General features: G+C 45.8%; 48 protein-coding genes and 2 riboswitches (1 of these 50 only partly in view). Of the genes, 10 read left to right on the plus strand and 38 right to left on the minus strand.

What is annotated here, in order from left to right:
* Positions 1–56 precede the first annotated feature (56 nt).
* The 15 genes from NLX73_RS20240 to NLX73_RS20310 form a co-directional block, all read right to left on the minus strand.
* Entirely contained in the window at positions 57–2786 is a 2730-nt protein-coding gene (locus tag NLX73_RS20240) for a glycoside hydrolase family 3 C-terminal domain-containing protein (protein ID WP_254327147.1), read from the minus strand.
* 513 nt (positions 2787–3299) lie between these two features.
* Positions 3300–4283, minus strand: coding sequence for a Gfo/Idh/MocA family protein (locus NLX73_RS20245; RefSeq protein ID WP_254327148.1), 984 nt, complete (start codon positions 4281–4283; stop codon positions 3300–3302).
* 141 nt (positions 4284–4424) lie between these two features.
* Positions 4425–4919, minus strand: coding sequence for a GNAT family N-acetyltransferase (locus NLX73_RS20250; RefSeq protein ID WP_254327149.1), 495 nt, complete (start codon positions 4917–4919; stop codon positions 4425–4427).
* Between the two features lie 230 nt (positions 4920–5149).
* Positions 5150–10117 (minus strand): DUF4132 domain-containing protein, encoded by a 4968-nt coding sequence (locus NLX73_RS20255; RefSeq protein WP_254327150.1) that lies wholly within the window; start codon positions 10115–10117, stop codon positions 5150–5152.
* Between the two features lie 15 nt (positions 10118–10132).
* On the minus strand, positions 10133–10552 hold the full coding sequence (locus tag NLX73_RS20260; protein WP_061830603.1) for a hypothetical protein: 420 nt from the start codon (positions 10550–10552) through the stop codon (positions 10133–10135).
* Positions 10553–10897: 345 nt separating this feature from the next.
* Positions 10898–11755, minus strand: a complete 858-nt coding sequence (locus tag NLX73_RS20265) for a MetQ/NlpA family ABC transporter substrate-binding protein (RefSeq protein ID WP_061830605.1) — start codon at positions 11753–11755, stop codon at positions 10898–10900.
* A 277-nt stretch (positions 11756–12032) separates the two neighbouring features.
* Positions 12033–12704, minus strand: coding sequence for a methionine ABC transporter permease (locus NLX73_RS20270; protein WP_250259303.1), 672 nt, complete (start codon positions 12702–12704; stop codon positions 12033–12035).
* Positions 12697–13422 (minus strand): methionine ABC transporter ATP-binding protein, encoded by a 726-nt coding sequence (locus tag NLX73_RS20275; RefSeq protein ID WP_250259304.1) that lies wholly within the window; start codon positions 13420–13422, stop codon positions 12697–12699. Before NLX73_RS20275 ends, NLX73_RS20270 begins: the two co-directional genes overlap by 8 nt.
* Positions 13423–13561: 139 nt before the next feature.
* Positions 13562–14353, minus strand: coding sequence for an energy-coupling factor transporter transmembrane component T family protein (locus NLX73_RS20280; protein WP_250259305.1), 792 nt, complete (start codon positions 14351–14353; stop codon positions 13562–13564).
* Positions 14328–15779: an ABC transporter ATP-binding protein gene (locus NLX73_RS20285; protein WP_254327151.1), complete on the minus strand. Its 1452-nt coding sequence runs from the start codon at positions 15777–15779 to the stop codon at positions 14328–14330. Before NLX73_RS20285 ends, NLX73_RS20280 begins: the two co-directional genes overlap by 26 nt.
* A complete protein-coding gene (locus NLX73_RS20290; protein WP_254327152.1) occupies positions 15779–16375 on the minus strand; it encodes an ECF transporter S component in 597 nt (198 codons plus the stop codon). The genes NLX73_RS20285 and NLX73_RS20290 overlap by 1 nt, the downstream gene beginning before the upstream one ends.
* A gap of 249 nt (positions 16376–16624) precedes the next feature.
* A riboswitch (TPP riboswitch) is annotated at positions 16625–16734 on the minus strand.
* A 44-nt stretch (positions 16735–16778) separates the two neighbouring features.
* Positions 16779–17576, minus strand: a complete 798-nt coding sequence (locus NLX73_RS20295) for a TatD family hydrolase (protein WP_254327153.1) — start codon at positions 17574–17576, stop codon at positions 16779–16781.
* Positions 17577–17596: 20 nt separating this feature from the next.
* The gene (locus NLX73_RS20300) at positions 17597–20206 is read right to left on the minus strand and encodes a polynucleotide kinase-phosphatase (RefSeq protein ID WP_254327154.1); all 2610 of its coding nucleotides are present in this window, start codon (positions 20204–20206) and stop codon (positions 17597–17599) included.
* Positions 20203–21663: a 3' terminal RNA ribose 2'-O-methyltransferase Hen1 gene (locus NLX73_RS20305; protein ID WP_254327155.1), complete on the minus strand. Its 1461-nt coding sequence runs from the start codon at positions 21661–21663 to the stop codon at positions 20203–20205. Before NLX73_RS20305 ends, NLX73_RS20300 begins: the two co-directional genes overlap by 4 nt.
* Positions 21664–21684: 21 nt before the next feature.
* The gene (locus NLX73_RS20310; protein WP_254327156.1) at positions 21685–22503 is read right to left on the minus strand and encodes a nucleotidyltransferase domain-containing protein; all 819 of its coding nucleotides are present in this window, start codon (positions 22501–22503) and stop codon (positions 21685–21687) included.
* Positions 22504–22819: 316 nt separating this feature from the next.
* Here NLX73_RS20310 and NLX73_RS20315 point away from each other — a divergent pair, with 316 nt between their 5' ends.
* Positions 22820–24145 (plus strand): helix-turn-helix transcriptional regulator, encoded by a 1326-nt coding sequence (locus tag NLX73_RS20315; protein ID WP_254327157.1) that lies wholly within the window; start codon positions 22820–22822, stop codon positions 24143–24145.
* Positions 24120–24920 carry a WYL domain-containing protein gene (locus NLX73_RS20320; RefSeq protein ID WP_254327158.1) on the plus strand — a complete coding sequence of 267 codons (801 nt, stop codon included), beginning with the start codon at positions 24120–24122 and terminating at the stop codon, positions 24918–24920. Before NLX73_RS20315 ends, NLX73_RS20320 begins: the two co-directional genes overlap by 26 nt.
* Positions 24921–25077: 157 nt before the next feature.
* Here NLX73_RS20320 and NLX73_RS20325 read toward each other — a convergent pair whose 3' ends face one another.
* Together NLX73_RS20325 and cysK are read right to left on the minus strand one after the other, a co-directional pair.
* On the minus strand, positions 25078–26055 hold the full coding sequence (locus tag NLX73_RS20325; protein WP_254327159.1) for an aldo/keto reductase: 978 nt from the start codon (positions 26053–26055) through the stop codon (positions 25078–25080).
* A gap of 132 nt (positions 26056–26187) precedes the next feature.
* Entirely contained in the window at positions 26188–27111 is a 924-nt protein-coding gene (gene cysK, locus NLX73_RS20330; protein ID WP_254327160.1) for a cysteine synthase A, read from the minus strand.
* 216 nt (positions 27112–27327) lie between these two features.
* On the opposite strand from cysK, the gene NLX73_RS20335 reads away from it, so the two are divergent.
* Positions 27328–28536, plus strand: a complete 1209-nt coding sequence (locus NLX73_RS20335) for an MFS transporter (RefSeq protein WP_254327161.1) — start codon at positions 27328–27330, stop codon at positions 28534–28536.
* Positions 28537–28727: 191 nt separating this feature from the next.
* Positions 28728–29219 (plus strand): DUF1036 domain-containing protein, encoded by a 492-nt coding sequence (locus NLX73_RS20340; protein WP_254327162.1) that lies wholly within the window; start codon positions 28728–28730, stop codon positions 29217–29219.
* Between the two features lie 187 nt (positions 29220–29406).
* On the opposite strand, the gene NLX73_RS20345 is transcribed toward NLX73_RS20340, so the two are convergent.
* From NLX73_RS20345 to NLX73_RS20355, 3 genes are all read right to left on the minus strand, one after another.
* Positions 29407–30405 (minus strand): glycosyltransferase, encoded by a 999-nt coding sequence (locus tag NLX73_RS20345; protein WP_025721310.1) that lies wholly within the window; start codon positions 30403–30405, stop codon positions 29407–29409.
* Positions 30406–30459: 54 nt separating this feature from the next.
* Entirely contained in the window at positions 30460–31497 is a 1038-nt protein-coding gene (locus NLX73_RS20350) for an aminoglycoside phosphotransferase family protein (RefSeq protein ID WP_254327163.1), read from the minus strand.
* Between the two features lie 144 nt (positions 31498–31641).
* The gene (locus NLX73_RS20355) at positions 31642–32334 is read right to left on the minus strand and encodes a pectate lyase (protein ID WP_254327164.1); all 693 of its coding nucleotides are present in this window, start codon (positions 32332–32334) and stop codon (positions 31642–31644) included.
* A gap of 554 nt (positions 32335–32888) precedes the next feature.
* Between NLX73_RS20355 and NLX73_RS20360 the strand changes: the two genes are divergently transcribed.
* Positions 32889–33461, plus strand: coding sequence for a shikimate kinase (locus NLX73_RS20360; protein WP_029517614.1), 573 nt, complete (start codon positions 32889–32891; stop codon positions 33459–33461).
* Between the two features lie 106 nt (positions 33462–33567).
* Here the strand turns inward: NLX73_RS20360 and aroD are convergent, their stop codons facing one another.
* The 3 genes from aroD to NLX73_RS20375 all read right to left on the minus strand — a co-directional run bounded on the left by aroD (position 33568) and on the right by NLX73_RS20375 (position 36740).
* Complete coding sequence (gene aroD / locus NLX73_RS20365; RefSeq protein WP_254327165.1) at positions 33568–34332, minus strand: type I 3-dehydroquinate dehydratase; 765 nt, start codon at positions 34330–34332, stop codon at positions 33568–33570.
* 103 nt (positions 34333–34435) lie between these two features.
* A complete protein-coding gene (locus tag NLX73_RS20370; RefSeq protein ID WP_254327166.1) occupies positions 34436–35698 on the minus strand; it encodes an MFS transporter in 1263 nt (420 codons plus the stop codon).
* 130 nt (positions 35699–35828) lie between these two features.
* The gene (locus tag NLX73_RS20375) at positions 35829–36740 is read right to left on the minus strand and encodes a LysR family transcriptional regulator (RefSeq protein WP_254327167.1); all 912 of its coding nucleotides are present in this window, start codon (positions 36738–36740) and stop codon (positions 35829–35831) included.
* A gap of 215 nt (positions 36741–36955) precedes the next feature.
* On the opposite strand from NLX73_RS20375, the gene NLX73_RS20380 reads away from it, so the two are divergent.
* Positions 36956–38146: an MFS transporter gene (locus NLX73_RS20380; RefSeq protein ID WP_254327168.1), complete on the plus strand. Its 1191-nt coding sequence runs from the start codon at positions 36956–36958 to the stop codon at positions 38144–38146.
* Between the two features lie 29 nt (positions 38147–38175).
* Positions 38176–39066, plus strand: coding sequence for a shikimate dehydrogenase (locus NLX73_RS20385; protein WP_254327169.1), 891 nt, complete (start codon positions 38176–38178; stop codon positions 39064–39066).
* A 116-nt stretch (positions 39067–39182) separates the two neighbouring features.
* On the opposite strand, the gene NLX73_RS20390 is transcribed toward NLX73_RS20385, so the two are convergent.
* The 12 genes from NLX73_RS20390 to desA form a co-directional block, all read right to left on the minus strand.
* Positions 39183–40409 (minus strand): RtcB family protein, encoded by a 1227-nt coding sequence (locus NLX73_RS20390; protein WP_254327170.1) that lies wholly within the window; start codon positions 40407–40409, stop codon positions 39183–39185.
* Positions 40410–40611: 202 nt separating this feature from the next.
* Positions 40612–42054 carry a purple acid phosphatase family protein gene (locus NLX73_RS20395; protein ID WP_254327171.1) on the minus strand — a complete coding sequence of 481 codons (1443 nt, stop codon included), beginning with the start codon at positions 42052–42054 and terminating at the stop codon, positions 40612–40614.
* Positions 42055–42310: 256 nt separating this feature from the next.
* Positions 42311–43519 carry a M20 family metallopeptidase gene (locus tag NLX73_RS20400; RefSeq protein ID WP_254327172.1) on the minus strand — a complete coding sequence of 403 codons (1209 nt, stop codon included), beginning with the start codon at positions 43517–43519 and terminating at the stop codon, positions 42311–42313.
* Positions 43520–43583: 64 nt separating this feature from the next.
* Positions 43584–44471: a MetQ/NlpA family ABC transporter substrate-binding protein gene (locus NLX73_RS20405; RefSeq protein ID WP_061830647.1), complete on the minus strand. Its 888-nt coding sequence runs from the start codon at positions 44469–44471 to the stop codon at positions 43584–43586.
* 43 nt (positions 44472–44514) lie between these two features.
* On the minus strand, positions 44515–45177 hold the full coding sequence (locus NLX73_RS20410) for a methionine ABC transporter permease (RefSeq protein ID WP_254327173.1): 663 nt from the start codon (positions 45175–45177) through the stop codon (positions 44515–44517).
* Positions 45167–46192 (minus strand): methionine ABC transporter ATP-binding protein, encoded by a 1026-nt coding sequence (locus NLX73_RS20415; RefSeq protein WP_254327174.1) that lies wholly within the window; start codon positions 46190–46192, stop codon positions 45167–45169. The genes NLX73_RS20410 and NLX73_RS20415 overlap by 11 nt, the downstream gene beginning before the upstream one ends.
* 323 nt (positions 46193–46515) lie before the next feature.
* Positions 46516–47517, minus strand: a complete 1002-nt coding sequence (locus NLX73_RS20420; RefSeq protein WP_103049808.1) for a Gfo/Idh/MocA family protein — start codon at positions 47515–47517, stop codon at positions 46516–46518.
* Positions 47518–47714: 197 nt separating this feature from the next.
* On the minus strand, positions 47715–48356 hold the full coding sequence (locus NLX73_RS20425; protein WP_013308920.1) for a deoxynucleoside kinase: 642 nt from the start codon (positions 48354–48356) through the stop codon (positions 47715–47717).
* Positions 48356–48976: a deoxynucleoside kinase gene (locus NLX73_RS20430; protein ID WP_254327175.1), complete on the minus strand. Its 621-nt coding sequence runs from the start codon at positions 48974–48976 to the stop codon at positions 48356–48358. The genes NLX73_RS20425 and NLX73_RS20430 overlap by 1 nt, the downstream gene beginning before the upstream one ends.
* A gap of 146 nt (positions 48977–49122) precedes the next feature.
* A complete protein-coding gene (locus NLX73_RS20435) occupies positions 49123–49722 on the minus strand; it encodes a response regulator transcription factor (RefSeq protein ID WP_025683815.1) in 600 nt (199 codons plus the stop codon).
* Positions 49719–50852, minus strand: a complete 1134-nt coding sequence (locus NLX73_RS20440; protein WP_069291170.1) for a sensor histidine kinase — start codon at positions 50850–50852, stop codon at positions 49719–49721. Before NLX73_RS20440 ends, NLX73_RS20435 begins: the two co-directional genes overlap by 4 nt.
* A gap of 67 nt (positions 50853–50919) precedes the next feature.
* Positions 50920–51981, minus strand: coding sequence for a Delta(5) desaturase DesA (gene desA, locus NLX73_RS20445; RefSeq protein ID WP_013308916.1), 1062 nt, complete (start codon positions 51979–51981; stop codon positions 50920–50922).
* A gap of 213 nt (positions 51982–52194) precedes the next feature.
* Positions 52195–52279: riboswitch (ZMP/ZTP riboswitch) on the plus strand.
* Positions 52280–52391: 112 nt separating this feature from the next.
* On the opposite strand from desA, the gene NLX73_RS20450 reads away from it, so the two are divergent.
* Together NLX73_RS20450 and NLX73_RS20455 are read left to right on the plus strand one after the other, a co-directional pair.
* Positions 52392–53258: a bifunctional 5,10-methylenetetrahydrofolate dehydrogenase/5,10-methenyltetrahydrofolate cyclohydrolase gene (locus NLX73_RS20450; RefSeq protein ID WP_029517626.1), complete on the plus strand. Its 867-nt coding sequence runs from the start codon at positions 52392–52394 to the stop codon at positions 53256–53258.
* The gene (locus NLX73_RS20455; protein WP_254327176.1) at positions 53255–53890 is read left to right on the plus strand and encodes a cyclodeaminase/cyclohydrolase family protein; all 636 of its coding nucleotides are present in this window, start codon (positions 53255–53257) and stop codon (positions 53888–53890) included. The genes NLX73_RS20450 and NLX73_RS20455 overlap by 4 nt, the downstream gene beginning before the upstream one ends.
* A 230-nt stretch (positions 53891–54120) precedes the next feature.
* Here the strand turns inward: NLX73_RS20455 and NLX73_RS20460 are convergent, their stop codons facing one another.
* The 3 genes from NLX73_RS20460 to NLX73_RS20470 form a co-directional block, all read right to left on the minus strand.
* Complete coding sequence (locus NLX73_RS20460; RefSeq protein WP_254327177.1) at positions 54121–55104, minus strand: phosphotransferase; 984 nt, start codon at positions 55102–55104, stop codon at positions 54121–54123.
* A 180-nt stretch (positions 55105–55284) separates the two neighbouring features.
* Positions 55285–56277 carry an ABC transporter substrate-binding protein gene (locus NLX73_RS20465; protein ID WP_254327178.1) on the minus strand — a complete coding sequence of 331 codons (993 nt, stop codon included), beginning with the start codon at positions 56275–56277 and terminating at the stop codon, positions 55285–55287.
* Between the two features lie 192 nt (positions 56278–56469).
* A complete protein-coding gene (locus NLX73_RS20470; protein WP_165179453.1) occupies positions 56470–56862 on the minus strand; it encodes a winged helix-turn-helix transcriptional regulator in 393 nt (130 codons plus the stop codon).
* Between the two features lie 143 nt (positions 56863–57005).
* Here NLX73_RS20470 and NLX73_RS20475 point away from each other — a divergent pair, with 143 nt between their 5' ends.
* Positions 57006–57671, plus strand: partial view of an NAD(P)H-dependent oxidoreductase gene (locus NLX73_RS20475; protein WP_061831600.1) — the 5' portion only. 9 nt of this gene lie beyond the right edge of the window; only the first 666 of its 675 coding nucleotides appear in the window; the start codon lies at positions 57006–57008; its stop codon lies beyond the right edge, outside the window.

Raw genomic sequence — 57671 nt, forward strand, 5'->3', positions numbered from 1 at the left:
GGTGCTTTTGCCCGTGCTCTCTTGAATATAGCCATTTTAAAACAAATATAACGGGATTACTTTTTTGCCTTTTCTGTAGAGGTTGCCGGAATCGTAACACTTCCTGTCAGTCGTAAATCCTGTGAGGAGCTACCCACATAAATGGGCACTTCACCCGCTGGCATAACCCATGCTTTGGACTTTTCATCCCAATAAGAGAAAGCTTTCGGGTCGAGCTCAATGCGTACCTTCTTCTCTTGACCCGGCTTCAACTCTACCTTGGACCAGCCTGCCAGTTGACGGGAAGGAGTCTCTACGTTTGTCGGAAGCTTACCGCTGTACACCTGTACAACCTCAGCTCCGGCTGTTTTGCCAGTGTTCTTCAATTTTAGCGAAACTTCGACGGAACTCGTACGATCGGATTTTTTTCCACTCGCATGCTGTTTTGTTTTCAGATCGCTATATCCGAATGTCGTATAGGATAAACCGTGTCCAAAGGAGAACGCTGGTTGAATACCCGATTTCTCATACCCACGATAGCCTACAAAAATACCATCTGAATAGTCACCTATACCGTTCACGCCTGGAAACTTCTCTGGTGAGGACACGGGTGTAGACTGCTCGTTAACCGGGAAAGTTACCGGCAATTTACCAGAAGGATTCACATCACCGAATAAGACGCGCGCTATAGCATTTCCTTGCTCTTGTCCAGCAAACCATGCTTGTACGATGGAAGGGACTTTGTCCTGCCATGTATCCATTTGCACGGCTCTGCCGCTCATTTGTACGACAATGGTTTTCGGATTTGCAGCCGCAACCGCACGGATCAGCCGATCCTGATTGTTCGGCAGTTCCATATCGGAACGCTCAACATATCCTTCGCTCTCATACGTACGCGTAACAACAATCGCAACATCCGATTTTTTTGCCAATTTTACAGCGTTATCAATCAACTTATCTGACGTATCTGCCGGAGGTTCCCAGCCCAGACGAACCATGCCACCGGAATCACGACCATTTGTCGGATAATCAGCGCGGTATTCAATACGTATCTTGTGCTTTTCACCCGCTTTAAGGGAGATGTTTTTCTTCGTAGTGCCCAGCTTTTCACCTTGATTATCCACGAATAGCTTATCGTCGAGATACAGCTTGCTTGATCCCAAACTGGTTAATGACAATGCATAGTCACCATCCTTGGGAGCTGCAATTGCCCCTGTCCAGCGTGCAGATATCAAGCCGTTCAGTGTCGTTGGTGTATTGGGAACTTTAGGGGACTTCGCATTGAAGCCCTGATAATTATAAAATCCAAGGTTCATATTGACTTGGTCATCATTGCGTACAAGAATCGGATTGCCTTCCATCTTGTTATTCTTCCAGTATTCGCCTCGAAGCCCCTGTTCGCCATCTCCATAAGTCGCATATCCAACACTGATATCCTCTTTCTGATCAGATGTAGTCAACAGTGAAGACGGAACAGCAGATGGCCCTGGCATAATGTCTCCTGCAGAGATCGGGTCTGTGCCCGGTGCATATTGGACGGTAACTCCTTTGCCGACACGATTGCGGATGCCCTCTAACGGACTCACGGTATACGTCGGGTTCACCAACGAACTGCCTCCGCCTGCCACAGTGCCGTTATCTGCATCGGGGCCAATCACAGCAATGGACTTGAGTTTATCTTTAGACAACGGTAATGCATTGTTTTTATTTTGAAGCAGTACCATACTTTCCTCAGCCAATTGACGGGCTGTTTTGCCATGGTCACGGGCATCAATTTGATTATTTTGAGCCGGGTGATCGAATAAACCTTTGCTGAACATTTGCACCAGAATGCGCCCAGCCTTATCATCAATCGTTTTTTCACTTACCTTGCCATTCTTAACAGCCGCCAGCAGCTGATCTCCCCATTTACCATATGGTGTACCCGGTGTTTCCAGGTCCAATCCGCTATTTGCTGATTCGACTGTACTCAGGTTCGCACCGTAATCACTCATCACGAAGCCCTTGAATTGCAGCTCCTTCTTCAAGAGGTCCGTCAAAAGAGTTTTGTTCTCACAAGCAGACTCGCCGTTGACCTTGTTAAAGGAGCACATGGCCCCTCCCAAATCTGCCTTGGCGATGACTTCTTGGAACGGGCGTATGTAAATCTCATGCAACGCACGGTCACTGACTTTGACATTCGTCGTGAAGCGCTCCGTTTCCTGATTATTCATAAGGTAATGTTTCGCAGTCGCCAAAACAGGGTGGCTTTGTATACCTTTGACATAAGCGGTCGCCATTTGCGATTGCAGTAGCGGGTCCTCACCCATAGATTCAAAGTTTCGCGATCCCCATGGAATACGGGCAATATCCATCCCCGGTCCAAGCGCAACATTATGAGTTGTATTAAAAGCCTCGTCTCCGATCAAATCACCATACTGTTTGGCAGCTTGGGTATCCCACGTTGCAGCCAACGCAATTGGAGCAGGCAACGCAGTAGATTGCTTGTCCTGCACATCTGGATTGGCGATGCGCACACCCGCAGGTCCATCTGCCATCGTCAGCGCCGGAATACCCAACCGCTCCATCGAATTATTATAAAATCCATAGTAATTGTTGACCTTACCAGTCACCAAATCTATTTTTTCTTCCAGCGTCATTTCTTGCAGCAGCAACGCTGTCCGTTTCTCAGCCGACAGGGCCGTGTTCATCCAAGGCCGATCTGTCTGGCTGCCTGCCGCTCCTGCAATATTCATAGGTCCAATCACAACAGCCGCGATAACTGTCATCATCACCATACGGAACAACCATGTTGATTTCACTTTCACGTTTGTAACTCCTCCTTGATGTTAGGTCATGAGGTGAATGTCTATTCAACTCTCACAGGCTTGCAAAGGCTCTCGATCCTGCGAGCTCCGACAAGAATCGAGAGCCACGGGATAAGCAAGCAAGTCAGCAAAAGCCGCAATGGCTCAAGTGACACGTTTACCACCCTACCGTACATTTTCGAAAATTTCATTGAAAGTTTTTGGAAGTACAGCACTAGGACCTTCATTCTTCTCCATAAAAAGAGAGCGCTCACAATTCAGTTAACTGATAATAAAATTACACTTTTGTAACTTTTTAATGACGGTTTTTTAACTAATTTAAATCACAAAAAATGATTCATATGTCCCACTCTTGATTGACTCATATGGCGTTACCTATCGTGCGACCAAAGTCGCTATTTGGGAATTGGAAATACTTATGTATGAGGATTTTGCAAAATCCTAGTATAAAAAAATAACGCTCACAAACAAAAAAATTCCAGAGAACCTGGAAGGTCCCTGGAATTAATGTGATTATTCAAACGGATACCGAAGCCCCCACTGTGAACGAATCTGATCCATCAGTTTCATAATTCCTAATGATTCATCCAAAGAAATAGTAGAACTTTCGAGCAAGCCTTCGTTCAAGCAACGCCCGACTTCTTCTGCTTCAAAGGCATAGCCTGTAGAGGATCGGTCATCCTGAAAGTTTTGTGCCTCTTCACCGTCCACAACTAAAGTAGCCGATGTGCTGTTCAGGAATGACGGAATGTGGATATAGCCCTTTGTTCCATGGATGTATGCCTCATTCGTCAATCCGAGACGGACTGCCCCGTTAAGCATAGCCGTGCGTCCTTTTCCATAATCCAGCAAGATCGAAAATGTCTCGTCAACGCCTGTCTCCCCGATATGAGCAGTGCTCCATACATGCTCAGGTTCAGGGCCGAAGACCATTGAAGCAAAAGAAACCGGATAAATCCCTGCATCTAATAGAGCACCTCCGCCCAGCTCAGGGTTCAAAAGCCGCCCCTCCGGGTTCCAATCTACCCGAAAACCAAATTCCGCCTTAACCAGCTTTACCTCGCCAATGAGACCCGCATGTATCCACTCCCGCACTTGGCGAATCGGAGGCAAAAAACGTGTCCACATTGCTTCCATCAGGAATAGCTTACGCTCACGTGCAAAGCCGATCATTTCCTCCAATTCTTTGCTATTGACGGTGAAGGGTTTCTCACACAAGACTGCTTTGCCTGCCCGAAGAGCCATCAGAACATTCTCTTTATGAAAAGGAGGAGGAGTCCCTACGTAAATAGCATCTATCTCGGGATCTTGTGCTAATTCCTCATAGCTCCCGTAAGCCCTTGATATTTGATGCTTAGCTGCAAATTCGGTAGCGCTTTCAATAGTGCGTGATCCAACAGCATACCCTTCTCCATTCGTAACATGCGCCAAATCCGCCACAAATTGATCTGAGATCCAGCCTGTGCCGACAATTCCCCATTTAATCTTTTTGCTCATACGTGTGTCCCTCCCAGCAATTTGGTTAACGTTGACTTACAACATACCCTTTTATTCTAGCAAACGCCTGTCCTAAACAAAAGAAGCATCTGCTAGACGACGGTTTCTTTTGTGGCCTAGCAGCATCTTCATTTATGCCCATTATTGAATGACGTATCTGTAAAACTTTTTATCCACTTTCATGACTGGAAAACCAATCGGCAATTCTCCAGGAGCTATACTAACAAAGCCGTTCTTCTCATAAAAACGATGAGCTGCTACGAATTGTGGTGTTGTTCCAAGATAGATTTCTTCAATAGACCTTTCCCTAGCCCATCCTATGGCATGATGCAATAATTGATTCGAAACATTGAATGTTTTACCTCTATAGTTTTGTTTTACAAACATCTTTCTGAGTGCTGCCTTACGGTTCCCAATATCTAACAAAGCTATAGTCCCTACTACGTTTCCTTCACTAAGAGCCACCCAAAAGTTGCCGTTACCACGCTGATAAAAGTTTTCAATATCAAGCAAATCTGGCTGATCTTCTTTGGTTATGGCGATACCATATTCATCTTTTTGAATATGTAAAATTAAATCAACAACTTGTGGTTGATACTCGGTTGAGTACTCTTTTAGAAAGATATTATTAAACATCGTTGTGTTCTCCTATGATCGTCAATTGTTATACTGTTAGATTCCCATCAAACTACAGAACCTAAATTATTACCCATATCTCCTTATTCGTGCTCGATAAACGCTCAATATTAAATAACTCAACCTCCGCAACTAAACTAAGTTTCCACCTACACAGTCGAGGATGCGAAATCATTGTTTAGGTGCGAACGTTGAGTTAATTATGAATCTATATATATCAGAATTCTATTCTACGCTTGAAGCTGTGTAAGAATTTGCGGGTCCTTGATCTTCTGATCCTCGGCCAACAACACAACTTTGGATAGAATCTCAGCTGTTCTTGGGTCCTCGTCCAGAAACGGCAGGAAGATGCGTCCACGATGCTGCGAATGCACCGGGATAATATGCAGTGCTCCCTTCGCTTGCTTGTAGACACCCCCGCTTCCCAGATGCACAGCATATTCGCCAAGAGTCCCATCTACACGTGCATAATTCCCATCCAAGCGTACATTGCTAATTTTCAGCAGGCGAAGTGATTCCTGCACAATAACCCTACGCATTTCAATGGTCGTCAGACTGGCCTCTGGATCAACGCCACCTACATGGGCAACACTGACGACCAGATCCACGTCCCGCATAACTTCGGAGAACAGAACAGGAGGAACTTCGTCCAACGGTACGCTCTTATACGTTGTCCGATCAAAGAACTGCACTGTCTCCAGTGTAGGAGCCTCGGTATCCGCTGGTGAGAACCAATCCGCCATGGCATACAGGTTCGCAATCAGATTCTCAGCATAGTACACCTTCTGAAGTCCGTCCTCATAGCTGACTGTCCATTGGCGACCTTTCAATAGGGATACCGTTTTATTCGGCTGTACCTGGTGTCCTGCATATCGACGGGAAACGGTCGCATTTGCACGTTCATCAGCATTCAGCAAGTACAGCTCACGGAACACCTGCTTAAATGGCTGGCGTATCTGGCGGTCGAATAAGTCCTTCTGGAATTCGCTCCAACGACCACTTTCGAACAAATGAAGGGGATGGGCAATAATCAGCTTATCCTCTTCTCCTATAGTATGCTGTTCAGCAAAAGGAGCCGTCAATACCAACGTTTCCTCATTAAAATATCCGAGGTGATCATCAGCCTTGAAAACCAGTGTCCGCACCAACGGAGCAAGCACAGGATTACCCAGCAATCCTCTCAATTCCTTCACCATAAAGGTCGTACCAGACTCCATAGAGCGTTCCAATTCTTTACGAGCTCTGCGGTACTGATCCACTAGATCTCCTTTAAGCTCCTTCAGCGACGTAACATACTCATCCTTCTTGAAACGAGCCGGAATGGATTTTAGCATCTTGCCTTTGCTGACAATTTCAATATCTGCCGCTCCTTCAGTATCAATGACGAGCTGCACCGTTGTAGCCTCGTCCAAAGCATGTGGCTCAAAATAAGACCGAAGATCATCCAGCTTACGAGCTTCCATATCCCATACGAGACGGGTTACGTCATCATAGCCTGCGTTACGTGCCAAATTCCCGAGCGCAATCCGTGAAACGAGTCCCTCACTGGCCTTACGCTGTGCGCCGAATTTTTTGCTTTGTTCCAGAAACCTCTGGATAAAATCATAACGTTCGCGTATATCTGGTTCAGGCGGCTGAGCAAGTGGAATCAGACTGTAGGTCAGCAAATGGTCTTTGTTTCGCTTGTCCTCCACTGATTTTTCCATTTCACTCCGTTTGAGCTTACCCAGCGTCGCATCTGCAAACAACTGGGATCGACGATGATTGGCTCCAGCCGAAATATACTTGGCACAATCGTACAGCAGGTCAAAACGTTCCTCGCCCAACGTCTCATAGGCCTCATGAAACCAGTGAATATCGAAGGCACCATCATTAAAATCTTGTGGAGCAATCGGCGAGTAATGAGCTACAATCGTTTCCTTCTCGGCCGAAAAACCTTCATTGATATGCGCATGGAAATACCATGCCGCACTGCGAAGCCCTTCCCAACCGAGATAGTCTGCTACAATCTCAATCCACTGCGGTGCATACATAGCCGCCTCCAGCAGACGTTTATCTGTAATTTTAGTGTTCTTCAGCTTTTCCTTGAGCAACGTGGCATCCTCGCCATCACTCGGATAACATGCCTTGAGCAAGTGGCTGAACGATTCCTTTTTGGTAATACGATCACCGTAGCCGTACACATAACCACGCACAAACGTTTCCTTGTCGAGACCCTCCAGAATACGGATGAAATAATCCATACCTTCAAATTGGCTCAAGCCCATAACCTTTGGCGTAGCCTCGGTAGGCAAATCGCCTCGAACCAATTCAACCTCTAGCAGTCGATCAATAACCGTACGACGTATCTCCAAAAATTCTGGTCTGCTAGAAATCCATGTATTGCGGGCATTGGTTAAGGAACTCATATGTCTTCTGCTTTCACTACCAGCCAGCAGCTCCCGATACACTTCACCTACACCAATCAACCCTTTTTCATATGCTTTGAAGTAATCCTCCAGATCCAGCGGAGAATAAAAACGATTTTCCGCTCCTGGCAGTTCTGCGTAGTTCACAAAGGTATGGAAAAAGCGCTTAAAGGACTCATCATCATGGACCTGCCCCTTCTCCAGTGCCACCCACGGGCCAGACAATAGATGGAGCATTCCCATGTCTTCTTCAGGTCTGTCCTTAGGCATGCCTTGCATTAGTGAATTTAAAGCAAGGTCAATTACGTCAAATGTTTGGTCACCGGATGTGTCCATAAAATAAGCATTAACTAATGTGCTTACCTGATCGGAATAGGTCAGCTCTGCCATCCACTTCTGTACCTCGTTAATGCGATCCAAAGGATACAATTGCTCAGCGAAATCTTTACGCCATCCTTCCAGCAGCTTGTGCTTGCTTTGTTCTGAATAGTCCATGTTAAAAGAAAAGTATCGATAATAGCGATCCAGCGTTCGGTCCATAGGCTCTAATCGGTCATAAAAAACAAGCTCCAGCAGTTCACGCGCTTCCATGCCGCTTTCCTGCAAATAACGGTCCCACTCCTCATAGAGAGGATATAAAGACAGTCTGGAATCTACTTCTTCATCGATCTGAACCAGCCGTAGAGGGCGAAGGTTCGTCCCAATAAGCAATGTATCTTTGTAGCCCGAATAATACTCCGCAGTATATTCCACATCACGATGATGATGAACAAGCTCGTCCAGTCCACTCAAGAACTGCTTGAGCTTCTCCAATGGACTAACAAAAACATCGGCCAATCGAAAATCACCCAGATCAACTTTCTCTTCCAACCAAGCTTCCTTGACATTCGGATCGTACAGTCCAAAACCGTTAGCCCCTGTATAAGCATCCTCCTGTCCCAGCTTGGACAGCAGTTGCTCCTCTTTGGCTGTAGGTTGCTGAATGATATCCGCCAAAGTCCGCAGGCTTTCATACTGTTCGGCACGATCCGGGTCTGCATATATCTTCGTCAATACTTCCAGTCCACCCAATCGTTGCAGCTCCGCCTTAGCACGCAGCAAGCGTTCCAATGAGCCAGCGAGCGGCTCTTCCGATTGTGAGAGCAACACACCAATGACACTTTGGCGCAATGATCCCGTCTTGAGCTTTAATAAGGCTTCCATTTGTTGCATTTCTGGTTCCGACAGCGTCAGCTTACGCGCCTTGGCCACAGCGAACTCACGGATACTCATACTTTTGTCAGACAAACTGGAAAAAATAAAATCACGTTGTACCGCATCCTCAGGTTTTTGCACAAAATGGTTCAACAGTTCGCCACGCAGATTAGGGCTAATCTGTTCCTTTAAGGCTATGATTTCCCCAATCCAGGAAGCATCCATATCATAACCAGCGAGATACAGCATTTTTTGAATAGGTGCATCTGAGCGGTGATACAGATTAACAAAATCCAGTACCTTGGAGGGCTCGGTGGACTCACCCTTTTTCATATGTACAAACAGGTTATGAAGTCGTTCAAAATCCTTACGCCGCTCCTCTTTGCTCTCCAGCAAAGGAGTACGCACCACTTTAACGATCCGATCCGCGACCGTCCCGCCTTCTACCCATTCATAAAAATAATTGCTTGTATAGTTCGTCAGTATCCAATATTGAAGCTCTTGGTCCGTTTCATCCAGATATTCTCTCGCAATTCCGAGGCGTACATCCTTGTTGTCACTGTTAGACAGTACATACAGTGCTACGATCTTCTGGTAGGTTGCTCCTTGCTCCATGAGTTTTCGAACCTGTCCATACAAATCACGTTCCTCATGTACTGCCGTAGCCCACAAACTCATATAAACTTCATTAGCATTTGAGCTGATCAGCCATTCCTGGCGCAGTTCGCTACGAGTCAATGCTTCATATGCCTGCTCGATCAGTTGGCGAACGACCCGCTGATTGGCGGATTCCAAGCCCATGCCCGTCCATACTGCAAGCGCCCGCACCACCGAACTGTAACGAATGAAGCCTTGGTCGATGATCACCTTTAACAGATATATTAGAGCCTCTGGGGTTCCTTCATCCATTTGTTCCACGATACTTTGGCGCAATCCCTCCTGGAGCTTGGCGGCTGCCAAGAGCTCGCCGATCATGCGATAATTCTCCTCCTGATGACTCAGGAGCATGCCTTTAATCATATTGCGCGTAAGTAACGCCGCCTGATTATCCCCATAAATAATAGCTTTTAACGCCTCAAGCACCTGCGAATTACCGTTATCCAGCTCATAAGCAATCCAGTCACCAATCGTTTCCTGAATCCGGTAATCCCTGCCTGGTTCATAATCCTTTTTTGTTAAATAATCCATTACGGAGAACCCGATACAGTCCATTCGAATCAACTGCACCATTCTTTTATAAATCCGGGAAGTATGGGCCGTAATATCCGAAGTGCGAAACGGTTTTCGCGCATACCCTGTGCTGTATGGATATTCAGTCACATGCTCTGTTAGATGGGCAAATACATCGCCCGCCGTTTGTCCAATTAGAGCACGTAATACCTCTGTCAGTGGCTTAAACAGCGGTTCTCCGCTTTCTGTCGCCCGTTCTTTTAATATTCGCTGACATTCGTTAAATGGCTCCTCGTTCTCCTGTATGTAATGAAGCTTACCCAGTTCCACAACATACTGAGCCAATTCCTGTTGTGGTCCATCCAGTTGCGCCGCGCGCTCCTTCAGTGTGGTGAAATATTCTTGCTCATTGTTCTCTTGATGCATATTTCGTTTCCCCCTCTACCATAGGCCTCCAGCCAGCATTGTGAAGCGTATAAATACAATCTCATTCCCATCCTTAAGTGACAAAGGGGCATCCAGTTCAATAGTTTCCTCGTCACACACAAAAACTCTGTATAAACCATCTTCAAATGCCTGCATCGCCGTGTTCACGGCATCCTTAATATCCGGGACACCATCATTATATATGGAACCGAATCCTACTTTGCCTATCTCGCCTTGTGCCTGAACTTCTTCTCCCGTAAGGAACGGAATCAGCGCGACACTCTCCTGCTTTTCCCGCAGCTTTTGAACATTCAGAGCAACGGTTGCAGTAATCAAATCTCGCAATGTTTCTGGAGCAGGACTCAGCTCTATTTCCTGTCGTGCGAGTGCGGGCTTGCGCTTTCCCAGACTTTTTACAGTTACAAACAGCTTCATGTCATTCCCCTTCCTTTTTATTCACGCTTTTGGCCCGTTGTCAGCTGAATTTTTTGACCCATATAAAAACACCGTTAACAAAATCGAAAACGAATGTTTGTTCGTATTTTTATTTTAATATGTTCCTTATCATTACTCCATCGCCCTTTATGACCAAAATTCGCAGCGGTGCAACACCCTAAAACCTTAAAAAATAAGACTTTATACCCTGTTTTCGATAATTCCTTTCCATATTAAGGATGAAAAAAAGACCTGCACAAGGGAGACCATCTGCTCTTCACAGACTTCCTTCCATTATACAGGTCGTATTTCATCATAAAACGATGTTTCAACATACTTATTTATTTAAAATGCTGGAACAACGCTATCCTTGTAATTGTCCTCAAAAAATTTACGTACTTCCGGTCCAGTCATTCGCTTTGCCAGCTTTTGAATAGCATCGGAATCTGCATTATCCTTACGCGCTACCAGATTAATAGCAAAGTGCGTATCGTCTTTTTCGGTAATCAGCGCGTCCTTCTTCGGTGTCAGACCGAGCGGCTTGGCATATGCGGGATACATGGCAGCCATGTCCACATCATCCAGTGACCGCGCCAGCATCAACAAATCCACTTCTTTAAACACAAACTTTTTCTTATTCTCAATAATATCGGCCTGTGTAGCATTATAGCCTACACCTTCTTTAAGCTTGATCAAACCATTTTGCTCCATCATTACTAAAGAACGTCCAGTATTGGCCGGGTCATTGGCAATGGCAATAGTCGCACCTTCCGGCAGGTCTTTAACGTTCTTGTATTTTTTGGAGTACGCGCCGTAAATGGCGTTGTAAATAGGTTTTATCGCCACCAAATCAGACTTGTTGCTTTCATTATATTGTTGCATAAAAGGAGCATGCTGAAAGAAGTTAGCATCTACTTCCCGGCTTGCCAATGCGTTGTTCGGTTGGATATTGTCTGAAAGTACGACGATTTCCAGATTGACTCCGTCCTGTTTAAGCAGCGGCTTCACGATATCCAGCACATCTGTCATCGGTGGGATTAGCGTTGCTACTTTCAAGGTCACTTCTTTTTGGGAATTTGCTTCTTTAGACTGTGTTTCTGGAGCAGCCTGCTTTTGACCACCGCATCCGGCAACCAGTAGCATAACGACAGCAAATAGTGTAAGTAATTTCAAGTTCGTTTTCATGTTGTTTTTCCGACTCATTTGATGAGGAACCTCCAAGTAAATTGTGATTAGGAAGATAAAAAATGAGTTACAGTGGGAGCCGCAGCCGCTTCGCGAATGATTTGATCTTACGATCGCTGTTGAAATGGGATTCTCTCTGATTTATAAAGTGATGTATAGGTTAGAATCCCATTTCAAAGGCGAACGCTGACGCTTCTCCAGAACAATTCTGCCCGCTCCGCTTTTGAGGTACTGTAAAGTCATTTTTATTTCCCATAGTGAGTTGTGCAAGTATAGTGAAAGTTACAATTCCACCTTACCGCTTGTCGATCCGGCGGGATATGCTGCTTCCGGTGAACTGGATCGTTTGTACGAAAATAATCATGACAACGATGGTGAACGCCATCAAGCCTGTTTCAAAGCGCTGGTAACCGTAGCGGATGGCAAAATCGCCTACCCCGCCGCCGCCCACAATGCCCATCACCGTGGAGTAGGAGATGAAGCTAATGGTGGACGTGGTCAAACCCAGTACAAGCCCGGAACGAGCCTCCACGTACAGAAATTTAAAAATCAGCTGGAGGGTGGATGCCCCCATAGAAGTAGCGGCTTCAATTACACCCTTGGGCACCTCGAGCAATGATTGCTCCACCAGCCTCGAATAATAGGCGATGGCCACCACTGACAAGGGAACCGTTGCAGCCATCGTGCCCAGCGCCGTCCCTACGACCAGACGTGTAAATGGAATCATAAACACGACGAGCAGCAAAAACGGGAATGAGCGGATAACATTGACCACACTGTTCAATAGGGTGAACAGCAGTCGATTTTCATATTTTTGCCCTTTACCACACAAATACAAAATCGTTCCTGCCGGAAGCCCTAACAGTACAGCTGCTGCGATAGAAATCCCCACCATGATAAACGTCTCTCCGATGGCTTTCCATATCTCAGACTGATATTGCGCAATGATGCTCAGCATTTCATTCATCAGCTTCACCTGCTCCCGCTGTTGAACCTACCGCAGTGTCAGCTACACGCTGCGTTGAAAGTAGTTGCCCATCTCGCATTTCTGATACACGGGTACAAATATTGCGTACCACGTCCATATCGTGCGTTACGATTACAATGGTAACTCCCAGTTCACGGTTGATCTCCCGTAACACGCCCAAAATATCCGCGGTCGTCTGCGGATCAAGCGCCGAGGTTGGCTCATCACACAGCAGCACCGCAGGTCGATTCGCCAGCGCTCTGGCTATCGCCACACGTTGCTTTTGGCCTCCGCTCAGTTGTGCCGGATACTGTTCTGCTTTATCAGCTAAACCGACGAATTGCAGGCATTCGCGCACACGTTCCGCTCTCTCTTTTTTCGCGACACCTGCCAGCTCTAACGGCATTGCCACATTTCCACTGACCGTCCGATTGTGAACAAGATGATAATGCTGAAAAATCATCCCTATGGATCGCCGCGCTTCTCGGAGACGTTTTTCCGGCATGCGAGTCAGCTCTTCCCCGTTTACAACCACGTTTCCCTCATCCGGCCTTTCCAATACATTCATCAACCGGAGCAACGTAGACTTGCCGGCACCGCTGGCACCTATGATACCGTGAATTTCCCCCTCCTCCACTTGAAGGGACACGGATTGAACCGCATGAAATTGGCCGCTTGAGGTGGTATAATGCTTGCTTACCTGATGCAGCGTAATCATGAAACTTGGCCTCCTGATGATCCATTTCTGCGGGAAAATGTAATAAGCCCGCCAGCCCGGGCGGGTCTGTACGAGCCGTCAATTCCCATTGCATTAATATACCACAGAGCAGAAAACGGGCAAAGCATTTTGACAACAATTAACGTACATCCCATACCCCTACATAAGGAAAGCGGATACCGAGTCCCCAAGCCAGCGTAAGCATCACCACAAAATAGAAAACAAATAAAATATCTACAGCCGAATAGCCAATCGCATAATAATACGTGCGCTTGGTTTCATTAGCAAAACCCTTGGCTTCCATAGCAATAGCAATGCGCTGCGCACGCCGGATACTTTGAGCGAGCAGCGGAATCGCATATCTGCGGAGTGTGGCATACATATTCCATTTGGACACATGCTGATGTAAGCCTCGAATGCGGTGTGCTTGTCTCAATGCCTGGAATTCCTCCACCATCGTGGGCATTAACCGCATGGCTGCCAAGAAGCTGTACGCATACTTCGGAGGGAGCCTCCATTGCTGCATCAGTGAATAAAAAAGGTCCACCGGACGAGTCGTTAAACCAAACAGCAACCCTACCGCAGCCATACTCAGCGCACGAAAGCCCAGATGCATGCCTCGGTAAAAGCTTTCCTGCGTCACATGGATCAAGCCCCATGACCACCAGGTCGTCACCCCTTTGCCGAACATCATCATGCCCGTTGAAGTTGAAATAAACACCAATATAAAGGGAGAACCGTACAGCAGCAGCCTCTTCCATGGATGGCCTGACCAGACAAGCAGCAGCAACATAGTACACGCAACATTAAACATGACATTCGGATCATGAATGACTATAACGACCACAAACAGTATGGAAAACAACACGAGCTTTAAGCCCGGATTCACGCGATGCAGCCATGTTTTATGATGGGGAAAGGACAGGTTCATACTGTAGTTCCCCTTTCTGAATCCGCCATATATTGGTACAATATCGACGGACAATTTCCGGGTCATGCGTGACCATCACAATGGCCGTGCCTGCTGCTCTCAGCTGCTCCAACATATCCAGCATGACAAAGGTATTACGCGCATCCTGACCAAAAGTCGGCTCATCCAGCAGCAGCACTTCCGGCTCACGGATCATGGCCGTAGCAATACTCAACCGTCTTTTTTGGCCTAATGAAAGCTGATACGGATGACGCTCGTCCAGCCGCTCCAATCCGAACTGTACGAGCATCCGATCCACCCGCTCCCGGCACTGTTCAGCACTAAACAAGCTCTTCGGTAACGAATACTCTAGTTCCTTTCGTACGGTATGCGCTACGAATTGCAGCTCGGGATTTTGAAATGCGAACCCGATACGCTCTGCCAGTTGTTCCGTACTGCCTGCCTCAATTCCGCGCACGCTATAACGTCCCTGTGTGCGAAGTAAACGCATCATGGAGAGCAGCAGCGAGCTTTTGCCAGCCCCGTTTTCACCGACCACGCCAATCCAGTCGCCAGGCTTCACCTGCGCATGCTCCACATAAATCACTGGACTTAAACTGCGGAGGCCGCTAAAATGTTCCAGCTCCAGCAAATCAGTCCCCGCACCACTCTGTTGTGTCACTGATTCACTCCAACGTGGCGAAGACGATTCATTCCATACTCCCGGGTACCACACGCCATACTCGGACAATGCCTGCCGATGCACATGAAATACTTCTTCCGCCCTTCCATCCGCAATGATCTCCCCTTGAGCAGAAAGCACTACAATCCGATCCACATCGTGGACGATTTCATTAATTTTATGCTCTACGATCACCAGCGTTTGGTCTACCGAAATGTTGCGAATGGTATCCCATACCTGTGTGGTGCCTTCCTCGTCCAACAAAGCCGTGGGCTCATCCAAAAAAAGCACTTCTGGCTCCATAGCCAGCACAGACGCAATCGCCAGACGCTGCTTCATTCCCTGTGACATGTTGCCAATGGGCATGTGTATATCATCCGTCGATAGACCAACCTGTATCAGCAGCTCGCGAATACGGGATTGCATCTGTTCCCGGGGAATCTGATTATTTTCCAACACAAAAGCCAGTTCCTCGTCTGCATATGACATACAGAACTGCGTATCAGGATCTTGAAATACAATACCTGAGACACTTGGGATTACAGCAGCATCGCATTTCATGGGCACTTCTATCGTGCGTGGAATCAGACCGCTTAACACTTGGAGCAGTGTTGATTTACCGCATCCACTCGGTCCCAGTAGCAGCAGCTTTTCCCCCTTGTGGACAGACAAAGACATATTGTGAAAAAGCAGCTCTTGCTCACCAGGGAATTTCAACCGTAGACGGGTGATCGAAGCCACCACATCTTCGGTTGCCCGGCTCATCAATCCAGCCCCTTATAATCTTGTTCCGTTGCAGGTCTCAAACTTTGTGTAACTCCGGTTACCTCCAATGCCTTAGCCAGATAGAACGCGAATACCCCGGCAATCACAATACTGCCAATCATCCGAAATCCAATATACAAAACATAGTTCCAGGTCGATAGCTGATCAATATACCCGTAACTGAAGTCTAAAATCAGAGAAGTGACAGCCGCCCCGGCCGCAGCTAACGAAGCAACCCACAGGTTTGCGTTCCGATACAGAAAAGCTGCAAAAAACAGCTCCGCTCCCAAGCCTTGCAGCAGGCCATAGTACAAGGTGGACATGCCCCATTCGCTTCCCAAAAAAGCGCTGACCGTTGCCGCTGCCACCTCTGCCAAAATCGCAACACCCGGCTTGCGAATGATGAGATAAGCAAACGTGCCTGCCATAAACCACATGCCATACATCAGTTGCTCGGCGTGTAGACCAAATGGTTTCATCAAATCATAGGCAGGTCCCCATATTTTGTAGACCAACCCGAACACAACAGATATCACAATCGTGACCAAAATATCAGTCAGCTTCAACCCTTTGGACGCTCTTACAGCAGTATTCATTATTGCGTGCTCCCCTTTTTCCTTATAATTGGCCTCTTGGCCATAAAAAAAGCTTGTCTGGAGCTGAATCTCCAGGCAAGCTTTATGCGCAGTAAAAGGTGAAGCACCATACAAAACATCATTCGTCGATATGCCTTATATAACCAGTAGTCTAAGCTACTACACTGATACCAAGCCAAAGTCAGGGTCAAGGTAAAATGCTAGGACATACATTGAATCTATCGACAACCGCAAAACAAGCGGCATTCCTGTATAGTGTTCTTGGTTTCTCTACGCTGGCATTACCCAGATCAGATTTTACGGTCAGTGGCAAGGGCCACCCTCTCAGCCTGACTTTCTCAAGCTCCCGACAATGCTCTTTTAATTCACTATAATATATACCACATCTATGGCTTTGACAATCCTATAATCCGAAGAAACGTTTGGCTGTCTCCGTCGTCGCGATTTCGATCTCCATCATGCTTCGACCTGTACATTCGGCAACCGTAGCAGCAATATGAGCGAGATACACGGGCTCATTACGCCCTTCTTTGGGCTTCACGGGCAAATTACGCGGGGTCAAAAATGGAGCATCCGTTTCAATCATCAGACGGTCCAAGGGAATATCTCTGACCAGTTCACGCAGATGTTTGCCACGCCGTTCGTCGCAAATCCAGCCGGTGATCCCGATATACAGTCCCATTTCTACATACGTATGCAATTCCTGTTCAGTGCCAGTAAAACAATGCACTACCGCTTTATCCACAAGCCCTTGATACTCCCGAAGCATAGCGACAAAGTCCTCATGTGCATCTCGTTCATGCAGAAATAACGGCATATTCAGCTCACCCGCCAGTTGGATTTGCTCCCCAAACCATCGACGCTGCACATCACGTGGCGAAAAATCACGGTTATAGTCCAATCCGCATTCCCCTATGGATACAACCTGCGGCTGACCTGCCAACTGGCGGAGCTGCTGAATCGTGTCTGCGTTGCAGTCTTTGGCATCATGGGGATGCACGCCAGCTGTCGCATACAGCTTGCCCGGATAACGTGCTGCATACTGAGAAGCCTCCCGACTGCTGCGGACACTGGTCCCGGTAATAATCAGCGGTGAAATTCCTACAGCCGCGGCTCTCTCTACCACCTGTTCCCGATCTGCATGAAACGAACGGTGCATCAAGTTCACACCAATATCAATTAACGGTGTACCCCTTTCCATCTCAATCCCTCCTTCGCAAACTACAATCTCGGATCAATCGGCTCCGATTCCAGCGATAGCGCGGCAAGGACGCATTCATGAATACGATCTACCGTATCCTTGCGGACAAAACGTTCCACGCCTTCCATACCAAGCGCTCCTTCCATCAGGGCATGACGCTCCTTTTTGTTCGTTCGACGCTGCTTCAGACGCTTTAAATTCTCAGGGGCAAGATAGTCCATACCGTAAATGATGTACAAATACTTCCGGCCTCTCACCTTGATTGCAGGCTGAATCATCTTGTCCCGATTTTTCATCAAAAAGCGTTCCGGTTTGATCACAATCCCCTCATGACCATCCTCTGTCATCTCGTTCCACCAGCGAATGACCTCTTCCTCGCTTGCTTCGTCCGTGATCACGCGATACTCTGTCTCCATAAACAGGGAAGACAGCCCAGCCAGCTCACGGTTTTGCTCCATATGCCAAATATGAGAATGGTCGAAAAAAGTCTTTCCGCTGTGTGCCAGCGTATGGAACGGTGCGATACGAATTTCATCCAGACCGTCCACATCCCAGCAATATTTTTGAAAAGCCTCTTGAAACGTTACGGCATTCGCGTACTTCTGTTCCATTTCCTCCAACCAGTCTCCAACCTCTCGGCCTGCAACCTCTGCCTGCTTCAGCTTGTCTACCAGCTTACTGCGATCCAGCAGAGCTGCTTCCCCCACATGGGCATACTGTGCAGCAATCAGTTCCCGAGCCTTGAGATTCCACGGTACAATTTCCGCATCCAGCAACACAAAATCCGTCTGGTTCCGTTCAAAATATCCAGTAGTCCGTAGATCCACATTCAGCTTCTCCAGCACTTGCTTCCCAAGGCTTTGTTCAAAGAAAGCTCTCCCGCTCCGACTGTAGATCGTGCCCAATGTCGGGTAGCCTACATATTGAACAGCAGCCTGTTCGTTTTTGAATAATAGCAAAATAGCCCGGCTACCCATATGTTTTTTCTCGGCCACCATCGTTTGTACTCCTTGCCCACGATAATAAGCCAGCGCCTCACGTGGATGCTCCAGATATCCTGCCTCTGCAGACACCGCTGGAGCAGGACTCATCGTCGGTGGAATATACACCAGCTCCTCCATGGGTACAGTCACATGTGACACGGTATCTATAGCGGATTTGATCCATTCTCCTTGTACGCGCACTTCGCCATACGATTCCGTCAGCACACTGTAACCAGCGATGAGCTTGCGTAAATTCGGCGGGGAAAACCGTTTTCTCTGCCACCGGACAAGTGGGCTATCGGGATCATTCGCATAGTTCTCATGTGCCGGAACGCTGACAAATTCCTTTTCCGGATAACGATAAGCGGTCAGCATACCGCCAAATACCACACCCTGATCAATATTCACCGTCTGATTCACAAGGGTAGGCTGCGGTCTCGGATCATGTCCCCATACTACTATTTCTCCCGATTCATGGTCTACGAACCAATCCTTGCGGATCGGTTTTCCGTTCGCATCCTGCCCCTCCGTATCTCCATAGCGGCAATAATCAGAAATACGTGCCGACTTTTTGCCAATAAAATGATCCTTAATCCCGGCATGAGCCACGACCACGTGTCGCAATCCATTTCTGCCAAAAATAAGATGAGAAGGTGCATGTAGCAGAAAATCTCTCAACTCACTTCTAAGCTGCTCCGCCGCTGCCTTGCCCGCTTTTTGTTCATACTGGGCCAGTTCCTCTGCAAATCGTTCATCCCCATGACTGAGAGTCACCTTTCTTCCATCGAGATAACGGCCGATTTTCCAGCCATGATTACTGTCAATCATATACGCTAGTCCGGCATCCACGTGCTTTTTCCAGAACTGCACCGCTTGTAACGATTCTGGGCCACGGCTCATTACGTCCCCGACAGATACCAGTCTTCTGCCATCTGGATGATGGTATAGTCCTTCCGTATCTTCCGTATATCCTAGCTGCTCTATCACTTCCAGCATCTCACGGTAGCACCCATGGATATCACCAATGATGTCAATACCTGAGCCAATCTCATGAAATAGTGGCTGCGCACGGCGGACAAAATTCATTTCTTCTATATCCTTAAGGATATAGCAAGCGTTAAAGCCTTCCTCACGGATACCACGCAGGTTCCGCTTTAACAGCTGTGCCTGCTGCTTGACCCGTTGGCGGCCACGCGGATGCTCCCTGCCTAAATCCCGTTCCAGCAGCACAGCTTCGGGTACATCCAGTACCCAGGCCATAACAGGAACATGCGCCTTGGCTGCCAGCTGTACATATTTTTGACGATCCTCAGCATACAAATGGGTGGCATCCACAACCGTCAGTTTATTCAAGCGACAGCGCATAGCCAGAATCGTATCCATCGCCTCAAACGCCTTGGCTGACATTTGCTGATACTCATAGAACAGTACATCCGATTCCAGCCTTGGAAGTCCACTCCAGTCTATAAATTCCGTATCTCCGACCAGCTTGCGAAAATGATCCGAGGATACCACTTCCGTCTCCAGTAGAATCCCTTCGCTCACCAGCCTGTCCAATAATGTGGTTTTGCCACTGTTGGAGGCCCCAACCAACACAACCAGTCCAGCATACGGTAAATGAATCGTACGTTTGGATGAATTGCTCATGCTTCCTTCTGCTCCTTTCTGCGCGTAAATATAGCCATTTGGGTCGGTTGTCCAAAGCCTTCGACCTCTTCTCCGATCCCCTTCAGCGCTACCGAATAAGGAGCTTCCGCAATCCACTGCTCACATCGTTCCTGAAACTCGCTTCTACTCCATTCAAAACGATGATCGCCATGCCGCAGCTCTTGCTGATTCATACGATACACTTCATTATATTCACGATTGGGAGTCGTCACGATCAGCACGCCCGGCTGATACTCTGTCACAATCGTCTTCATCACCCGGTTCAGACGATGCTCATCCACATGCTCAATGACCTCACATAGAATCATCACATCTTTGCCCCGCAATTGTTCATCATAATAAAAGAGAGAACCCATCATGGGTGTAGGGCTGATCGCGTCAGCATGCCTTTCCAGCTTGGCAAAACGCTCCATGGCTCTCACTTGTGCATACGCAGACGGCTCGACCGCCCAAATCTCTTCAATGCCCGTCATTCGGGCCATCCGAGCCGATAGCTTCCCTTCCCCTGAACCAAAATCTACGATTTTCTGTCTTCGAGGCAACTTGCGAATCACGTCCATAATGGCTTGATATCGCAGTTCATTCAGCCGTACAGTAGGCTGCTGCTTCCCTTCCTCCTGTGGCTGTTCTTGCTGTTGAACCTGTTCGTGCTTATCCTTTTGAGCTTGGACAGTATCCTTTTCAATGTGTTTTTTTGTACCTGTTGTTTCAGCAGAAACAGAATCAGATCGCTCAAATTGCTCAATCAGATTGGTAAAACGCAGCGTGCGTCGAATGATGAGCTCGCGTAGCGGATGCTCTGGCAGCCAGCCCTCACCGTAACGTCTCAGCTTGTCAAACTCTTCTTCACTAATATAGTAGTGCTTATAATTATCCAGCACCGGAATCAACAGCAATAACTGACGCAACGCATACTGCACCGTCTGATGACCACTTAACGTGACATATCTGACGGTGCTTCGATTTTTCAGCTGAAAAGAATAATCCGCTTTCCCTCGTTCTATGGCCACTTGATAACCCAGCGGAGCAAATAGTCCCTCCACCACAGAATCCGGTAAATCCGAAGCAACGGGCCCAAACGATAACTCCAGCGCGAAAGGGTGCGTCACCCATCCTACATAGTCTTCCTTGGGTTTGCCGTTCAGGGCCGTGCCAAGCGAGCCACGAATATAAGTGCAAAATAAGCTGCTGGTTACAAACTCCCGGTCATTAATATATTGTGTAATGTCATAGCTGTCTGGACTGTTTTTGACCAAATCAATCGAATCTGGCGAGGCCTGAATGACGATTTCAGCCTCTTCCTCGGTAAAAACGGTGTACACCATGCGTACACGTGCGCCTTTTTCTGTGCGATCATACGTATTGTAAGGATTCTTAGCAAGCAAATGCGAAATCATCCCTGCATGGATTCCAGTTGCTTTTAGCGTGATGTGCATACTCCACTTCTCCTTCCCAGCTTATGCTTTCCATACTTCATTCACCGCAGCGCGGAACAAATCATCCAACTGCTGATCCCGTCCACTCTCCACATGCTGAAGCAAGGGCGCCTTTTGTTCAAAATAAGCAATTTGCTGCTGGATAAAATCATTCACCACCGAAAGCTGTGGCTCAATATCCAGTTCCTCGCCCGCTTTTTTACGTTGCAGCAAATGCCCGATCACCTGATAAAGTTCTGTATCTGACGGAATTAATTCCTCTAGCAAGTCTCCAAATTCAATCGGAGGCATGCTGTTGTAACGTTCAATCCAGCCACAGGCCAGCAGGGGGCGCAGCACGTAAAAATACTTTTTAATCTTCACCTGCTCTCCTTGCAAATAATCCCGATAGTTTCCTCGCGCCATATTCAGATAATGGTACATACAGGACTTCGGAGAGAAGGTTAACGGCGATATCGCACGAATCTGGTCAGCCACTGAATACTGCTCCAGATAGGGAATCGGAGATTGCAGCCATTCCAGCAAAGGCGGATTGGATTTGCGAAACAAATGGAGTGCCTTTTTCAAATCCCAGCCGTTCATATCCAGCAAATTGCTGATTGGCCGCTCAATCACATCCCGCTTATCAAAAATAGACAAATACCATTCTCTGGGTCTTACATAGATAAATCGTACATCATAGTCACTGTCCTGTGAAGGAAACCCCCATGCCCGACTGCCTGATTCACAGGCGTATATAATACGTATTTGCTCCTCCTGCTCCAACGCGCGCAGCTCACGCAAAATCGTTTCACGCATTTCTGGTTGAATGAAACCCTGCCCATGCTTCACATCTGTCATGTTGTTCCCTCCCTTATCATTAAAGTATTTCCCGAATCTGTTCTCTAATCGTCTCATCCGTTTCATCTATTAATAAGCGGCGAAGACGCATAGCCGTTTCCTCTCCCGTCCAAACATGTTGCATCACCCTTCTGTTATGTATTGCTTCTTATTTCATCGTGCTATCTTATATTCCTATGATGCTTTATTTTGGAAGTCGTGAACATGGTGGAAGTATTACAAAGATGAATAAATTCCCTTTTTCCTGCATCCCTTCCCTGTTAGAATAAAGGGATACTTGCTTTCGGAGAACGGCAACAGAAACGGGGAATGCATCATGGCGAGAGAGAGTTTTGATAAAGAAATTCAATTCCTGCGCATGCTCACACTGACCAGCGGCGCTTATAATCGGCAGCAATTTGCAGACAGACTGGGCATTTCAGTGCATACCTTTGATAAAACAATCCGGCGCCTCAAGGAAATCGTCCAATCCGTACAACAACAGTTGCCTGAGGACCAAGGACATGATTTTAATGAGATGCTGCGCTTTAATTACTACGAATCCGCTGATCCATTACTTTTATTCTTGTTTCGGGCTAAATCGCTCAAGGAATCAGAAAGCGTCCGCTTATCTCTTCTGCTGACAGCGCTACAGTCACAGCCTCTGACCACTATGGAATTGCTGGATGCTTGCTGCAACGGGCTGCCTTCCGACAGTTCGCTGCCAGATGAAAAAACGATTCGTTCCGATCTGAAATATCTGGTCGAAGTGGGCGTGGTTCGCAAGGAGCCCGGCGGCAGACCTTACCGCTATGCTGTCCGCAACGATCTGGTGACAGGACTGACGGACGAGGAATTACTGGACTTATATGATTTTGTAGACATTATGGCCAACACCCAGCTTCCCTCTGTTCAGGGATATCTGTTGCGAGATTATCTAAAAAAAGCTATGCGCCGTCAAGCCGGAGATCGGGATATGATTGAACCTTTTTTATATAAATACCACTATTATTCACGCATTCTGGACGAAGCCCATATTCATCCGCTTCTGCATGCCATTCGGCAACGTCGCTGTGTAACTTTTTTATATTTTTCGACATCCAAACGAAGCATGTACGGGTCACAGAACACAAACCCGCTGTTTGAAAAAGAGACGGAGGGCCGTGAACATACCATTCTGCCCCTGCAAGTCATCTATGATCATCAATATGGACGTTGGTATGTTCTTGGTCATGTAGGTGGTAAAGGAATCATGAAGTTTCGTATGGAGGGCATGACTCAATTGGTGGAGGGCAAGCCTGTACCAGAGCAGTTTCATGCCGATCTGCTAGCGGTGTTGGAAGAAAAAATGCGGTACAGCTGGCTTGTTGATACCGGTCGTCCTGTGAAGGTACGGGTACGTTTTTTTAATCCTGAGGGCGCGAAGCACAACTTTATTCGGGAACGTGTGCTGTCACAGGGACAGTGGGGTACGATTGCGGAGGAAGAAAGTGAATCCTTTATCTATGAAATCACAGTGAATGGAATCACCGAGATTAAGCCGTGGATTCGCAGCTTCGGATCAAGCTGTGAGGTATTGGAGCCCCAGCGGCTGCGTAAGGAATTCAGACAGGAATGGAAGGAGCTGCAAGCCTATTATGAGCCTGTTCGAGAAAATATTTAACTATCAGATCGTCTCTCGGCTGGATGAATCGGGCGCTTTTGCTACCACATCGCAGGAAAGAGTCTGGCTCCAATCTATGCTGACAGATTCGGCAGCAATAGAGGCTTTCACCCCGTCTACGCTTGACAAGCTTCGGCAGATGCTCGCAGACGACGAGCCGCTGGAGGCCGATAGGAGTTTGCGGGAAAAAGCAGGTCTCCCTGCTGTCTCGGTATATCATCCACTCCTGCGTGAATTGCGTCCCATTCTGCGGTCCCGTTCAGGTATCTGTATGACCTACAAACTGCGCAACGGACGCATGCATGAGCGAATGTCTGGTTTTCCATATAAGCTGGAGTTCTCCATGGTCAAAAAAGAATGGAGCCTGCTGTGGTATAACCGCAGACACCGCGCGCTCATGTCTACCAAGCTGTCTAATATCGTGAACATCATGGAAGATGAGCTTCTACCCGAAGAGGCCGAAAAATTCACCCAACGTATACTCGGTATACTGGAGTCGCGCAAGGAGCATGGCATCATCGAAATTATTCCCATATACAACGGTGAAATGTCTCGTATTTTATATGCTTTTTCCTGCTTTGAAAAAGAGGTCGAATATGTTCAGGAAACAGATACCTATCGTATTACGCTCACCTTCCAGGCAGACGAATGTGAATATGTGCTATCCAAAATCCGTTTCCTTGGCAAACGTGTCAAGGTCGTCCAAGGCTCCCGGCTGATCTCGCGAATGAAGGAAACAACGGCCAAGGCCCTTGCACGCTACGAGGAGGAATAGCTACTGAGGCAATATGAGATGCATCCATGTAAATAGGCCCTCCCTCCGTCTGTTAATGAGACGAAGGGAGGGCCTTATTAAACTACAGTTCGTATAAACAAGGTCATACACTTACATCCACATACGCCTGCTATAACAAGCTGATCCGCAGTACCAGTTACGGCAAGGCTTGTCCGCGCGCACTGACATACAATTCATACCATTCCTCACGGGTCATCAGCTCGCTCTGGCGTTCCGCATCCTGACATGCCTTGATTCGTTCAGGATTGGCGCTGCCAAGGACGGGCTGAATCCGTGCCGGATGTTTCATAAGCCAGCCAAGGACGATCGCTTCACGTGTCGTTTCCTTTTCAGAAGCTAGCTTCTGCACCAGTTCTGCCGTCTTAACGACATGCTCAGGCTGCCCTTCCAAAGGACCTCCGCTAAAACGTCCCTGCGCCAGCGGTCCCCAGGCTTGGAGCTGAATATCCTCGGTTTGGCAATATTCCAGCAAACCTTCGCCAAAATGTACATTTGTCCCTGCCTGCTGGTTCACATGTACTGTCTGATCTACAAAATGCAGATGGGCTAGGCTCATTTCCAGCTGATTAACGATCAGCGGCTCCGTTAGGCTCCGTTCCAGAAACCGAATTTGGCTTACATTCATATTGGAAACGCCAAAATGCCGTACTTTGCCAGATGTCTTAAGCTCGCTGAACGCCTTCGCTACTTCTTCCGGCTCTACCAGCGGATCAGGGCGATGCAGCAACAGGATGTCCAAATATTCGGTACCCAGACGCTTCAGGATACCATCCACGGACTCCATAATATGAGCATATGAGAAATCAAAGCGGCCCGGGAGCGTACCATCTGGCAGACAAATGCCGCATTTGGACTGAATTACGATTTGTTCACGCAAGCCCGGCTGTCCCTTTAAAATCCGGCCGAAAATCTCTTCCGCTTTCCCCATACGATAGATATCCGCATGATCGAACATCGTAATCCCAATGGATTGTGCAGCTTCTACAGCTCTTTCCGCTTCAACGACATGCTCCTGCGTAAACGGTACATGGCTCCATTCTCCACCAAAAGGCATACAACCGAGCGCCAGCCGACTATCGGAGATTCCACGTTTCTGTAAAGGCATAATCTTCATGCTGCTCCTCCTTCAACCCTCAAAATATTCCCTGCTTCATCCACATATGAATAGTTCGTGGAACCGCTATCACACACCTATTTTACCACTTACTTACGGTCGTGTATCACTTTGGTCCCCATCCACATCTTTTTATCCGAATATCCCCATGCTCAGATAACGTTCTCCGGTATCCGGGGCAATGCAAAGTACCCGTTTGCCTGCTCCCAAACGCCGCGCTTCCTGAATCGCCGTCCATATCGTAGCTCCGCTAGAGGGACCAACCAGAATCCCTTCCTGGGCAGCAATCGCTCGTGTCATTGCAATCGCATCCTCATCGGAAACCTGCACGATTTCGTCATACACTTCCGTATTCAGCACGGTGGGAACAAAGCCTGGACTGGTGCCAACCAGCTTATGTGGACCGGGTTTTCCTCCAGATAGCACTGGCGAACCCTTCGGCTCAACTACAACAATCCGCAGATCCGGCAAATGCTGACGTAGCACTTCACCTGTTCCCGTAATGGTACCGCCCGTTCCCGAAGAAGCGACGAACACATCCAGCTTCCCTTCCGTCTGTTCCAAAATTTCCAGTGCCGTCGTCGTACGGTGGATATCGGGATTTGCCTCATTTTCAAATTGATGCGGGATAAAGCTCCCTTCAATTTCAGCCCCCAATTCGAGTGCCTTGCGAATCGCTCCTGGCATCCGTTCTTCCGCTGGTGTTAGTACGACCTCAGCCCCGTAGGCTTTCAAAATATTGATCCGTTCCTTCGTCATATTCGAGGGCATCACCAAAATTGCACGGTAACCTCGGGCTGCCGCATTCATCGCAAGACCAATTCCTGTGTTGCCACTCGTCGGCTCAATAATGGTGCCTCCCGACTTTAGGTGTCCTGCCTTTTCAGCCTCGGCAATCAGGTTGCCCGCCGCCCGATCTTTAACACTGCCGCTTGGATTAAAATACTCCAGCTTCACATACACTTCCGCATCCTGCGGCCCTGTGAGCCGTTGGAGTCTTACACAAGGTGTATCTCCTATTAAATCTGTAATACTATGTACCACTTTAGGTGCCATCGTTGTATCCTCCTTAGATCGTTCCTTACAGCGTTATTTACGATCTTAATATCATACTACCAAAATAACATACTTGGCTCCTTCCTACCTGTCGCTTTTGTAAATTACATAAAACTCATCAACTTAGTATGTAAAATTCTTGCAAAATGGGTCGCCAGATATCGCCTGTAATGATATACTCGCATTACTATTTTTCCAGGAGGATACAAGACACTTATGAGTAATCAACAAAATATGACAGCAAATCGCTTTCCCCCCTCCTTGCTATGGTTGACCCTTGGTGCCTTCGCCATCGGCATGACCGAATTCGTCATTATGGGACTACTGCCCAATGTAGCCCATGATCTTCATGTTACGATTCCGCAAGCCGGGCAGTTAATCACCAGTTACGCGCTTGGTGTAGCCATTGGTGCGCCTGTGCTTACTGTATTAACCCATAAGGTTCCGCAGAAAAAGCTGCTATGCCTACTAATGACCATATTCATTTTAGGCAATCTTTTTTCCGTCATTGCTCCCAATTACGAATTTCTGATTGCGGCCCGTATGGCTACTGCATTATCGCACGGAACCTTTTTGGGAGCCGGTTCCCTGATCGCTGCCCGACTGGTTCGTCCTGACAAGCGCGCGGGTGCCATTTCTATGGTGCTGACCGGTTTGACCGTGGCAAACATTATTGGTGTGCCCTTTGGAACCTTTATCGGACAACAACTCGGCTGGCGTGCTTCCTTTGGAGCTATTGTGGTCATCGGCTTGATTTCTCTCTTTGGTATCATTCGTTACATTCCGGTAATTCACCAGGACAAGCCTTCCAGTCTCAAACAAGAAGTCAAAAGCCTGTTTAATCCAAAAGTGCTGCTGATGCTGCTCACAGGTGCAGTCGGTTGTGGTAGTCTGTTCACTGTCTTTACGTACATTACGCCTTTGCTTACGGACATTAGTGGCTTTGCCGAACATAGCATTACCTGGATTCTCGTCCTGTTTGGCCTAGGGGTAACGATCGGCAATATCGTTGGCGGCAAGCTTGCAGATTGGAAACTACTTCCATCCCTGGTCGCAAACTATGCTATACTGGCTATTATTTTGGCCATTCTGACATTTACGCTTCAAAGCCAGGTATTAGCCGTCATCACTGTCTTTATCTGGGGCATTGCTGCATTCGGCATCATGCCGGGTATTCAGGTTCGCATCATGAATCTGGCCTATGAGGCTCCTTTGCTTGCTTCTACCTCCAGTCATTCCGCATTGAATCTGGGTAACGCAGGCGGCGCTTTTATCGGTGGAGTCGTTATTAATCAAATGGGGCTAGCCGCTATTCCATGGGTTGCATCGCTAATCACTGTCGGCGGTCTGCTACTCATGATAGTTAGCTACATTGTGGATCGCAAGACGGCTCATACTGAATCGATAGCTGAGATACAGTCATAGAATCGTTCAGTTTGTTGGGCAGTGTCAGCTATTAACCGGAGAGCAATGAATGGCGGCATATCTCTAAAAACAGCAGGTTGGACGTAAACGAATGGTTCATTTTTCATAGATTGAGAGATATTGTCCACTCTCTTCTTCTAAATTCCTCATAGTATGCATTGCAATACCAATTTATGAGGAAAGAAGTGTGTATGATGAGCCTTTTTTTTACAAACAACACGAGTAACACCATCTATGCCGCCTATGCTTATCCTAGTTCCGACTGTCATCCCACCAATTATTCTAAAATGGGCTGGTATCGGATAGAACCTGGTGATACGAGAGAAGTATGGAGCGGGTCTGTAGGGGGAACCACATTCTATTATTATGCTGAAGATCACTCCAATTCGTGGCGTGGTACGTACCGCACACGGCTTCCGAGAAATACTAGCCATGATTTTCACTGGTGCTGGAACTTTAGCAGCGGATCATCCAGACGAGTGGGGATGCGCCGACTTGCCATTGATTCATCTGTAGATAATTACACTGTCGATTTCAGTAGAACCAACCAAAGCCAACTGTCAACAAAAACAACTCATAAAGCATTACCTTCCAAATCGGAGGACTCCGGCATTCGCAGAATTCCGAGAAGACCGACTCGATTTAAAAAAGGAACCCCGGTTCCAGTAAAGTCCAAACGATAAGTCAAAGAATTCGCCAATAAAAGGCGCAACCTGGTTGCAAACACTACAAAGCCCCTTTGAAAAAACACAATGAACCGTAACCCGCAAGATGGACATTTTTTAAAAAAAGTGACCACCTTGCGGGTTATTTTTATTTCACTCTGGACATTCAAACGCTTGTTGCAACCATAGTATTTTGCCTCGCCGTTCAGCTTAACCAATGATCAAAAAAGTCCCGATAGCCCTGCTTCATCACCTGACTTGAAAACTGTTCCATGGCGTATGCCTGATTTTCTGTAGAAACCCGACGCGGTGAGGCGGCAGCCATATTGACCAGCTCGAACCAGTTTTTCTCATTCCCTGAAAAAGAATGCGTAGAGCTGATATGTCCATAGCAAGGATGCTCTGGCTTCACGACGATTTTCCCCATAGCGAGCGCTTCGGTCAGCGGCATTGCGAATGTATCGAATTTGGAGCAGCTCCAATACACCTTCGCCGTGTTCATCAGTGCAAACACCTCATCTTGCGTCAACGCAAATTGAAGTTTAACATTGTCCGGGATATCGTACTTCTTCATACTTTCCTTGTAGCGTTCACCGCCAAATACCATATAGACATCCTTGTCAGGATTATGCCTCGCATACTCCAGCACCAAATCCGGACGTCGGTTCTCCTCATCTCTACCAATCCACATCACCCGGTTCTCTACCACTTGCGAGGGATCAAAATGCTTTTCCACCAGACGCTCATTGAATCCGATCGGGATGACTGTCACATCGGTTACGCCAAACTTCGAAGCCATCTCCTGCTTGAGAAAGGCAGTCTGTACAATAGCCTTGTCCACGATCTGATAAAAAGGCTTCATCATCTCATAACCTGTAAGCGCCGGATCAGGAAAACTATGCGGAAAAAGCACGCTGTTTTTAAAAAACATATTCAAATAGGTAAAGCCAGATACCGTATAAATAACGTGCTCAATCTGCTGCTCATGGAGTTGGTCCAGTACGACGTCATAATTGACCAGGTCGCCCTTTTCGTGCTCATAGCCCGGAAGCCAATCATGGCTGCTCACATGGCGCTCCGGTGATACAAATACAATGTCCACCCCCAATTCCAACCCAATCTGCTTCAGACGCTCTGCAAAAATACGTGGACCCTGTGCTTCAGCAAATTGTATTTTTCTCATGACTAAACCGACTTTTTTCATGGATATATTCCCTACCTTCTTTGGCTAACTAAACACAGTCTATGTCTTAAGCTACTATCTACATTGTTGGGCTTGACCCCAATCCATCATTGCTGCACATTGGTTCAAACAGGCTAACGTTTCATCCAACTGGGACTCTAATTGCTCTTTTGACCATTTGTCGGCGTTTCTATGCAGGTTCGTTCCAATCCTTTGCAAATCACTTGTGATTAACAACAGCATCCAGAGCGAAAATACCACCGCAAACATGCCATATTCCAGCATAAATGCCGTTCGATCCACTCTTTTCCCTAACAGCTCCAGCTGCTCCACGTATGTGTCCAGCATACGAATACGCAATTCGGACGTCATGCGTCGGGGAAACAACGGATGGGACATATCGATCAGGTGATATACATCCCACAGCGGTGTGTTCAGATGAGCATGCTCCCAATCCAATACCATAAGCCGTTCCCCGCTCAGCGCATAGTTCCCCGGATGAAGATCACCATGAGACAGTACAAGCTGCTGTGAAAAAGATACATGCTCCAGCTGTACACATATACGCAGCATCTGTTGCTTAGATAAACCCAGTGAGCTGCAAAGCTTTAACACATCCGGCTTGCGCGTGTATAGCTCGGAAACCATCTCCTGAATAAGTGGCTTTGGTCCCCGTAACGGCATCCCAGCAAAACGATCCGTCGGCAAAGCATGCCACCATGCAACAAGTCCAACAGCTCGCAATAAAGTTTCGTCTGCGTGTAGATGATGTAACGAACCAAGGTCCTCAAAAACCATCCATTCTCCTCCGCCATCCGCACCTGCATCAGACCAGGCTAGCAATCGAGGATAGATCGGTGATAACGCAGGAAGCACATGCTCATACACCCATCTCTCACGCCCTTCCTGACCATCGTTGGTTAGCGGTTTAAATATATAACTTTCAGAGGATGACACGTAAAAACGTTCCACATGCCGGCCATTCGTACCTGTATATAAAACCTCACGATTCCGCACCAGCGTATCATTTAAGGTGCCGTCAACATTCACATATTGATGAAAAGGATTCATAGCCACCCAACTTTTTTGTATAAAATGTAATAGCACGATCATATCACAGTCCTCGTTCCGAACGAAGCCCAGATCATCTTGGGGTAACTCGCTGCACCCAAAAAGGGGCTTGCCAAGCAGATCACGCGACCTGTTGGCAGCCCCTTATCACATCCATACTCCTATCCTTATTCTATTCTATACCGATTAATATTGAGTATTGCCGGACTCGCTCGTATTACTGGATTTAAAGCCTTTGAACAATTGTTTCACATTGTGATAACGAGTGTTCGTAATTTTAGCTTTGCTGTTAGGACCATCCGATCTCAGGATCGAGTCCTTTACATTGGAAATATCCGAGTTATCCAAAGTCATATTCACTCTGAATGTAGAGCCCCCAAGTTGGCGAACCAGCTTTCCGATATCATCGGCTCTAAAGTTTTTAATGTTAATCGTGCCTTCGGCATTAATTTGGAATACTTTATCGTACGCATGGAACGCTCCACCGCCCGTAATGTTTACCGTGCCTGGTTCTTTAAGCGTCAAGGCATCTTCACCTACATCCTCCCACGTTACGTTGGAAATAGTTCCGTTGCCATATACATGCACACCATCCGCAGCAGGGGCAGCGATGGTCACATTTTTCAAAGTTGCATTATTTTCAAGCTTGAAAATAGGCTTTTGAGCCTCTTTCTGGCTTCCATCTCCCAAGGTATCGGGATCAGCCACTACAGTCTTGCCTTTACCATCGTATACTTCTCCAGCTTTAACAAGTATGGTCTTATGAACGACTTCTGGTGCTGCATGTGCAGAATAATTGCCGACAAATAACGCGATCAACATTCCTGATAAAGCGATACTGATTCCCTTTTTCAATACTTTAGCTGTGTTTGTTTTCATTTCAATTCATCCCTCTCGTAGATATTTTTTATTGTTCCAATTCTTCGTTGACTAGAACGCGTAGACCGTATCACCACCTTCGTACAATGAACCCATTGACCGATACATGTCTATAAAGCATTATTATACTATTTGCATATGTATACTTGGTTTTTGGTTCAAAGTAACTGTATTCTATAAATTCAGGTACACACAAATTGTAAATAGAGCGATTACATTTACAATTTGCATAATTCTATTATAATCCTACTTCCAGTAATTTCAATATATTTTTCGGCAAAATATATGCTTATTTTCAATTAAGTACACAATTTTGCCTTTTTTATACTTGTACAAAGTTGTTTTTCAGCAATTTACGCATTACAAGACTTGAATATCTAGTCTCGTTGACTTACTCTAGATCACTATAATGGTATTCACAAGCTCTTTTCCGTCCTATACCTTATTTTTGATGTGATCTATACTATTGAATGACACGTTTGATGAACGTATAATGTATTTAGTGCTTTGAAGCGTTACATCTCAACATTACTGGTGAGAAAAGAGTGGTTATCGTGCAAAACAATAGTGAGATTCCATTAAAAGAACAAAATATTGTGCTCATCGGCTTTATGGGTGTAGGTAAAACAACAATCGGTTCCCATCTAGCGCGCAAGCTGTATCGCGATTTCGTGGATATTGACCAGGAGATTGAACAAGAGTACAACATGCCAACAACCGAGATTTTCAAAACTTATGGAGAGAAACGTTTCCGTGAGATTGAAAAAGAGCATATTTTGAAGCTGTGCAGCAACACACGCCTTAAAATCATTTCCGTTGGCGGTGGTGCATTTTTACAGGAAGAGGTGAAGCAAGCTTGTTTGGCTTCATCGATTGTTTTCTTCTTGGATTTGAATTGGGATTCCTGGAAAGATCGGCTTAAGATGCTGATTGACACCCGCCCCAATCTACAAAACAAGACTTTAGGGGAAATTGAGGATCTTTTCCGTTCCAGACAGGACATTTACGCGGTGAATCACTCCAAGATCGATACGGATCAGTTGGATGCGGAAGAAGTCGCAGACTATATTATTCAAACGCTGAATCTAGGTTGGGAGTTATATGAACCTACTCGGGGATTGAATTAAGAGTTACACCAAAAAAGGAGGGCTCCAGCATGCTTACTGCATGGGGCCCTCCTTTTTTGGTTCACTACGGATATATTACTGACTGGCGAGTAATGCTATCCATCTTTTAAGAATGGCTATGCAGCACCGTCAATATCTCTCTCAGTTCAGTGACAGGAATCTGCCCCGGAGCGGAAGCTTTCTTAGCAGCACCAAAGGTCAGAGCCGAACCAAACAGTTCTCCGGTCAGGCGGCTCACGACACCTTTCCCCGCCATCGACATCGTAATAATCGGCCGATCTGCATGCTCTTCTGCCATGGTACGTGTGGCATCCAGCAAAGTAAGAACATCGGCTGTATTGGTCGGCATCACTGCTATCTTAGGCAGATCGCCTCCTAATTCCTGCGCCTTGCGTAACCGGGACACAATCTCCTCCTTCGACGGCGTCTTATGAAAATCATGATTAGATATAATCACATATACGTTATGCTTATGTGCTGCTTCTACCAGCGTCTTCACATCAGCTTCCTCATTAAAAAGCTCTACATCAATAAGTTCAACTTGTCCCGTTTCGGCTACTGTACGGTTCAATTCCACATAACTCGCCGTACTGATTTCCTTTTCTCCGCCTTCCCGAGCGCTACGGAACGTAAATACGAGCGGAACATTTGCTAAAATAGACCGAATTTCATGTAAGGCAGCTTTCACCTTTTCCAAATCCTCCACATGCTCGAAAAAATCGACTCTCCACTCCACGATATCCAGGTCGAGCGTACGCAAATAAGTGGCCTCTTCCTTCAACTGCTCCAACGTTTCTCCCACCATGGGCACACAAATTTTTGGCGCTCCTTCACCGATCAGAACATCTTTCACCTTTACGATTTTAGCCATCTCTATCTCACTCCCAAATTACAGTTTCAAGTCGAACATGTACAATAATTCATAGTATAACGCATTCTGAATAAGCATGCAGATGATTAGGTCCTGTCGTCATTTATTTGGTATCCAGTACGATTTTAGGGGACAATTTGCGACTTGCTGGAAAAACTAAACTGTACCGAAAATTAACAAACACCGCCAGTACGATCCCTAGCACATTCACAATAATAGCTAGCATAAAAACACTCGATATCTGAGAATGTTTCAAAAGAAAGCCTGTAAACACAGGAATGACCGTGTATGACAGCGAGGTTGCTGTATAAACAAACCCGGTAATCTGTCCTTTTCGTTGACTAAAAAATTCACTCATTACGGTTAACGTCAGCTGGAGTACACCCGATATTGAAAACCCAATGACACTCGCACAAATAATGGCCGCCGCCCCTGACTTGAAAAGAAGAAGCGCTCCAAAAGCCAACAAGGAAATACATGGATAAATAAGAATAATGTGAACAGGTTTAACCCATTTTCTTAACACAATTACCAATACAAACACGGAAATCAGCGAACCGACATTGTAATAAACTAATAATCTGAGAGACTCTGATTCGGTCATACCGATAAACTGTTGTCCAAAAGTAGGCAGCCATAATTGCACAATATAAAGCAAGGTAGGTCCCGTAAATCCGAGCAAGATAAGGCATAGCCCCTCCTGCCAAAACCGCGGCTTACTTCGGTCATTTGTCTCCAATTTTCCCGTTTGCTCAACGCTTGATACAGAAGTATCACCAACTGGCTTCTTGGGTGACTGAACCCGCATGTCTGGGAACTTCATCTTGAACAAGTAAATTGCATTTAAAGCAAATATGAGGGCTGGTAAAAAGAAAGAGAACCCGTAGAAAATGTCGTGATTCATAAAAAAGATAATCATTAACGGCAAAAATGCCGCCCCGACGGATATAAAACCTCTCACCAACACTGTAGCCGAACCAGAGGATTGGGGGAAAGCTTCGATCAGCGCTGGATAAGTACCTGAATCAAGAAAGGAATTCGCTACACCTGCCAGCACTGCCAGTATGATCGCCATCTCAAAGCTGGGACTCAGCGGTATACCGACCAAGAATACAGCCATCAGTAGCCCTGCTGCCACAATAAACGGCTTACGACCATAACGGTCGGAGAGCACCCCGGATATGTACAGCGTAAACAGCCTGCCAAATCCCATCGCAGAAACCAAGAGACTGATGCCCGCCTGATCTGTATGCAAATGCTCTGTTAAAAAAGACATGTGGGACGCTAGCATAATATTAAACATGCCGAACAAAAGATAGTTTACATAAAGGCCTGTCGCCACTGGAAAAGAAGAACGTTTCATCATGAATTCACCTGCTTTTGTAAGTAAGTCTTGTAGTATTAAAAATGTGAATCATTTCACATTACCTGTGTCGATGATGAAGTATAGAACACATTTTAAGATTTATCAAGTTTAAATATTGCGGGACCTCAGCCTAGACGCGCTGATGCGTTTTCAGATAGAACTCCTTGCCGTAACTTAGTGCAAAGTTCCGAAAGTCCACTACTGCCGGGGATAAATATCTATTTTTGATGCTGGCTAGGTAGATAAAACGCTCGTACTCTGGATTTACAATAGGCAATGTTTTGACGTTAAAATAATCTAACGATGAAATTCGAGGCATAACCCCAATTCCGTAATTGACAGACACCAGTCCTGCCATTGCTGTATCCTCTTCAATCTCGCAAATAATCTGTGGCGTAACACCCGCTTTGGCGAACAAATTTTCAATAATGGGCCGGACCCCACTCTTTTTGTTGAAGAAGATTACCGGATAATCGGCTGTATCCTTGAGATCAATTTGGTCTAGGGATGCCAGTGGATGATCAGGTGAAACAATGACAACCAGTTCCTGCTGAGCCAACGGAATAAACTCCACATCCGGTTCATTTTCCATGTGAGAGCAGAACGCCACATCATAATGTTCCTGCTTTAGCCCCTGGATAATATCGTTCGTATTCCCTTGGTGAAACGAAAAGGAGATATCTTTACGGGCATCCAGAGCCGAAAAGGCTTGAATAATCGCTGGAATGAAATGCGAGCCTAACGTGTAAATGAACGCCAAATCTATATTTCCATGGCTTGGACTCACTAACTCCCGTAAGTGGTGTTCTCCCTTTTCCAATTCATCCATCGCGTGCTCCACATACTTCAGGAAAAATCGTCCGTATTTGTTTAACCGAATATTTCTCCCCTGCTTCTCAAACAGATGAACTCCCAAATCTTTTTCTAATTCTGAAATCGCATGACTTAAACTGGGTTGTGTAATACATAGTCGCACAGCTGCCTGGGTAAAATGCTCCATCTCTGCAAGTACACGAAAATATTGTAAGTGCTTCAGGTTCATAATGATGTACTCTCCTTCTTTAATTCATATTTTAAATTATAGAACCAAACTATGAAAAACGATAAAAATATGCATTGGATTTATAATAACACTCCTTATATAATAATGACATAGAAAGAATGTGAATAATTTCACTTATCTGTAGGCGTAATGTAATACAGCTGACGATGCCTACCTAGGCCATTGATCTAAAATTTAAGTTGGGAGTTACACTTATGAAAAATCCTTATATCAGAATGGCAGCAGGGCTTTACATCAACTATTTTCTTCTGGGTATGATCAATGTTATTCTATCGTCGAATATGAGCTTCCTGACCGTTCAATTGAACACGGATAAAGCAGCCATCGGCTATCTGGTGTCCGCGATTGGGATCGGTAAGCTGCTCGCTCTCGGGGTAGCCGGAAAAATGTCAGACAAATACGGAAGAAAACCACTCATTGTTATTGCATCATTTGCTTATTTAATCTTCCTGATCGGCATTCCGCTTGCGCCTAACTATACGTTGGCATTCGTGTTTGCTATTATCGCAGGGCTTTGCAACTCTATGATGGATGCAGGAACGTATCCTGCATTAATTGAAGGCTTTGGAAAAAAAGCCGGGTCTGCAACGGTACTGGTCAAAGCATCCATCTCGATCGGTGCCATTGTGATTCCATTCATGATTGCTTTCTTTATTAATCACGACATGTTCTATGGTTATTCCTTCTTTATTCCAGCAGGGATTTATCTGCTGAACGGTATCTTCTTGTCGATAACAGCTTTCCCCAACCACAAAGCTGAGGAACAAAAGGCTTCAAGCGAGGCTGCCCAATCCACAGATACTTTCCGCAGCGAGCCTAAGTTTTGGCAAGAAGGTTTATCTCTAATTATTATCGGTTTTACTTCTACTGTATTGTTCATGATCGTGCAGCTATGGCTTCCTACCTTTGGACAAGAGGCCCTGGGCATGGACAAAGCCAGTGCCATTAAACTGTTGAGCTACTATAGTATAGGTTCATTGGTTTCCGTTATCTTGTTAGCTGTGGTACTTGGTAGATTCATTAAACCGATTACTGTCATGATTGTATATCCGCTTATTGCCCTGCTTTCTTTGCTGGCTTTAATTACATGGCACAATCCTGTCGCTACTTTGATCAGTTCATTCCTGATCGGCTTGTCTACCGCAGGCATATTCCAAATTGCCCTCACGGTTATGACGGAATTTTTCCGCAAGAACAAAGGCACTACGACTTCTTTCGTGAACATAGCAGCCAGTCTTTCGTTCATCCTGATGCCTTTGGCTACCGGGGGCATGTCCAAAAGTTTGGGAATTACATCGGTATTCATTCTGGATATTGCGATTGCTGTAATCAGTATTTTGCTGGCCGTGTTTGTTGCTTATCGATATAAAAAAGTGTTTCATTAAACCACACAGATTACTTGGAGGCTTATATTATGAAAAATGCTGGACGTATTGACGGAAGAACACAATTAATCGGACTGCTTGCTACACCAATCGGACACTCTTTATCCCCGGCTATGCATAATCTTGCGTTTGAAAAGCTGGGCCTGAATAACGCGTATATGGCCTTTGAAGTAGGAAACGAACAACTTGAAGAAGTGGTACGGGGGATGCGCGCTCTGAACATACGCGGTTATAACGTGTCCATGCCTAACAAAACAGCTATATTACAGTACCTTGACGAGCTGGACGACAGCGCTAAATTTACAGGTGCCGTCAACACCGTCGTAAACACAGATGGTATACTGAAAGGCTACAGTACAGATGGATCTGGTTATGTTCGCAACTTGCGTGAACACGGCATTGACCTGAAAGGTAAGAAAATGACACTTGTCGGCTCTGGCGGCGCAGCTACACCGATTGCTATTGAAGCGGCTCAAGCAGGTCTGGCTGAAATTTCAATCTTTGCCCGTAACGATCAGTTCTTTGCTCGTGCAGAAGAGAATGTCCGTATTATTAATGAAGATATGAAACACACCCAAGTCAAGGCGAATATCTATCCATTGGAAAATCAAGAACAGCTACGTGAAGAGATCCGCACAAGTCATATTCTCGCTAACGGTACAGGTGTTGGTATGAAACCGCTGGAAGGCAAAAGTGTGATTGAAGATGTGTCCATGCTTCGTTCCGACCTGATCGTAACCGATGTAGTGTACAGCCCAGCTAAATCCAAGCTGATGGAGCAAGCAGAATCCGTAGGTGCAACCGCCATTAATGGTCTGGGCATGATGCTGTGGCAGGGCGCATTGGCCTTCGAACTGTGGACAGGCCAAGAGATGCCAGTCGCTTATATTAAAGAACAGCTTTTTGCTGATCAGCTGTAGACATAGAGCTGCTAACAATTGCACTAAGCAATGAATTCCTTCTATTATATACTCATGCATGTACTCAAAAGACTATGCTCGGCGAATGAACACTTCTCCCGGGCATAGTCTTTTGATTAATCCTTATAAGGGTCAAATTCATTGGCCCCAGCCATGCATACCCCAATAGGCTTCAGTTCATGCATAACTTCCACGGTCTCGGAATGAGCATCCAGTACCTCGCGTAGTTTACGGTAGACGAACGGGCTTTCATCTGTACCGGCTCCGCGCAGCTCGACACCATACTTCCGAACGGCCTCCTTCATCTGTACGTCCGTGATTTGTCCACCACTCCGTGTACGGGTTTTCCAATTCATTTTACCGGCTGCCTGGGTACGACTCATAGTACGACCTGCGCCATGGACTGTACTATAGTAGGAATCCCGATTTTCTACCGTATCTCTTCCACGCACAATTACCGAAATATCGCCCATGCTTCCTCCAATAAAGCCCATCTGGCCAGGTGCCGAGGGAGTGGCGCCTTTGCGGACCACAATGGTGTCACGCCCATCATGCTGTTCTTTCCATGCGTAATTATGGTGATTATGCACAGTAAAGTCCGCTTCGGTTCCCATAATACCAAGCACTTGTTCTATCACATAGTCACGTCCCGCATACGCATAGCGTCCGGCAAGACGCATCGCACGATAGTACATGTCCCCCAACTCACTGTTCATATCCAGCAGCACAGGCGGTTGATCCATATGTTCTCCCGGCGCCTTTCCGAGAAACTCTCGTCCAGCGGCCAAGTTTAGAAACCCACTTGCTGTTTTGTGTCCAAAGCCCCGACTGCCGAAATGATTGGCAACCCAGACCCGCCCTGTCGCTTCCTCCACGAATACATCAACAAAATGATTGCCACTCCCTACTGTACCCAGCTGTTCTCTCGCCAAGGACCTCAGTTTGTCGTGTTCTTGTTTCCCTATCGCTGCATATACCGCCCAGTCCGGATCATCGAACAGCTCATGGTCTACCTGAATCGCATTCACACGGCCTACACCAAACGAAATATGACGTGCAATCTCATTCATCACGGCTGAAATACGCGGCATAATATCCGCTGCAAACAGCTTCGTTCTTACCGCCTTATTCCCGCAACCGATATCATACCCGACACCTGAAGGCGAAATTTGTCCGTCATACACCATCACACCGCCAATCGGCTGACTGTAGCCTTTATGATGATCTGCCATCAGCAGCGCCTGAATCACATTACCGTTTTCGGCACATGTACGTGCTTGAGATAATGCCCCTGGATCAGGTGCTCCCCATACTCGTACTCCATTGATTTCTTGATAAGCCATCGTCGTTTCATCCTCCTGTAAGTCACTCCATGATTACACTTGTAAAGTCGTTAATTGCATTATGTACGTTTTACCAGCTTCCGAACAGGACGTAAGTATTACAAGTACAATAGTAGATATCCCCTAAGAAAATGAAAAAGGATACCCATGCAGCCAACCAGACTGTAGGATATCCTTTTATAATCATTTAGAAACTATGAAATCAATTATACCAATCTTTTTTGATGATTCCGAATTGATCCACAATAAAAGGTTTGGCATCATTTTTGTTTTGATCAATTTCATACGTTACGGCTGTAAGTTTGTTTCCGTCTATGGTGATGCCAACAAAATTCTGTACCTGTCCTCGTGTAGGTCTACGATTGTCACTCGGATCTGGGCCATATACTGCCGCATGATTCTCTTCAGCTAGTTCAAAGAGATTATAGTACTTATCTCCAAGTTTTTCGCTTGGGTTCTTGTAGTAAACTTTGGGGCCAGCGGTTGCTGGGATGACATAGATACTTCCGTCTGGATTCACACTGTATTCAATTGTCTTTTCATTTAATGTATCTTTTACTTTTGTTGGCGTTGTTGCTTTACCCTCTTGATTGATTGGTTTCGTACGAGCGTAAATATGATCGTGCCCTTGCACAACAAAGTCGATATCCAGCTCAGCCATTAAAGGTGCAATCTGGTTACGAACTCCGTTACTATCTATGATGTCAGAGTCTGTTGCATGATTAGAGGTGGTATAGGGACCTTTATGAATGTTAACAATAATCCACTTTGCACCTGCCCTTTTGGCTGCCGCAGCATCTTTCTTTAACCATTCAACTTGATCTTCAGAAAAATTGGCATATTTCTCTGAGTCCTCATTGGAGTTCAGTACAATAAAGTGAGCATTGCTGTAATCAAAGGAGTAGTACGCTCCTGTTTTAGTAGCAGAACCAGCTGGTCCATTAATATTAAAGTGATCATAAAAAGCGTAGTTCTCATCCTCGTGATTACCTGCTGAAGGAACAATGGTTGTATTCAAAAGACTTTTTTGTGAATGTCCCAACAACCAGTCCCACTGCTCTTCTTTGGTACCGGTGTCTACGATATCTCCGTTGTGGACTACAAACTGAGCATTACCTACAGTTTGAAGTGCTTTTTCGAGCGTCTGTGAAGACAATATGGCTTCATCTTCGCTTTTTGCTTGTGTATCAGCTAGATCAATGAAGGTAAATTCACCGCTCTTAGGAGCCGTTTGAAACGTACCTGTTTCGCTCCATATCCCGCGCGCTGCATCACCCACACGATAATAATAAGCTGTGTCCGCTTGAAGACCTGTAGCTACGGCTTTATGGACAAGCTCTTCTGCAGAATTGGTCGATGGAGAGGAAGCGCCTACGAATGCGATAGCTTTCGTAAAATCAGCTTCTGAATCCGTTTTCTTTATTACTTGAACAGTGCTGTTCGTGAGAAGTTTTGAAGTATACCAGGTAAATCCTTTGGAGCCTTTAGTGTCTCCATAAAATGTAGCTGTAACTTTACTAATACCATGATCTGTATTCCCTGCTGACTCAGCATGGACAGGTAAGGCTGACATACCAGTAATCAAACCTAGCATAAGAGCAATAGACATAGATGTTGCTGACCATTTTTGAAACTTCTTAAACATGTATACACTCCTCTTTGCGGTTAAATATGTAAAAGTTATAATTATGATCATAACAATCAATTGTTAATACGTTGTTTTTGGAAATATAGTACTTTGTAAAAATGAGGTTATGAGTGACCTAGCGATTGAGGAGCAAGGATAGCAGCTTATAAGAAAATGAAAAAGGATATCCATGCAGCCAACCAGACTGTGGGATATCCTCTTCAACTATAACACTCATATTAGACGGCTCTGCTATGCCCTGTGTGGATTTGGCTTACTGTGCCACTGAATGCGTACGCTTAAAATCTTCTTTCACCGCAACCAGCAGTGTTTCATTTACCAGCAGCTCCAAGCCTGACAAGGCTAACGCTTTGGCTCCAGTCACTAAGGCTTCCTCCCCCTTCTCAGAGCCAGCCGCTTCCCTGAATTCCACCGTATGAGCGATGAGATCATCTGGACCGATCTTAATGTAAGCATGTGCAGTCGGGATAACATAGCTTACATTTCCCGCATCCGTCGAACCCAGTCCAGCACGAGGGCCACGATCCAGCTGTTCTCCCAGCGCTTCCAGTTCACGACCTACTACCTCGTCCAGCGTATCGTTCAGAATGAAATCACGCACTTCATTTTGAAAACGTTCGATTTTCACAGTGGCTCCTGTTGCCAAAGCAGCAGCATCTGCGATATGGCGAACTTTCGTGGAAACCTCCTCTGTGCGCTGCCAAGTACTTGCCCGAATGAAAAAGCGTGCCGACGCATAGTCCGGAATGATATTGGGCGCGTCTCCTCCATGCGTAATGATGCCATGAATACGCACATCGGTCGGCAGTTGCTGACGCAAAGCATTGATACCGCTGAACAACTGTAGCACCGCATCGAGCGCATTGATTCCCTGCTCTGGTGATCCTGCGGCATGAGCCGCTTTGCCGTAAAAATGAAAATCTAGCGGATCAACTGCCAGACTTGGTGAGGTCAGCCGGGTCACACCGGATGGATGAACCATCAGTGCAGCATCAATCCCTTCGAACAGCCCGTGCTTCACGAAGCTGCCTTTTGCACTACCATTAGGACCGCCTTCTTCCGCTGGTGTACCGAACACATACACCTCACCTCCCGTTTCGCTGATCACCTGCGCCAAGGCGATGGCTGCTGCCGTGCTTGCGGTTCCGATAATATTGTGGCCACAAGCATGGCCCAGACCGGGCAATGCATCATATTCAGCCAAGTATCCGATTTTCGGACCTGGTCTAGCAGAAGCCTTACGTGCAACAAATCCGGTTTCGTGTCCCGCTACATTACGAGTTACCTCAAACCCCGCTTGCTCCAAAATACCCGTCAGTGCCTGGGAAGCTTGAAATTCTTGATTGCCGATTTCGGGATTAGCATGAATAAACCGGCTCGTTTCCGTGTAAAGCTGACGAGACTCCTCAATTTTCTCAATAATCCGCTGTCTATGTGTATCGACCGTATTCGTTGTACTCATCGCAATCTCTCCTCGTTTCGAAAATAGATTAGTATGCTTCCAACCCTGCTTCTGTTCAACATTCTTATTTCTTTTGCGCTTTAACATCTGCTACCAGCTTATCCAATGTGGCCTGTAGCTCTTCGGCAGACTGGTCTACCACGACGTTAGCTCCTTTGGAATCCTGTTTTACCGCCTCGGCTACATCAGCATCATGGTACAAATCCACGATCGTTTTGTAAGTCGCATTATCCTTATCCTCCGCACGGGCAGCAAACACGTTCACATATGGCTTTGCTTCTTCGCTGCTTGCATCATCCTTGTAGATGGCTCCGTCCAGCTTGAGCCCAGCATCCGTAGCAACACCGCTGTTCACAGCTGAGGCGGCTACATCAGACAAGACGCGCGGCGTCTGCTGGGCAACAACTGGGACAATCTCCAGCTTTTTAGGATTACCTTCTATTTCATCCGTGGTTGGATACAGGCCCGCATCCTGCTTCAACTTAATCAGCCCTGCAGACTGGAGCAGTTTTAAAGCCCGTCCCTGATTGGAGGGATCATCCGGTATAGCAATTTTTGAGCCGTCAGGAATATCCGATACGTTTTTGAATTTTTCAGAGTACAGTGCCATCGGAGCGATAATCGTTGCACCAATAGGGACGATATTCACATCATTTTCTACATTAAACTGACTGAGAAAGGCCAAATGTTGAAAGGAATTCAAATCTACCTCTTTATTGGCGAGCGCCTTATTGGGTAATGTATAATCCGAGAAACTGATCAGCTCAATTTCAATATTTTTGGCCTCTGCTTTCTTCTTGAGCACATCCCAATACGTGTCCTCAGATCCTGAAACCCCGATTTTAACATGTACTTTTTCATTTGAATTTGAGCCCGAACCGTTAGCCGAGCAAGCAGATAGAACCGCTACACTAAGAATAGCTAGTAAACCCAAGCGAAATATTTTTTTCATTTTCATTTCCCCTTTAATCGTTATGTATAATACGCTGTTCCCATTAGCGCCGTAGAAATTTACGAGACAAGTAGTTCCCCGCATATTGGGCGACCTGTACAAAAAAAATCAGCAAAACAATCGTGACAATCATGACCGAGGTATCGAATCGTTGATAACCATAGGTCATTGCCAGATTCCCAAGGCCTCCTCCGCCCACCGTACCAGCCATGGCAGAGAAATCAATCAAGGCCACGGTAATAAACGTCAACCCAAGAATCAAAGGTCCCAGCGCTTCCCGAATCAACACACCCGTGATGATCTGAAATGGAGTCGCACCCAGTGCCTTGGCAGCTTCTATCATGCCCGGATCTATGGAGACCAGATTATTTTCCACAATTCTCGCTACAGCAAAGGCCGCTACAATAGTCATTGGGAAAATAGCCGCCGAGGTTCCAATCGTGGTTCCCATGATTAAACGCGTAAACGGGCTAATCGCCACTAAAAAAATGATAAACGGAATCGGGCGAATGATATTAATCAGCAAATTCAGAAACATAAACACAAATTTGTTTTCAAACAAGCTCCCTTTACGTGTCACATACAGTACTAAACCAATCATAAGCCCCAGAATACTGGAAAAAATCAGCGTGACAACAACCATCAAAAGCGTTTCCCCTGTAGCCTCCACTACCTTGAGCCAAAATGTATCCCAATTAACTCTCATGATCGACGACCTCCCTGACTTCCACCGTCGTTCGTAGTTCCTCCACGACCTTGTTAACTTCATCGTCTGCACCGATTAACTCGACAATTAAGCTTCCGAACAGCGCTCCCTGTAGCTCATTAATACTTCCATATACAATGTTGTAATCCAGATTATGCTTCCGTGTCGCTCTAGAAAGCACCGGTTCACTGGTCGCCCCACCCCGAAAAATAAGTCTGTACAATCGGCCAGCGTGATGCTCCCGAATCTTGCTCAGCAGTTTGGGTGAAAGCTGATCATTCAGTACAGAGCGAATAAAATTTTTCGTTGTCTTCGTCTGTGGATTGGCAAATACATCGAACACACTGCCCTGCTCAATCACCCTACCATTCTCCATCACCGCCACACGGTCACAAATACTGCGAATCACATTCATTTCATGGGTAATGAGCAAGATCGTAATCTGGTACTCTTCATTTACTTTTTTCAGCAGCCTCAATATATCTTCTGTCGTTTCCGGGTCGAGGGCCGAGGTCGCTTCATCACAGATGAGAATATCGGGCGAATTCGCCAGTGCTCTGGCAATGCCGACCCGTTGCTTTTGCCCGCCAGATAACTGCTCAGGATAGGAATCCGCTTTGTCCTCCAATCCAACAAATTGTAGCAGCTCCTTAACACGAGCATCTATCTGTGTCTTGGGCAGTTTAGCCAGTTTTAGAGGATAAGCCAGATTCCCATATACAGTACGAGAGTTAAACAAATTAAAGGTTTGGAATACCATCCCGATCCGTCTTCTTAAATTCCTTAGTTCCTTGGGTCGTATCTGAGTAACATCCTGATCATTAACGACAATTCGTCCCTCTGAGGGGCGTTCCAGTAAATTGACAAGCCGTAGCAGCGTACTTTTACCTGCACCGCTAAAACCAATCACGCCGAAAATTTCTCCTTTTTCAACCGATAACGAAACCTTTTCGAGAGCATTTACCTTACGATTGGGTAAGGTAAATATTTTGCTAACTTGTTCAAACTTTATCAAACTGCTTCCTCCTTACGTCTACAATGTATGTATTCCTCCATCCCATTTTAGTAATCCGGTGGATTTAATCGGATTTATACCCTAAAAAAACTCCCTAATCTTCGTTTGACCGAAAGTGGGATTATTTAACTGTATATTGCATTGTTAACACCTTAAGACAAGAAGGAGAATCTGTCAATAAAAAATGAATATAGCCTTCTGACTCCTGTCATCACAATTGCTTACACTTTTAGGGCTACAAAGCCAAATAAGGCTAACCGTATATTTGCAAAGTTTGCAAACCGGCAGCCCTTTGTGCATTGCAATCTCGATCATTCCACAGACTAATGTGCAGAAGTATTTTTCAAATCTGCTTCATAACGAAGGCCGAATTGTTGTCTTGCCTCCTCCATCACTTCAGCGACTGTAAGTGAACACTCCAAGGAGTTAATGGAACTGTTGCGTTCACCACTTTTGATCAAATCAATAAATTCCTGAATTTCATAATACATTGGCTCACGCGTCTGAGCTTTGGTTAGATCCTCAATTGTGCCGTCCCGATAATGAATTTTCACCTCATAGGGCTGGCTGATTTTGTCGATCACCATCGTTCCATTCTCACCCTGAATTTCAGCAGGCAGATAAGAATCTGTAATTTTGGAATACATGACGATAGCATCCATATCAGGATACTTCATCACGATACTGCCCTCGCCATCGACACCAGAGGATAAAAGTACACCAACCGCCCGAACCTCCTCAGGTTTGCCGAACAAAGTCACCATAGGATACAAACAATACACTCCAAGGTCCATCAAGGAACCATTGGAAAAGGCCGGATTAAACGCATTCAATACCTTACCTTGCTTAAAAGCATCAAAGCGTGAGGAGTATTGACAATAGCTTGCAAAATAACGCCGAACCCGGCCTATTTTATACATATGATCCTTTATTATTTTAAAGTTAGGCATCAGTGTGGATTTAACGGCCTCCATCAACAGAACATCGTTGTTGCGCGCGGCTTCGATCATGCTCTTCACCTCTGCTGCATTAGACGCAAAGGGTTTCTCACACAACACGTGCTTTCCGTGATTCATACATAAGATCGCCTGCTCCGCATGTAAGGAATTGGGGCTGGCAATATATACGGCATCGACCTGATCACTTGCGGCCATTTGCGCCAGGTCTGTAAAAACCTCCGGCTGGCTGTTATATTTGTCAGCAAAAGCTTTGCCCTTATCCTCTGTGCGTGAGTATACCGCCGTCAGGGAAAATTCGTCCGTCTCCATCGCAGCTTGAATAAACCTCTCTGTTATCCAGTTGGTTCCAACAATACCAAAACGCATCACAGTATCCCATCCTTCCCGTGAGTCATTACAATTCATATGTACCTATTCTCGCATTCCAGCCTAAACTTGTCCACTATACCGTTATTCATATCTCATGCCTCAACATGTTCATTCGACAAAAAAAGACTGTAGTCTATCAGCATAATTTATACTGATTGTACCACAGTCCCTGTCATTTATTTGGGGTTATATCTCTATTTTTTTGATATCACTTTTCCTACTTCCTCCAAAATGGCATCCATGGAAGCTGGGTCGTGTACATCATACTCATCAATGTTCAGGCGCAGTACAGGACAGGCATCAAATTCGTTGATCCAATTGGAATATCTGCGATGCATTTGCTCCCAATAAGAACGCTCGGTCTGGATCTCCATCTCGCGACCACGCTCCTCAATCCGACTCAGTATGGAAGGCAAGCTGCCTTCCAAATAGATCAACACATCAGGGTGCGGGAAAAACGGTGTCATCACCATCGCCTCAAACAGGCTAGTATACGTTTCATAATCGGTAGGGTTCATCGTTCCCTGATCGGCATGCATTTTCGCAAAAATGCCTGTGTCCTCATAAATAGAACGATCCTGTACAAAGCCTCCACCAGACAAGAAAATATTCTTTTGTTCCTTGAAGCGTTCTGCGAGAAAATAAATTTGCAAATGAAAGCTCCATCTTTCGAAATCGTGATAAAATTTCTCCAGATAGGGATTATGATCAACCTGCTCCAAAGAGGTTTTAAAACCAAGACGTCCGGCCAAAGCACCAGTCAGTGTGGATTTACCTACACCCACTGTGCCCGCTACCGTAATCAGGGCATTCGCAGGAATGTTGTAATTATTCACTATATAAGCTCCTTTACATCGGAAACGATTTGTTTAAATTGTGCCTGATTTTCTACAAAATCAATTTCATTCCCGTTCACGGTCAATATACGAGGGGAAGGGGACTGTTCAGCGAGAAACTGCATGCCTTTATCATAATCTATGATCAATTGCTCGAGATAGGCGGGGTCCATCTCCTGTTCAAAAGAGCGTGCACGCTTGCGAATTCTCCCCAGCAAGGTCTCCAAATCTGCTCTAATATAAATGATAATGTCCGGCTTAGGCATATCATCTGTGAGCAAATGATAGATTTGACGATATTTTTCGAGCTTCACACCCTTAAGCGTACGTTCAGCAAAAATTAAATTCTTGTAGATATGGTAATCAGAAATAACGGGCTGAGCTTTCTCGATATATTGCAGACCGGTATCCTCCAGTTGCTTGTACCGATTGCAGAGAAAGAACATTTCCAGCTGAAAACTCCACTCATCTATATTTTGATAAAATTTATCGAGAAATGGGTTCTCCTCGACAATCTCTTTGATCATCGGCAAATGTAGCTCGGTTGAAAGCATCGAAGCTAACGTCGTTTTACCTGCTCCGATCGGCCCTTCAACGGCTATAAATGGGGCTTGTTTCATGGGGTTCTGCTCCTCCTTGTACTCCAGTCCATCCTGTGGACAACTATCCTATTGTATCACAAGGTAGTACGCTAAAGGCATACCAAATCTATGGATAAAACAAAAAAAACAGAGCGCTACATTTTGCTTCATAGCGTCTCTGTTTCTCATTTAAACCAACCTTTTTCATTAAAACGGGTAATTGCCTCAATCCGGTTACTGACACCCAGCTTATCGAGAATGACTGAAATATAATTGCGCACCGTCCCTGTCGTTAAATACAGTTCACCAGCAATCTCTTTTGTGTTCTTTCCGTCAGCGATGAGCGCTAAAACGGTCTTTTCACGCTCTGTTAGCGGGTTGACTTCGGCATAAGCATCATCGACCAGTTCCGGGGCATAGATACGCCGACCTGCCATAATACTTCGAATGGAGGAAGCCAGCTCTTCACTCGGACTGTCCTTGAGCAAATAACCGTGTGTCCCCGCCTTGATCGCTCGTTCAAAATACCCGGGACGGGCAAACGTAGTTAAAATCAGCACCTTGCAGTTCAAGCCTTTGAGTTCCTCAGCCGCATCCAATCCGCTCTTGATCGGCATTTCGATGTCCATAATGCATATATCGGGCTGATGCAGCTTCACCAGCTCTAAAGCTTCTTCCCCGTTGCTTGCTTTTCCGACTACTTTCATGTCCTCTTCCAAGTCCAGCAGGGAGGCTAGAGCACCCAGCAGCATACGCTGGTCCTCCGCGATGACAATTCGAATCATGGCCCCACCTCCTCATTCGGCTTTTCAGTGATATTGGGCACTTTAATGACCAAGGTCGTTCCCTGATCTGAACGCAGCTCCATACATCCGTTCACGAATTCGAGCCTTTCTTTCATACCTTTCAGGCCGTTTCCACGAAAGGTTCCATTTTCTCTCGTAATACCGACTCCATTATCCTGAATCCGAAGGGTTAATTCCTTACGAGACGGCTCAATGGTGATGGAACAAGCGGTGGCTCCACTGTGCTTAACCACATTTGTCACTGCTTCCTTCATACACATACTAAGGACATTTTCATTCATTAATGATGTATGCTCCAGCTTCGGGTCGCCCTCTAGAGTCAATTCAATGTGAGCAGCCTTTAAAATCTGCCGAATACGTAGCAGTTCATCCTCTAGTCGCATACCGCGCATTTGAGTAACCATTTCCCGCACCTCTTTTAGTGCGCTTCTCGCCGTGAGACGAACATCGTTAATTTCAGCATGAGCCCGCTCCGGGTACTGATCCATCAGTTTGCCCGCCAAATCGCTCTTCAGCCCAATGAGTGACAGCTTCTGACCTAAGGTATCGTGCAGATCACGCGCAATTCTTTGCCGTTCCTCCAGCTTAATCAATTCCGATATTTTCTTATTGGCATCCTCCAATTGGACTTGGAGCCGATCGCTTTTGTTGCGATTAAAATTCGTAATCGGAAGGAGAATCACACCGATCAGATTGAGCAGGATAAAAGGAATCTGTTTAATAAAAACGGGATTCTGAGAAACAAAACCGTAATTGATCAATCCAATCGTAATAACCATTAAAATAATATACAGCGTCGTAAATGCAGCCTTACTTTTAATATTACCGATCAGATAGGCGATAAATATGGAAAAATACATATAGCTAAACAGCAGTGTCATGGTAATCGATATGGCAATTTGTACACTGGTCCAAAAGTATATGAGCCAGCCTTTCGAGACAAAAGCCAATACATAACATGCAAAAAACACCAAAATAATAGCAGTACCCAGAATAATATGACTTGTAGATGAAGAGCTAAAGTAGTAAAAGGGCAGGATATAAAAGACGACCCACACATAAGGGCTAAGTCCAGTATTTCTTTGAAAAATCTGATACCATTTTTGCATCCTGCCACCCTCTTCTACTTCACTTGACTTATATCTCTTATCATATCATACCAAGTTTTGTACAACGTTATTTTCTTTCTGTGCTTACAACAGGTGTAGGGATGGGTTTCGTGACTGCAACACGTTTGCTGAGGAGCGGCTTCACTTGTTTAAAGGTCAAAAAGGTTTTCGTATTTTCATCCCAAAGGCGGAACTTCAAAGATTGCAGACTGCTACTCACTGTGATCGTGGTTGCTTTTTGAAGTAACGGTGTCGCTTCATGTGCTTTTTCCAAATTATAATTTGGCACTTTGGGACTCAAGTGATGAACGTGGTGAAATCCGATATTCCCCGTAATCCATTGCAATACTTTAGGAAGCTTGTAGTAAGAACTACCTTCTACGGCTGCATTAATATAACTCCACTCTTCATCATGCTCAAAATACGAATCCTCAAATTGATGTTGTACATAGAACAACCAGATGCCCAACATACCGGATACAAAAAAGATAGGTGCCTGTACGAGAAGGAAGGCCTGCCATCCAATAGCCCAGCACAACAGTGCATACAATGCAACGATGGATATATTCGTCACATGAGTGTTCATTTTTTCCTTGCGTTTGGCTGTCTTGATATTAAAGCGATAGGAAATCAAAAAAGTATAGATCGGACCTAGTCCGAACATAACCCAAGGATTTCGATATATGCGATAGGCCAGCCGCGTCCAAGTGGAAGCCTCTGTGTACTCTTCTACCGTGAGCACCCACATGTCACCTGTGCCTCTTTTATCCAGATTACTGCTGGTTGCATGGTGGATCGCATGACTATTTTTCCATTGATGATAAGGACAGAGCGTAATAATACCTGTAATCGTTCCCACAATGTCGTTCAGCTTGCGGCTTTTGAAGAAGGATTGATGACCACAATCATGAAAAATAATAAACGTCCGTACCACAAACCCCGATGCAACAATGGCAATGGGAAGCGTCAGCCAGTACGAAACCGACAGGCTAAGATAAGCAGCATACCACAATAGGATCAGTGGACCCAAAGTATTGATGAGTTGCAGAACGCTGGATTTCGTGTTTATTTTCTCGTAGGGAGCCATATTTTTTTTCAATTGGGCTAATGGGAGTTGTGTCATACTCATTATGATCCTCCTTTAAAATGACGCCTATACCTTGATCCTGTTAGGCGTACATGTTGATCTAATCTCAGTATAAGGTGAAGACTGTAGACGCTGTAGTCATAAACGTCAGCTCGGGTATATGACATTTGTCATATAGACAAGTAACATAACCCGTTTTCCAAATGTTCGCGGGTTTCTTTTCTGAGGATTATTTGTTAAAATATAAGCTATAATAACGCTGTATGTGACTGGCGAAGTCAGTGGAATGAACCACGAGGGAGCATACAAAAAAAGCGTACCGTTCGCCTGGGAGAAGTATTTGCAGAGGATTCGTCTGTCTTGACGACCTTGTGCAAATACTTTTTTTCGTTTTACATGACCATGACACCCTGTTGATAAATCACGCGATAAATTCAGAGGAGGCTCGGACTATGGCTATTATCATGAAATCCAAAGAAGCAGCTGAGCAAGTGTATGCAACGATCCGTTCACAGGTAGAAGAAATGAAGCAGCAAGGACACCGTCCCCATCTGGCGACCCTATTGGTAGAAGGTGATCCGGCATCTGCCTACTATGCCCGGACCAAGCAAAAAATAGCGGAGAAGCTGGGCATCTCATTTCATCTCCATACTTTTGATCGTCATGTTAGCGAAACCGAGCTACTGCACCTGATCGGCAGTCTGAACGATGCATCCCATGTACATGGTATTATGCTGGAACTGCCGCTTCCCCAACATCTTTCCGCCTCCGTTATTAAACAATCCATCGCCCCCTACAAGGATATTGATGGGATTACACCTGATAACAAGCTGGCTACCGTAACAGGTGACGCCGGACTATATCCCGCAACACCTCAAGCCTGTATCGAGCTGCTCAAGCATTACGGTCACACATTGGCAGGCAAAAATGTCACTCTCGTGGGCATCGGACAGACAGTGGGACTTCCCCTTTTCCACATGTTGCAAAGAGAAAATGCCACCGTTACCGCCTGTCATGCAGGAACACGTGATATTGCAGAGCATCTGAGCCATGCAGACATTGCCTTCGTCGCAGTCGGATGCCCTGATGTGATTACACAGGATATGGTTCATCCCGGTCTGATTTTGGTAGATGCGGGAATTAATGAGACGCTAGAGGGAAAAATAGTGGGGGATGCCGCTTTAGACGTTGGGGAAAAGGTCCATGCCATTTCTCCGGTTCCCGGCGGTGTTGGCACCTTAACAACTGCGATTTTATACAAAAATCTGCTCAAAGCAATACATCTGCAACACTACTCCAGAGAGGTGGTCTATTCATGAGTGAACTGTCGTGGAATCATTCCATCGGGCATTTTCTAAAAGAGGCTGCAAGTGCAGCGCCTACCCCCGGTGGAGGAAGTGTATCCGCACTGGCTGCGGCACTAGGTGCGGCTATGACCTCCATGACCGCCAACCTTTCACAAGGAGAAAAATATGCGCATATCCATGAACAAATCACGGACGTCATTAACAGCATGGAAAGATTGTCTACACATTGTGAGGAACTAATGGTCGCAGACATCCAATCCTTTGAACAGTACATGACCGCGCTGCGTTTGCCCAAGGAAACGGACGAAGAAAAGCGCTATCGTACCCATTCCTTACAGACAGCGGTGATCGCTGCCATTGAGGTACCCATGCGCCTGCTGGAAGTATGCCGGGACGGATTGTCGCAAGCCTACAATATTGTGGAAATGTCCAATAAAAATGTGATTTCGGATCTTGGCATCGGCGCGATCCTGTTCGAAGCCGCCGCTCAATCTGCCCTGCTTACCGTCGACATTAACCTTGCTTCGCTGAAAGATTTGGATGTCAAATACTCCTATGAGACCAAGACAGCCGCACTCATCCGTGAAATCGGACAAATCAAAGAACAAACCTTGTTGATGGTGCGCAGTCGAATAGCGAATTAGTCTGCTCATAACCGTGTTTAACCTGTTCCAAAACATTTCTTCAAAAAAATAGCTGATTGGATACAAAAAGAAGATACTATCGAATTACGACGAATAGTAAATAAAAAACCAGTCCAAACATGATTCATGTTGGACTGGTTTTTATTGCTAGATACTGCGCGTATTATGCGATCTCTTATTCGTTTTGGTTGACGCTTATAAATCCATTCTGTTTTCCATCTATATATCCCCTACATGTCTGCTAATAAGTCAGGCAGAACTTTATAATTTCTAGCAAGCCAGTTCATTTCTTTAGCGAATCGGATAGGCACAGAATGTTCGTCCATGTTGGCGTTGATCCACCAAACACTTTCCATATACCACAGCCATTGTAATGATCTTGTTAAACAGCCCTCTACCATCGTATGCTCTTCCCTGTACCCCGCCATAAATGCTGAAACAAGGGGAGGTTTTAACTGCTTATCCCAGGCAAAAGACATGACTGCTCGGGCAATATCCAACTGTGGATAGTCATAATCCAATCGGTCAAAATCCAGAATTGCACTGAGCTTATCATCGTTGAATAGAACATTGTCCGCCCAAAGGTCACGATGGGCCCAACCGGGTGGAGGTGCATCCATTATCTCGATAGGTATCATTTCTGTTGCTTTGCGCTGGGTTTCGATATCAGCCAAAAGCTTTTTTTTATCGGCTTCCTCCGCTTGTTTCCATACTGAATCCCAATGGGCTAGTCGTTCCTTACGGCTGGAAAGCACAAGTTTCGGGGTACTTTTGCTCCTGATTGTCCCGTCGTTTAACCAGTGGTGCATTTTTCCGGTTGCCTTGCCTAGTTCATATAATTGGTAAACATTAGCTTCTCCTGGTGAGACCAACGTCCCTGGGCAAAATTCCATCACTAGGAAGCGTTCTCTACGATCAGATTCCATAAAGACTTGCCCCTCATGATTAAATAACCGTGGACACGCCAGACCAAGCCCATGCAATCTTTCTTGTTGAGAAAACGCTCTCAAAAGATCATCAAAATTATAATCCTTATATCTTTGTTTATTATATTGTTTCAATAAAAAAGTCCCATTGTTCGTGGTGATTTTCCATTTTAGATTTAACCACCCTCGTTGGATGGGAACAGATTCAATTATATTTAAACCAAAAAATCGATGAAATGCTTCCATTAGGTCAGCCTGAATGATTTCATTTGTCGAGAATGTTTCCAATAGACTCACTCCTTGCTAATCTGCACATTACTATTCTCTTGAAAAAGATTAGAAAGATCACATATTGGTCTATTATACTTCGTATTGTCATTTTTTTGTTATTCAGTAATTCAACAAAAAAACACTTCACCCCGGTCAGCTGTCCGTGTAGTGAAGTGCTTATCCATGTGAATCTCACATCTATTGTTTAGCTTTATTCTCTTTTTCTCTTTCGACCAGCATATTTACGATCATATCAATTTGTCCGGTAATAGCGATTGGATCATAACGATAATACGTATCAAAATCGTTAAAGAACACTCTATTATTCTTCACCGCTGGAAGATTCCCCCACACAGCGGACGACTTTAGTTGTTTGAGCGCGTCACCCTTTTTCTCGGGGTCATACGTAGTCAGGAACATATAATCTGCGTCATACTGTGGCAACACCTCCATTGAAAGCTGCACCGTTTGTTCCTTGGAGTTCACTGTTTTCTTTGGCATGTTCAGTTTAAGCGCATTGTATACAGCTTGGCCGCCGCGACCCGCATTGTCACCAAAGATCCAAAGTGCGTGCTTGTCCGTCAGCTCATACAGACCGAAAGTTGCTTTTTCGTCAATCACACCTTTAAGACGTGCGCGACCTTCAGCGGCCTTTTTATCAAATGCAGCAATAAATTGCTCAGCCTTCTCCTTTTCCCCAGTGATATCGCCGAACAGCTTGACCGTATCATAGATATTAGTCGTCGTACCGTACGGAATGTACAGGGTAGGTGCGATTTTAGACAAAGCCTCATAATTCGTATCCTTCATAACCACGATCAGATCGGGTTTGAGTTCCAGCGTCTTTTCCAAATTGGTCGGATCACCCACCTCTTTGGTTCCTTTTTCCTTCAGCAAATCGGTCAGAAAAGGATTTTGAAACGCAGTCGGCTCCACACCCACCACGTTAGCACCCACGGACAGCAATTCTCCGCCGTAAAAATCCGTTACAATGCGCTGTGGCTTAGCAGGAATTTGAATATCCCCTTTAACCGTTTTAAAGCTTCTAGTCTCTCCAGTAGTAGCCGACTCTTGCTTATCTTCTGAAGATGAAACCGGACTACTTCCATTATTATTTCCGCCGCAAGCGCTGATGAATACAGACAATACAAGTAACATAGCTGTCATCATAAAATACGATTTTCTTTTCAACTGATTAGCCCCCTATATATTGTGGAGATGATCTCCAATGCGGATGATAATGATTATCAATATCGCAAGAAATATATCAAGCGTCGTCCTTGCTGTCAACTGAAAAACGAACTTTGCATCATTTCACTTTAAAAAACAAAAGACCTGCCAAAATGATGGCCAGGTCTTTTTTCGTGGAGCCGTCTCAAAAACCTACACATTGGGGCTAGGCTGCTGAAGACTGCTTTCTGATGATCGCTGTTTTGTTTTATATTCTTCTCCCCAATCCTTCATCAGGTTAATAATCGGGATCAGCGTTTTTCCAAATTCAGTTAGAGAGTATTCGACCTTAGGAGGAACCTGTTGGTAGACTTCACGGTGAACGACTCCGTCCTCTTCCAGCTCGCGCAATTGGAGTGTCAGCATACGCTGAGTAATTCCCGGACAGATCCGCCGAAAATCACTAAATCGCTTAGTCCCATACATAAGATGATATAGAATAATCCCTTTCCATTTGCCCCCAATCACGTCCAGCGTGAACTCAACTGGACACGCCTGATCATTTCCAGCGGTACATTCCCCAAAGCCGCCTTTCCGATTGCGCATAGGCTTTTCTCCTCCTTGGTATCATTTTATATACTACAGCACATTAATGTGCGTACTTCAAAAACGATCATGTATATTCTAATATTAAGCATGTCACTTGGTAAGCGTCAATTTTAATCACATCTATAAGGAGTGGAATAACGATGGAAACCTTAACTACTACTAAAGATCAAATCTTATCTGCATATGAGTTCAGACATGCAACGAAGGAATTTGATAGTCATAAGAAAATTAGCGATTCCGATTTTGATTTTATTCTTGAAACCGGTCGTTTATCTCCAAGCTCATTTGGCTTTGAACCTTGGAAATTTGTTGTCGTTCAGAGTAAAGCTATGCGTGAGAAGCTGCTGCCTTACTCTTGGGGGGCGCAAAAACAACTGCCAACAGCCAGCCATTTTGTACTCATCCTCTCTAGACTTCCTGAAGATATGGTAGCCTCCTCCGATTATATCAAGAGTATGATGGAGAACGTACAGCAATTACCCGCTGAAGTGATTCAAGGCAGAGAGAAAGTGTATGATGCCTTTCTAAAATCTGATTTTGGGCTGGAGGAAAATAAAAGAGCCTTGTTCGAGTGGGGCTGCCGACAAACCTACATCGCACTGGGCAACATGATGACTGCCGCAGCTCAAATCGGCATTGATTCCTGTCCTATCGAAGGTTTTAATAAACAGGAAATCGAACGCATCCTCTCCGAAGAAGGCATTATGGATGCCGAACATTTCGGTATTTCCTGTATGGTGGCATTTGGATACCGTCTGAACGAGCCGCGCGGCAAAACCCGGCGATCTGTAGATCAGGTTATTGAA

This window comes from Paenibacillus sp. CH40 (assembly GCF_024213605.1).
Classification (GTDB): Bacteria; Bacillota; Bacilli; order Paenibacillales; family Paenibacillaceae; genus Paenibacillus; species Paenibacillus polymyxa_B.

Bases quoted from the DNA above. Each gene is read 5' to 3' on its own strand.
- NLX73_RS20245 (WP_254327148.1), bottom strand. From the start codon at position 4,283: ATGAGCAAAAAGATTAAATGGGGAATTGTCGGCACAGGCTGGATCTCA.
- NLX73_RS20250 (WP_254327149.1), bottom strand. From the start codon at position 4,919: ATGTTTAATAATATCTTTCTAAAAGAGTACTCAACCGAGTATCAACCA.
- NLX73_RS20255 (WP_254327150.1), bottom strand. From the start codon at position 10,117: ATGCATCAAGAGAACAATGAGCAAGAATATTTCACCACACTGAAGGAG.
- NLX73_RS20260 (WP_061830603.1), bottom strand. From the start codon at position 10,552: ATGAAGCTGTTTGTAACTGTAAAAAGTCTGGGAAAGCGCAAGCCCGCA.
- NLX73_RS20265 (WP_061830605.1), bottom strand. From the start codon at position 11,755: ATGAGTCGGAAAAACAACATGAAAACGAACTTGAAATTACTTACACTA.
- NLX73_RS20270 (WP_250259303.1), bottom strand. From the start codon at position 12,704: ATGAATGAAATGCTGAGCATCATTGCGCAATATCAGTCTGAGATATGG.
- NLX73_RS20275 (WP_250259304.1), bottom strand. From the start codon at position 13,422: ATGATTACGCTGCATCAGGTAAGCAAGCATTATACCACCTCAAGCGGC.
- NLX73_RS20280 (WP_250259305.1), bottom strand. From the start codon at position 14,353: ATGAACCTGTCCTTTCCCCATCATAAAACATGGCTGCATCGCGTGAAT.
- NLX73_RS20285 (WP_254327151.1), bottom strand. From the start codon at position 15,779: ATGAGCCGGGCAACCGAAGATGTGGTGGCTTCGATCACCCGTCTACGG.
- NLX73_RS20290 (WP_254327152.1), bottom strand. From the start codon at position 16,375: ATGAATACTGCTGTAAGAGCGTCCAAAGGGTTGAAGCTGACTGATATT.
- NLX73_RS20295 (WP_254327153.1), bottom strand. From the start codon at position 17,576: ATGGAAAGGGGTACACCGTTAATTGATATTGGTGTGAACTTGATGCAC.
- NLX73_RS20300 (WP_254327154.1), bottom strand. From the start codon at position 20,206: ATGAGCAATTCATCCAAACGTACGATTCATTTACCGTATGCTGGACTG.
- NLX73_RS20305 (WP_254327155.1), bottom strand. From the start codon at position 21,663: ATGCACATCACGCTAAAAGCAACTGGAATCCATGCAGGGATGATTTCG.
- NLX73_RS20310 (WP_254327156.1), bottom strand. From the start codon at position 22,503: ATGACAGATGTGAAGCATGGGCAGGGTTTCATTCAACCAGAAATGCGT.
- NLX73_RS20315 (WP_254327157.1), top strand. From the start codon at position 22,820: ATGGCGAGAGAGAGTTTTGATAAAGAAATTCAATTCCTGCGCATGCTC.
- NLX73_RS20320 (WP_254327158.1), top strand. From the start codon at position 24,120: ATGAGCCTGTTCGAGAAAATATTTAACTATCAGATCGTCTCTCGGCTG.
- NLX73_RS20325 (WP_254327159.1), bottom strand. From the start codon at position 26,055: ATGAAGATTATGCCTTTACAGAAACGTGGAATCTCCGATAGTCGGCTG.
- cysK (WP_254327160.1), bottom strand. From the start codon at position 27,111: ATGGCACCTAAAGTGGTACATAGTATTACAGATTTAATAGGAGATACA.
- NLX73_RS20335 (WP_254327161.1), top strand. From the start codon at position 27,328: ATGAGTAATCAACAAAATATGACAGCAAATCGCTTTCCCCCCTCCTTG.
- NLX73_RS20340 (WP_254327162.1), top strand. From the start codon at position 28,728: ATGATGAGCCTTTTTTTTACAAACAACACGAGTAACACCATCTATGCC.
- NLX73_RS20345 (WP_025721310.1), bottom strand. From the start codon at position 30,405: ATGAAAAAAGTCGGTTTAGTCATGAGAAAAATACAATTTGCTGAAGCA.
- NLX73_RS20350 (WP_254327163.1), bottom strand. From the start codon at position 31,497: ATGATCGTGCTATTACATTTTATACAAAAAAGTTGGGTGGCTATGAAT.
- NLX73_RS20355 (WP_254327164.1), bottom strand. From the start codon at position 32,334: ATGAAAACAAACACAGCTAAAGTATTGAAAAAGGGAATCAGTATCGCT.
- aroD (WP_254327165.1), bottom strand. From the start codon at position 34,332: ATGGCTAAAATCGTAAAGGTGAAAGATGTTCTGATCGGTGAAGGAGCG.
- NLX73_RS20370 (WP_254327166.1), bottom strand. From the start codon at position 35,698: ATGATGAAACGTTCTTCTTTTCCAGTGGCGACAGGCCTTTATGTAAAC.
- NLX73_RS20375 (WP_254327167.1), bottom strand. From the start codon at position 36,740: ATGAACCTGAAGCACTTACAATATTTTCGTGTACTTGCAGAGATGGAG.
- NLX73_RS20380 (WP_254327168.1), top strand. From the start codon at position 36,956: ATGAAAAATCCTTATATCAGAATGGCAGCAGGGCTTTACATCAACTAT.
- NLX73_RS20385 (WP_254327169.1), top strand. From the start codon at position 38,176: ATGAAAAATGCTGGACGTATTGACGGAAGAACACAATTAATCGGACTG.
- NLX73_RS20390 (WP_254327170.1), bottom strand. From the start codon at position 40,409: ATGGCTTATCAAGAAATCAATGGAGTACGAGTATGGGGAGCACCTGAT.
- NLX73_RS20395 (WP_254327171.1), bottom strand. From the start codon at position 42,054: ATGTTTAAGAAGTTTCAAAAATGGTCAGCAACATCTATGTCTATTGCT.
- NLX73_RS20400 (WP_254327172.1), bottom strand. From the start codon at position 43,519: ATGAGTACAACGAATACGGTCGATACACATAGACAGCGGATTATTGAG.
- NLX73_RS20405 (WP_061830647.1), bottom strand. From the start codon at position 44,471: ATGAAAAAAATATTTCGCTTGGGTTTACTAGCTATTCTTAGTGTAGCG.
- NLX73_RS20410 (WP_254327173.1), bottom strand. From the start codon at position 45,177: ATGAGAGTTAATTGGGATACATTTTGGCTCAAGGTAGTGGAGGCTACA.
- NLX73_RS20420 (WP_103049808.1), bottom strand. From the start codon at position 47,517: ATGCGTTTTGGTATTGTTGGAACCAACTGGATAACAGAGAGGTTTATT.
- NLX73_RS20430 (WP_254327175.1), bottom strand. From the start codon at position 48,976: ATGAAACAAGCCCCATTTATAGCCGTTGAAGGGCCGATCGGAGCAGGT.
- NLX73_RS20435 (WP_025683815.1), bottom strand. From the start codon at position 49,722: ATGATTCGAATTGTCATCGCGGAGGACCAGCGTATGCTGCTGGGTGCT.
- NLX73_RS20440 (WP_069291170.1), bottom strand. From the start codon at position 50,852: ATGCAAAAATGGTATCAGATTTTTCAAAGAAATACTGGACTTAGCCCT.
- desA (WP_013308916.1), bottom strand. From the start codon at position 51,981: ATGAGTATGACACAACTCCCATTAGCCCAATTGAAAAAAAATATGGCT.
- NLX73_RS20450 (WP_029517626.1), top strand. From the start codon at position 52,392: ATGGCTATTATCATGAAATCCAAAGAAGCAGCTGAGCAAGTGTATGCA.
- NLX73_RS20455 (WP_254327176.1), top strand. From the start codon at position 53,255: ATGAGTGAACTGTCGTGGAATCATTCCATCGGGCATTTTCTAAAAGAG.
- NLX73_RS20470 (WP_165179453.1), bottom strand. From the start codon at position 56,862: ATGCGCAATCGGAAAGGCGGCTTTGGGGAATGTACCGCTGGAAATGAT.